Source organism: Clostridium aestuarii (assembly GCF_026735135.1).
Taxonomy (GTDB): domain Bacteria; phylum Bacillota; class Clostridia; order Clostridiales; family Clostridiaceae; genus Clostridium_H; species Clostridium_H aestuarii.
This window is the reverse complement of sequence record NZ_JAPQER010000007.1, coordinates 115200-164192: the sequence shown is the minus strand read 5'-3', so window position 1 is coordinate 164192 and position 48993 is coordinate 115200. Positions and strand designations below refer to the sequence as shown.

The following is a 48993-nucleotide window of genomic DNA, read 5'->3' as shown; positions in this document are numbered from 1 at the left end:
ATACTGATCTACATATATAGGCATGAGAAGTCCAACTTTTTCATAATGTCTTAATGTCTTTACTGTTACCTTATTAAACCTTGCAAAATCTCCTATTTTGAACATGTTCTTTCCTCCTTTTGTGCACTTCTGGAGTACATATATTATGATACTCTTTCCCCTAAGGTACGAGTCAAGCATTTATAAAAAAATTTTGAAGAAACTTATTTTTTATTTAGGGGTAAGTGCTCCTTTCAAAGGATATAATGCCTATTACTGTAAATGAAATGTATAATTACATAAATTTATATAACAAAGCTATTTTCTATGATATAATTAAACACAACTATAAAACAAGTTTTTGGGAGAGATTAAATGAGAAAAAAGTATGTTTTTAAAACAGTAATTAGTTTGTTGATTATAAGTAACCTAATTACCATATATTTTTACAAACGTAAATCTAATGAATATGAACACAACTTAAAATATAGTGTTCAAAATATTTACCTTTTAAAAGGTGAGAATACTAATTGGAAACTTAAAGATGGAATACTTCTTTTATCAAGAAATAAGAGATATTTTAATGGTGGTCTTTTAGAATATGTAGGCAATAAATCATTGAATGTAAACTATTTAGAGATAAATATTACAACCAAAGGAAAAGATAAGAAAGTCAAAAATCACTTAGATTCTGTAATACATAAAGTTATGGATAACGCTGATATCAATATTTTAAATGATACTAAAATTGACTTAGGACATGCAAGTGAAACATCTTCAAAACCTATAGAGTTAAATTTAGAAGATGATATTTATGTAAATATACAATATACTACTACGGATAATAAAAATCACACAGAGGAATTTAGATTAAAAGGGAAATCTATGGATTTATCAAAAGGTGAAAATATCTCTATCTCAATATTTTAGAGATATTTTCTTCCCTTTGATTTACTCATGTATATAATTATAACAGTACCTACTATTAGTCCTATATATATAGAACTTACTTTTTCAAATCCCATCAAAATCCATATAATACTAGCAAGAGGAGCTGCTATTATTGAATATATACCAGCTTCCGGTTTAATTTTCGATTTAAAGAACATTGCAGCTGTAACTGGTATAAATACTGGTGTTGCTCTAAATACCATAGAAAGAAATCCCCATTCTAATATCATAGTTCCTTTATTATTAATTACCACTATCAATGTGATAAATCCTATAAAAATTATAGTTGCTCTTAATATAAAAAGCTGTTTTTTATCATTTGCTTTGGTATTGATAATTTGTTTATACACATCGCGAACAAACATGGTTGCAATTCCTAATGTTAATCCTGCTCCTGTAGCTATAGAAGAAATCAATACAGTTGCGATGGAAATTCCACCTATAACAGGATTTAGATAGTTTACCAAAAATAAAGGAAACGCTTCCCTTGGAGCAATATTGGGATGATGTACTCTCATATACATACCTATAAATGTACATACTATTCCTACTGGTAAAACCATAAATGCTACTAAAAATGCACTTCTTCTTGAGGTTTTAGAATTCTTTCCTGCCATTATAGCTTGAAAATAAGTCTGAGTTGATAGTATTCCTACCACTGTAGCAAATCCAGCAGCTAAATCTTCTGATATTCCTCCACTAAACAAATTGAACCATGGATTTTTAGGAAAGAAGGTACTTATTTCACTAATTCCATTTAATTTAACTATTATTATATATCCACAAATCAAACTTGTACCGTATAAAAGAATTGTTTTAATAGCTCCTACCATTGTACTTCCCCAAAATCCTCCAAACACTACATAGATTACAAGAAGGCATACAACTATTACAGCTGTTTTCGTTACACTAATTCCAAATAACGCAGTAAACAATGCAATACAAGCTATAATCTGTCCATTAACATGAATAAACATTCCCATAGATAATAAAATACTGGATGTAGTCCTTGCTTTTTCACCATAGGTATTACCAATAATCTGAGGTAATGTTTCTGAAGACTTTTTGTTGATTTGCTTTGAATAAATTAAACCTAGTATTATACTCGCAAGAGAAACCCCAAATATAAACCACATAGCTCCGATTCCTCTATTGTATGCCATTTGGGCAGTTCCTACTGTTGAGGCTCCTCCTATTATAGAACCCATAAGCATACTTGTAACACCTATAACCCCAAATTTACTTCCACCAACAATAAAATCTTTGGATGTTTTAACCTTCAGTTTTCCTAAATAACCTGCTATCCCTGTTATTATTAATGTAATAACAGCACTAAATATAAGCACTTTTTGCATCCCCTTGTATAAATTTATTTATTCATTGTACTTTCAAAGTCATAACATTTACTATATGTGATTTTTCCGTAAAATCCATATTAACTTCTTTAACCTTTGTATATCCTAAAGTAGTCCAAAAGTTAATACCCTTATAGTTATCTTCAATTGCTCCTATTCTAAATGAAGTAGCTCCTAAATCAATTGCCCATCCAACTAATGCTTCATGTACAATTTTTCCTAACCGATTGCCTCTTTCTTCTGGTTTAATAAGCATTAATCCAAGCATCCACTCTCCAATAGTTGGGAAATCTTTTACAATATCAACTATACCAACTAATTCATTATCAAATTTATATATTCCTAAAACAAATTTATCTTCATAGCTTTTATTTGGAGGTAGAGCGGTACATATTTCATCTGTATCTTCTTTAGACGGTATTTTCCCATTATGTAGTATATAATAATCTGAACATTCCTTACATAGTTTTTCAATACTCTTATGATTCTCTATAGAAACAGATTTAATCTTATATTTATTTATTAAGTTAATCTTTTGCATAATATTCACTCCTTTATTAATCTACTTTAAAATGATTTTTTAGTTTATCTAGCTTGCTAAAATACTGTTCATCAGTATAATATCCCTCTTCTTTCAATATCCTTAATACTTTTTCATATTTTTGATACTGCTCCCAATTTCTCTTTTTTAAGCTTTTATTATTGTATATTTTAATTACCTCTTTAAGTTCATTATCACTAAATACTCCTATCTCTTGTAATTTAACTAGTCCAAAGTCTTCATTGTCTGTAATAACTTCATCATGTTTATCTAACAATGGACTAATTGCTGATTTAACAGCAAAATAAATAATAACAAAAAGAAAAATTCCAGATAAAAAAATTGATCCTATTTCCACTTTCATTCACCTCTAATCCCCATATTATATATATATTTAATACATTTGATAATACATTAAATTATGATTTGATTTATACAACAATTCCTATTATATCAAATTTCAACTAAGTTAAAGTATATTTTAAGAGAATAAAACCTACATTTGTATAAATTGAATTTTATTTGCATAATTACTGGAATTATAATCCATAAATTGTGTATAATAACAATATAAAGTGTTGAACAATCGTATTATTATGCAAGTGAGTTGTTTATTAAACTGTTCGATAAATTAGAATTTGGAGGTTAATCATGAAAAAATGGTATGATGAGGAGTACGAATTTGAAATTGAGGTAACTGGGTTTCTTCGCAGTGACCATACAGAGCGGTACTGCCGAAACGGCGAGGAAGTGGGGGATAAGTATACCTGCACCTATGGCTGTCCCATAAATTCGGATGGACAGGGTATCTGTTCCAAACTTATGATGATTATGTTTCCAATCATGGAGGCGGTCAGAAGTGGCGGAGATTTAGAGAACATTGGAGGCAATGGTAAATATAGCAAGGATATTGTATGCCCAGATGGCTGCGTCATGTTCAGGCTGACGGCAAAGAAACTTGACAATGAGAATTTTTATAAGGGGAAGTTTTTTGATTAGTTTTGATTTTTATTGTGCTCAGTTTGAAGATAAGCCGAAATATATAAATTCCAATTTATCAATTAGAATTTATGAACAATCTTAAATTATTAGGATTAAGAAGTAGAGTGGACAAATTAACTTGTCCACTTTTATACGTTCTATTATCAACACTGGTTTAAAACAGAGCCTAAAATAAAAAGACAACGATTCACCACCCACCTATAGAGGATGGGTGTCCTCTCGCCAAAGAAAGATAGATTATTGTAATATCACTAGAGTATCTTATTGATAAATTTATTAAATCTTTTATTATCCATTAAAAATGGAATCAAAATACCTAATCCAACTACAATAACATTCAATACAATAAAATCATTGATAGACATAGAATTTTGTCCATTTAAAACACCAATTTTATCAATACCATAAATTAAAAGATTTCCTACCATTAAACTACTGATATATATAAAGAAAAATTCTGTAGTCTTTGACTTGTTTGGCCTACTGATATGTAATCACTCCTTTCCAAACTCTTATATTGCTACACTTTTCTTACATTATGAATTAATATAACTAACTATTTCATCTATATTCTCTTTTTTCGTAAAATCTACTGGGTTTTCTAAAAAGTCAAGCATACCTATTTCATCAGGTATTAATTCTTTTTTCTGCTTCTTTTTAATTTTTATTTTCCAACCCAATAATGTCATAAGCATTTTATCAAAAGGTGGTAGTTTATTATAGTTAAACCCACCTCGCAAATAGAAAAACTCAATATGTTTTTGTTGATCTAAAGTAAAATTCTTGTTCCTAACTTCCTTTATTACTTTTTCACTTGATGGAGAAGCCCCCGAAGCAAAAACAACTAATCTTTTGGTTTTTAGTTTATCAATGTTTTTCGTAATGAACTTGACACCAATAATACCCACTGCATGCAGACTACCACCATAAACCACGGTATCATATGTTGTTAACATATTGATATTAACTTTTGAAACCTCAAAAATATCCGCTGATAGTTCTTCTGCAATCCATTCTGCATAATTCCTTACAAACCCTGTTTTTGATTTATAGACTACAATAGTTTTCATTATTTTCAACTCCTCATCAATTTATTGTTGAACATATCATATTATGCACAATATATTACGAGTATGTTTTAATGCATTTAGCTTTCTAATACACAATTTCTTTAAATTATACAACAATAACCTATTCCCAATTATACCATATTAAACTAAAACAAAAAGAAGCTAGGAATTTTCACTTTAAAATTCCTAACTTCTTAGATTTATTAGCTTACTGAAGCATTATTTGTGTTTTTAACAAACTGCTTATTTTTTATATCAGGATTTCTCTTTTTATCACTGAATAATGCAAAAAGTATACCTGGTAAAAGAATTATAGCGCTCATTTTAAATGTAAAACTAAAAGCTTTAACAATATAGGTCAAAAAGGTATCTTGGATATTAGGTACTATTTTTTTTATTTCTTTCTTTTGAGCTTGAAAACTTTCTTTGATTTTATTTTCATCCATCGCTGTAGAAGATGCTAGCACAGCAGTTTCTTTTTTATCAATTTTGTTTAATATTTCTGAAAGACTAACTCTTTTATTACTACCTGCTTTGATAGAAGAAATCATCTGCAGCTTGGTTTTATTATCAAATACAGTGTCATTCTGTATTGTTTGCACAACAGAGTCTTTAGCATCAGACATCTGGGTATTCATATTTGACGTAAATATAGTTAAAAATAAGGCAACTCCAAGTACAGTTCCAAGTGTTCTTGTCATATTATTTATTCCAGAAGCTATTCCTATTTTGTCTACAGGAACGTTAGCCATTGTAGAACCTATTAGTGTTGCCATACTTAAGCCCGTACCAGAACCAGCAACAATTAATCTTAGAATAATATCTATATTTGAAGAATTTTGAGTAAGAGAACTATTTAAGTAGCAAGAGACACAAAGTAAAAGAATACCCAATGCACTAGTAAATCTGCTGCCTAATTTTTTTGTCAAAATAGGAGCTAATAATGAAAAACACATTGAAGTTAAGGACATAGTTGAAATAATAAGTCCTGCTGACAGTTGATTTAATCCTTTAACCTGAATTAGGAAAAAAGCTAGCAAATAGGTACCAGACATCATACCAAGTCCCAGTAAGAATAGAGTAATCGAGCCGTTTGTAAATGGTACAGATTTAAATAAACTAAGAGGAACCATGGGCTCCTTAACTTTTAGTTCAATAATAACAAATAGTATAAGCGCTATAGCAGAAACTGTAAAAAAAGAAAGGATGAAGCTTGAAGTCCAGCCTTTTTCATTAGCCTTCATTAATGCGAAAGTTAAGCAAAACATAGCAATTGAGATTGTTATAATTCCCCCAAAGTCTATACTTTTACTTGCAGTTGGGTCATAAGATTCCTTTATGAATTTCATAGTTAATAGTATACAAATACAACCTATAGGTATATTAATAAAGAAAATACATCTCCAATTAAAAAATTGAGTTACTATACCACCAATCGATGGTCCACTTGCAGCAGCAAGACCGGCAAAAGCTCCCCAAAGTGCCATAATAGTTCTTCTCTTTTCTGGTGGGAATATTTCAGCAGAAAGAGGAATTGCAACAGTCACAACAAAAGCTGCGGCTAGCCCTTGAAGTGTTCTAAATAATATAAGTGATTGAAGGGAATTTGAAATACCACATAGCAGTGAAGATATAGTAAATAAAAATACTCCTGCAATAAACAGTTTTTTTCTGCCAAATTGATCTGCCAATCTGGAAGCAGTTACTAGAATAACTGCAGTAGCTAGATTATAGGCATTTACTACCCAAGAAATATGAGCCATAGTAGTATTAAAGTATTCGGTCATTTTAGGCAAAGTGATATTTACCACAGTTGTATCTAATAATGCCATGAAAAATCCTAAAATAATAGCTACAAAAGAAATGTTTTGATGTTTTTTATTCATACGAAAAACCTCCTAAATAATAATATAAAATATATTAGTGTATAATAAACTACTATAAGGTATAGTAGTTGGGCAAAAAAAATGTCTCTCAATATAATGATTTATTAGAGACATCAAATTATTAATTATAATAATCAAAAACTTTTTCAGACCATTTTTGTAAAATGTTATAGAACTCGTTATATAGATCTAATATGAGAAATTCAGAACCACATTTTTCATTGTGCTGTTTTTCGTGATTATAAACCGATTCCACAAACTCTCTACGTTCTTTTGCCTTGTTTTTGAAGTTTTTAAGGTATTCTTTTCTTTTTTCTTCTGGTAAATTCTCTATATTAACTAAAAATGCATTAAAATCTAAATAAACATTTCCTATATGTTTTGAACTTTCTTCCATTAATTCATTGAAGTATGCATTTCCTTTTTCATTCAGTGAATATAATGTTTTTTCGGGCATTTCACCTTCTTTAACAGTTCTTGAATTTAAATATCCATTATCGCATAGTTTAATTATATTTTTATAAATTGACGGGTTACTGATTTTTAGCCACTTAGTAAGATTCCAGATATCAAATTCTTTAACCATTTCATAGGCACTTTTCTCTTTGTGCTGTAAATAGCCAAGTATTATTAAATTTATTGAAGACAATTTAATCACCACCATTTATTATACTACTATAAAGTATAGTAGTATATCATATATTTGTCAATATAGAATTTGATAAAGTTATTTTAAACTGAAAAGTACAATTATAATTTTTGAACTTTTGTATCTTATAATTTATTAAAGCAAACAAAAGATATGGAAAATTAAATAAGTTTAGGATTACTTAAGATACGGTTCATAGTTTTGCTACAACTGCAGTTTTTTAATGAAGAAATCAATAACATATAATATTAAACTAAATAGCATTAAATAAAAATGTGACAGAGAATTTTATTTCTGTCACATTTTTATTTACATCTATTTGTTATATAAGTTATACTTGGTTTTATATCTATTATTTCTTCATTAGTGACAATTCCGCTAACATAATACTACCACTTGGAGTTTGATCAAATAGTAAATTAATTTTCTCTATATTTTTTAAATCAACATCTTCAAATGAATCTAATTGTATTCTTACTGAACTTAATGGTGTAAAAGTAGACCACCAGCTAGTGTATTCGTTAGATGCTAGTTCACCTGGGTGATAACGTAATGCAGGTGTATTTGCATCTAAAACAACTTTAGATATCTTACCCTTTTTATCAACTAATTCTAAGGACATAGATTGATTCTCGCCACTTTTATTTAATGAATTTGAAGGATCTACTGCCAAATACAATGATAAAGCATCATACCCAGTAATATCTTTAAACTCATCAGGTAGTGTTATACCAACACTAGCATCTTTACTTTTCCATGAAATATTTAATAAATCTAAATCCTTTTTTATACCTGGAAGAATAAATGGTCCAGCAGTATCTTCTTTAAAAAATGAGGATTCAAAAATATTTTTAATTTGTATATTTGAAGTTACTATTTTTCCACCTAAACTATTACTTAAATTAGTTTCTTTTTTAGGTCTAACAATTACTAGTGAATCAGGTTTATGTAGTGATGTCAAGACTTTAAAGCCATACATTTTGCCTGGAGCATTTTCTCCTACACTAAACCCTTCTCTTACTTTTTTTCCGTAAACTTTATTCATAAAGTCTAGTGAATAGTTTGCAAAAAATTCACGCTGCTCTATATCTGATAATCGTATATCAAAATCACTTCTATTTTTAGCATTTTTAGCATTTTTTGCATCATCTTTTAATAACTCTTCATTAAAGAAATTATGATTTGCCCCATATAGATAAACAACATTAGCCCAAGATTTACGTTTATCATCAAAGCGCAATTTTTCATAAATATCTTGTCCGGCTAACTGTATAACATCACCATCAAGTTCAGGCAACACTACACCCATAGGAACATCTGGATAAGGTCTATCCCTAGCAATTACAAGGGAAGGTGCTAGAGATAAAAGACTAGTTATATTGTTATTACCTCGTTTAACTTGATCTTCATATATATAAACTATTCCCTGACCACTTCTAGAGTGACCAATAAGATTTACTTGAGTAGTATCTCCTCTTTTAGTTAAATCAACTCCATAACCTACATCTTCCCCATTTATTGCTTTTTGTAAAGATTCTAAATGGCTATTAAATATAGAAGTTAATCTCTCATACTGAAAAGGCTCACCATAATAATCTAAAACATACTGTGCATTAACATTTATACTAACTGTTAAATATCCTTTAGCTGCTAACTTCTCAATCAAATAAGTAAACCCTAAGTCATATCTTTCTTTTTCTATATTTGTTACAGGATGAGACCCATGAAACACAAACACTATAGGATGCTTACCCTCTCCACTTGGAACCCCTATTTCCCCATGTAATCTAACAGGAAACTCTGGTCCATGGGCTTGTGGTAAAGTAACTTCTCCTAAATCAAATTCTAAAATCTTTGGTTCTCCTAACACCACTTCCTTCTCTTCTTTTGGTTCACTAATTGGCTCTTTTGTATCCACCTTACCTTTACAACCTACTAATGAACTAATTAAAATAAGACAACTTAATAATAAAACTAATATCTTTTTCATTATTGATCTCCTCGTATTATTTACTGTATATATTTAAGTATGTCCTATATAAAAGCATTATATTTTAACGTAACTAGCAGAAGTCTCCCTCTTCAACAAAATAAGGTGGAGATCAATGTGTATCTAAAACTTGCTTCTATTATTTTTTTTATGTTAAAATATATTCAGTAGTGAATAACAGGAAAGAGTGATGTCAATGGAATTAGATACAAATAATCATTCAGTATTTTTATTACATTACCATCTTGTATTAGTCATAAAATATAGAAAAGAGGTAATAAATAATGATATAAGCAGTAGGCTAAAAGAAATATTTGAGAAAATAAGTCCAAATTACAATATAACTATTGAAGCATGGGAACATGACAATAATCATGTCCATGTATTGTTCAAAGCCCATCCCAATAGTGAATTATCAAAATTTATAAATGCTTATAAAAGTGCTAGTAGTAGGCTTATAAAAAAAGAGTTTCCACAAATAAAAAAGCAGTTATGGAAAGAATATTTTTGGTCAAGAAGTTATTGCTTACTTACAACAGGTGGTTCACCTATAGAAGTAATAAAAAAATATATTCAAAATCAAGGAAAGAAATGAGGTGAGGGAGTTGCTAAAAGCTTATAAATATCGAATATATCCAAATTCAGAACAGAGATTATATCTAGCTAAAACATTTGGCTGCACTAGATTTATATATAATAAAATGTTGGCAGATAGAATAAAATCATATGAGGAAAATAAGGATTTAGATATTAAGAAAGTGAAATATCCAACTCCTGCACAATATAAAAAAGAATTTCTTTGGTTAAAAGAAGTAGATAGTTTAGCTTTAGCTAATGCTCAATTAAATTTAGATAAAGCGTATAAAAATTTTTTCAGAGATAAATCGGTTGGTTTTCCTAAGTTCAAAAGTAAGAGAACTAATTATTATAGCTATACTACAAATAATCAAAAGGGAACAGTATATATTGAAAATAATAAAATAAAAATACCTAAACTAAAGTCTATGATTAAGATAAAACAACATAGACAATTCAATGGATTAATTAAATCTTGCACTATTTCACAAGTACCAAGTGGTAAATATTATGTATCTATTTTAGTTGATACTGAAAATATTCACCTCCCTAAAATAGATAAAAAAGTTGGGGTAGATGTAGGACTTAAAGAATTTGCTATAACAAGTAATGGAGATTTTTTTAGTAATCCTAAGTGGCTAAGAAAATCAGAAAAAAGACTTAAAAAACTTCAAAAAGACTTATCAAGAAAACAAAGAGGTAGTAATAATAGACGTAAAGCAAGACTTAAAGTTGCTAAATTGCATGAAAAAATAGCTAATCAAAGAAAAGATTTCTTGCACAAGGTAAGTACTCAATTAATTAACGAAAACCAAGTTATAGTTATTGAGGACTTAAAAGTAAGTAATATGTTAAAAAATCATAAATTAGCTAAAGTAATAAGTGAAGTATCATGGTATGAATTTAGAACAATGTTAGAATATAAAGCTAAATGGTATGGAAGAACAATAGTAGTCGCACCATCTAATTATGCTAGTAGTCAATTGTGTTCTAATTGTGGGAATAAATCAAGTCAAACAAAAGACTTGTCTTGTAGAACTTATATTTGTCCTGTATGTGGAATGATAATGGACAGAGATATAAACGCAAGTAAAAATCTACTAAAACTAGCAATGTAATAAAAGATACATTGCTAGAGAGGTTGGAATGACCTTAATAGCGTGGGTAAACTTGTTCCATTAGGAATATTGACCACGAAGCCACCATCTTCTATAAGTGATGGTAATTCACCTAAATTCATACCCTGGTATCCCATTATTAACGTAAGTTTTACCTTCCAATGGCTCAAATCCAGATATCTTTATGTCTGTTACAACAGGATATGCACCATGATCGTCTGGAAATGTAAAATGAAGGGTATAATTATTTCCATGAAAAGTAGCTTCTGTTCCATCTCCTGTAAAAACTGCTGTATTTGTAAGAAAAATAACCTTTCTATTTTCTGTTTTTCTATCTACTTCATAAACAGTAAAATCAAAAGAAGTATTAGTTACATTGGAAATTACAACTTCACAATAATTTTTTACTTTTAAAATAGGATCTCCTCCGAAAATCCTCTCATCCCTATAAGCGCCTTCACACAATTTAAGTCCTGCTATCCCATTATTAACATAAGTCTTGCCTTCTAATGGTTTAAATCCAGATATCTCTATGTTTGTTACAGTGGAAAATGTAAAGTGAAGAGTATTATTAATTCCATAAAAAGTAGCTTTCACTCCATCTCCTGTAAAAACTGCTGTACTTGTAAAAAAAATAAGCTTTCTATTTTCTGTTTCCCTATCCACTTCATAAACAGTAAAATCAAAAGAAGTATTAGTTACATTAGAAATTACAACTTCACAATAATTTTTTACTTTTAAGATAGTATCTCCGAAATAACTCTCATCAAAATAAGTGCCTCCATGCAATTTAACTTTACTATTTACTTTAGTTATTTTTTGAGAGACATTATTTTTATCTTTTACTACTTGTTCATTTGGACTTATTTTAGTAGACTGTATAGATTTATTTGCTTTTTTATCACTATTACAACCAACTAAAATGAAAATCAGACTTAAACATAATATCAAAACTAAATTCTTTTTCATAATTCAAACCCCTTTAATTCAAATTAAAGAAAATAATCAAACTTAAAATCTACTCAGCATTTAGTACCATTACAATATCATTTCTAACCAATTTTTTATTGCAATAGAATCTTTTTTATTTTTATTAATTAACATATATATTTGTCTTTTGGGTATTATTGAATCTCTTATTCTTATACGTTTTAATTCCCCAGATTCTAGTTCATTATTAACATAGGATTTAGTAACAAATGCATAACCAAAGCCTTCTTTAACAAAATCAATTACATAAGAAGTTTCATCAACTGAAAGTTTTAGTAATGGACTATCTCCAAACAGTTTACTTAACCATTTGAAGAAATCTTCTCCTAAATCTGCATAAAGTAAAGGTAATTGCATTAAATCTACATAAGAAATTTCTTCTTCAATTATTATTTTATTTTTAGGACTTGTTACTAGGATTATCTCATCTTCTAAAAAATCAATAACTTCAAATTTACTTAATTTCGATTTTGTATAAACAAATCCAATATCTAATATACCATCACCTAATAGTTTAATAATTTCTTCTGAATGATTAACTTTAAGTTTTACCGCAATATTAGGAAATGTTAAAAAATATTCTTTTATTCTTGGCGATATAATACCCTTATATATAGAATCTACTAATCCTAATGCTAATCTATCCTCATATACTCCTATAGATCTAGCTTTTATTATTCCATCTTTTTTTAACATAAGCATTCTTTTAGCATATGGTAGAAAAGCCTTTCCTGATGGTGTAAGTCTTACATTTTTATTATTTCTTATAAATAAATCTTTTCCCACGTACTTTTCAAGTTCATTTATTCTATTTGAAATTGTTGATTGAACTAAATATTGCATTTCAGCCGTTTTAGTAAAATTTCCGTTTTCTGCAAGAAGCACAAAGGTTTCAATTGCTTCAATATTCATAAGTACCTCCATCTATTATCTATTATTTCGATTGTTATTATTAATATAATTCGTTTTTAAAATACAATATCCTTTACTATACTATACATAAGTTCAACAGAATATAAAAAATAAAGGAGATTAGATTAATGAATAGGAAAATCACAAAAAAAATAAAGTTAGGAAATATATATGTAGGTGGAGATTCAAACATTACTGTGCAATCTATGACTAATACAGATACTAGAGATGTAGATGCTACTGTAAATCAAATCCTTGACTTAGAAAAAGCAGGTTGTGACATTATAAGATGTGCTGTACCTAATATAGCATCAGCAGAAGCTTTGAAGAATATAATAAGACAAATTCATATTCCTCTAGTAGCAGATGTACATTTTGATTATAAATTAGCACTTAAATCTATAGAAAGTGGAGTTGATGCATTAAGGATAAACCCAGGCAATATTGGAAACTTAGATAGAATAAAAATGGTAGTCGAAGCTGCAAAAAATAGAAGTATACCTATTAGAATTGGAGTAAATTCGGGTTCTTTAGAAAAAGATATTTTAGAAAAATATACAAAAGTTTGCCCGGAAGCATTGGTTGAAAGTGCTTTAAAACATGTAAGAATATTAGAAAGTTTAAACTTTTATGATATATGCATTTCTATAAAATCTTCTGATGTAATGTATATGATAAAAAGTTGCAGATTAATTTCTGAAAAAGTAAATTATCCACTTCATATAGGCGTTACAGAAGCAGGAACTTTATGGAGTGGAACTATAAAATCTAGCATAGGTATAGGAACTCTTTTATCAGAGGGTATTGGAGCTACTATAAGAGTTTCACTTACTGGGGATGTATTGGATGAAATTAAGGTAGGTCGTGAAATTCTTAAATCTTTAGGTTATATAGAAGAAGGTATTAAATTTGTATCCTGTCCTACATGTGGTAGAACACAAATAAATCTTATAAAAATAGCTGAAGAAGTAGAAAAAAGATTATCAAAGTGTCAAAAGAATATTAAGGTAGCTATAATGGGGTGTATAGTTAATGGTCCTGGAGAAGCTAGAGAAGCAGATATTGGTATTGCAGGAGGCAATGGTGAAGGGTTAATATTTAAAAAAGGCCAAGTAATAAAAAAGGTTAAAGAAAAAAATTTAGTAGAAGAACTAATTAAAGAAATTGAAAAACTATAAATATAAGAAAACCCAAGTACAATATGGTATATTATGATTTGTAATTATGACATTATTTAAAAATATTGTGAAACAATATTTTTAGAATTGAGAATGGAGAATGGAGAATGGAGAATGGAGAGTGGAAAGTGAAGGAAAGAATTAAGCAAAGCTTAATTCTAATCCGTAATTGCAGCAAGTTGCAATATACGTAGCAGCTTTGCTGCTTAAAATTGTAGTTTTGCGTTAGTAAAACATCATTCATTATCAACTTTCAATTCTCAATTCTCAATTATAAGAAAAGTGCGACGCACTTTTCTTATGTTACGACCTAACACTTCCCATAATTATTAGGTTTTTTACACCGGTATTTATGAATGTTATATGTTTCTAATTGATTGTTATTTCCATACTACTTCAAATTCTTCACATACGACTATCATATTTTCATTAAATTCTTTTTCATATTCTCTCAATTCTTGTTTGAAAACTTCTATATGAACTTCTCTCCAATAGGATAATGTCTTATCTCCTTCGCCTTCTTTAAAAGCATGTTCTTTTGTTACTTTATTAAAAGGTACAATATAAACCTTTGTAGTTTTAGTAATACATTTAGCATTATTATCCCAATCTAAAATAATATTGAAACCACCTTCTTTAGGTAATTCTTCGTTATCTAATTCATAAAAACATAATCCAGATGTTGTTGCAGTCTTTTTTCCATCTACTACAAGCTCTGCCAATTCATTAGCCAGTTTTTCATTATTACCAAAATACCATGCTTCATATGGTTTATTCTTATTATTAGGATATTTGTTAATATATTTCATCCACATTTCTTCTGCTTTCATTATTAATTTCTCCTTTTCGCTTTTTTTACAATTTCGTATTAACACATTATATCTTCTTACTACACATTTTCTTTAGAATGGTTTATAAGTATAATTTTATTCTCTACTGAATATACTTCTTTAATTTTTAATCTTTTACATCGTGATTTTAGAAGATTATGTATTAATTATATTATTTAAAATAAAGTATTATATTTTGGAATACTGATCTATCTTGATTTATATTCGTATATGTATGCGGCTTATTAGCCATAAATCTAATAGAATTCCCTTTTTGTAATATAAATTTTTCATCATTTATATTTATCTCAATTTGACCTTCGGTAACTATAATGTATTCTTCAACACCATCATTATGAGGAGTAGATATATGGTTACAGCCTGGTTCTAATTCTATGGTAAATATTTCAAATCCCTTATTCGTATCAAAGGGAAATATTGGATATAGCCTCATTCTATTATTATCTTCTATTATTGGACTAATATCGTTTTGATATATTACCTTCAAATCATCTTGATTTTCATCAATAAATAATGAAAAAGATACTTTTAAGCCAGTTGCAATTTTCCATAGTGTAGAAACTGTTGGGTTTGACTGTCCCCTTTCTATTTGACCTAACATTGCTTTACTAACACTAGTTAACTTAGCCACTTCATCTAAACTTAAGTTTCTTTTATTCCGTATATCTTTTAATTTATTACCTATAATTAAATTCAAATTTTTCATCACTTAACTCCTTTTATTTATAGGATTTTGTATGTTATACCATATATTATTTTATAATATTTTATTGATTATGTAAATTATATATTGTATAATATAGCATACATATATACAATATAACATACAAGGAGGTTCGAAATGACGAAAGCACTTATATTAGGAATAGCATCATCATTCTTTTTTTCATTTACTTTTATACTTAATCAACAAATGAATATTTCTGGTGGTAGTTGGCTCTGGAGTTCATCCCTGAGATATATTTTTATGTTACCAATTTTATTTATTATCATGATTATAAAAAATCAATTATTTGACGTATTAAATGATATAATAAAAAAACCTATTCAATGGATTACTTGGAGTACAATAGGTTTTGGATTATTTTATGCTCCTTTGAGTTTTGCTTCAGCATATGGTGCCTCATGGTTAGTTGCCGGAACTTGGCAGGTAACTATAGTTGCTGGTGCACTTATGTCTCCATTATTTTTCAAAAGTATAGAGACTAAAAATGGAATTTGTAAAGTAAGAAATAAAATTCCCAAAAAATGTTTGCTAATGTCTTCAATAATTTTATTAGGTGTATTTTTAATGCAGTTTGAAGAAGCAAAGTCTATCTCTGGTTTAAAAACATTTTCAGGAATTGTGCCTGTTTTTTTAGCCTCATTTGCTTATCCACTTGGTAACCGTAAAATGATAGAAGTTTGTGGTAATAGATTTAATACGTTTCAAAGAGTATTTGGTATGACACTATGTAGTATGCCATTTTGGATAATCGTATCAATTTCTGGCGTATTATCTGTTGGTCTACCAAGTAAAGAACAAATAATTCAGTCCTTAATAGTTGCTGTTTTCTCAGGAATTATTGCTACAATACTATTTTTTAAAGCAACTGATATAGTAAGCAGTGATACACATAAGTTAGCGGTTGTAGAATCAACACAGTCTGGTGAAGTAATATTTACACTATTAGGAGGAGTATTTATATTTCATGATAAAATTCCAACATTTATTGGCTTAATAGGAATAATATTCGTGGTTATTGGAATGATTTTAAATAGTCTTATTGAATCATAGAAATTAGTTGAGGAAACAAAAAAATCTATAATCAATTCCCAATTTTGTGATGATTTAACTAATTGCCACTATCATTATTAAAATTCATTTCTTCCACATTACACCTTAAATTGAAGAAATATTGAACAATCTCATTCTTATCTTTTACAACTTCTGAAAACTTTTTTAGACTTCGTTTACCAATTCGTCTATCTAGCAATCCGAAAATATTCAACAATATATTAGTAGAATTTAAACAATGTGACACGTCACTATCGAAGTACTCTTCCAACATTTTATAAAATTCATATTCTCCAAATATTCCTCTCGTGTTTATTTCTTGTTGTGATATCTCCCAAATATCTCTGTTTTCTTTACTCTCATTAAATTCATCTCTTAATTTTCTATAAGTTTTATAATCTTCTATTTCTGCTGTTATAGTACACATACTAAACACTTCTTTTCCATCCACAGTTATACATATTCTACCCGTTTGATCATGTGCTTTTCTATAAACAGCTATAATAAAATCTACTCTATCCTTTAATTTAGTACAAATAAATGTTTTCAATTGCTTTTTTATTTTCGTCCATCTTGCTCCTTTTCTCATAAATCCTCCATTATTACATTTATAATTATTTAATTTTTAAGTCATACTGTCTTTAAATTATTCAACACCACTCAATATAAAATCACATTAACCCTTATTATATCAAAACAACATATTTTAACCAATAAAAACAGCCCTAAATATTCAGTATCAAATTTCTCTACTACAGCTCTAAGCTTTAATATTTCCTCATAAGCTATAGATTCATCTTCTAATCTTCTAGGATAAATTTTCATCTTAATTTTACTCCACAGTAAGGACAATGACTTATCCTGTCCATTCCTCTCATACTAAAATGAGTTTTACATTTTGGACATCTCCAAAATATAAAGTTTAGAGTCCATGTAAAAATAAAATCAAATATAATTATACTTATAAGTGCTGCCATAGCTATGTTTATTTCATTTGTATTATTATATATCATCGCAGAAATAGGATAAGGTATCAAAAATAAAATTATAAAATTTGTTTGAATAATAAATCTATATCTAAAAACCTTTTTAGCTTCATTCATATATTTAAATTGTTCATCTTTCATTAATTGTATCCACCACCCCTTTAAAGTTTTAAAAATATAAAAATAAATCAGTTTAATAAAACTATAAGAAATAACAACATATAATTATCTTCATTTTAACCTCCAAATAGAATGTTATTTAAGTTTTTGCTTTTAAATTGCTGCGTATAATTTGGCTATTATGTATACCTTTATTTATTGAGGATTGTTTGTAACTTTGCTTGTTTAGGTAAATTTTCTTTTAGAATAGTAATAACTTTATCGTAATCACTCTTTTTAAAATAAAATATTTGCTGCATAAAACCCTCTGATACTTTAACCTTTATATCCTTTGAACTAATTACCATGACTTTTTCAATTTCATTCCATGATATAATCTCTTTACATTTATACATTGATATGAAACCTTTTGATATAATTCCTTGCGCAAGCCACATACTTACAAACATAAGAATGGCTAATATTCCCGTTACATAATTAATCCAAGTATTTGCATAAAAATATGTGATTGATATAAAAACAATCAATGCGATAATAATTTGTATATATTTTTTTCTTATTGGTATTATTATTTCTTTTATACGCCTTAAACGTTGTATAATAATTGCAATAAAAAATAATTGGATAACAATGTTAATAAGTATACCCATTAAAAAACCTCCTTTAATTATATTTCAACTATAAAATTCATAATTTTATACGATTATGATTTATCATTAGTAAATAATATCTTTACTATTTTTCTCTATATAAACATTAATTCACACTTTTTGGATGTTGTGTCTTAACTAATTCCCTAATCATGTAATTTTTAAATGGTTATCTATAAAAATTATAAATTTATACAAGCCTTATTATATTAAAAATATGGTTTAAGCGTATATTTACCAGAAATCCATTTGTTACTACTTAATCTGGTTAAATTATCAGCATTTATGTCAATCTTATATAATCTACTACTATCAATCGGATATATAAAATAAATCCAATTTCCTTTAACTTTAACATCAAATACTAAATCATTAAAAAGCCAATCTTTCTTATTAGTACTAAGATTTATTCTTAAAATTCCTGAATAATCACTCAATATAATCCATTTATCACATACATATATATCACTTATAAACATAGAACCTCTTGCATCTTTTGAATTATAAATTAATTTTTCATTATCTCCATTTAAATTTGATTTATAAATACTGTGAGTTCCTTTTTTATATATTAAAAAATCTTTAATTTTTATAGTTTGATAAGCAGATAAACGTTTAAAATCTATTTTATTTTTAAGATTCACATGTTCAATTTGCATTGATGTTTTTAATGTATATATTTTAGCTCTAAATTTGGGGTTATGTTTTATAAAAATAAATAGAATTATACTTATAAAAAGAATTATATATATTTTTTTACTCATATGTTATTTCCTCCACATTTATTTCTAATAATTGTCTAGCATCTTTGTACATATTTTGGTATAATTGTATAATATTTTAACAATACATTTGAAATATTCAAGAGAGGAAATCATTATGTATGAAAAAGCTTTTAAGTTATTAATAGCTGGAACTATAATTTCAACTATTTCATATCCAGTTGCAAAATATGTTACAAAATATGATTTTAAAATTTTATGTAGCTTTTTCTTTTTAGGTTATATTTTATTTTTTATAGCTTTTGCAAAATTAAAGAAAGAAAATCTTCACTTTAAAAAATCAATGTATTTTACACTATGTATTATACCTATAGCTTTATTTAACTTTTTTCATAAATCTATAGTGTTTCATATGGGATTAGATGTACCAAAAGTATTGACATTAACTTTAGATGCTGTTTTAGCTATACTTGATCTTATGATGATATTTGATATGTTTATGGGCACAGTAGAAATAGCAGAAACTAAAGGAGAATTTGATATAAAAGATAAAAGTAAAAAATTATGGCAAATGAATATAACCCTAGTAGTTCTTTTATCACTAGCAGGAATTTTTATATTACTACCACCTTTAAGTATTATTCTATTATTAGGTCTATTTATATATACAATATATGTACAAGTTAAAACAATTCTTCTGTTTAATGAGTGTGCTAAAAGATTTAAAATAGAAAACAAATAAAAATGCTGAGCAATATTACAAAAATATGACAGCTTCTTTTAATATCAGCTTTTTAAACTGTTATTTATAAATAATATTACTTAAAAAAAAGTAATATAGACAATATAAGTATAACCATACCGGAAATCCTCCCTATACTAAACAAACCTTTTCTTTTTAATTTATAATAATTATAAGCCCCTATTAACTGATTAAATCCTAAAAAAGCTATGATTATTGATCTATATCTATTATTTGAAATCCTCATTGACACACCAATAATTCCACATAATATCATTAGACTATAATTAATCAACTGAATTATTAAGATTTTTTTATTATAATACATATCCCACCTCTTAATTTTTTAGATTTGCTTCTCATTATCTTTAAATTGTTCAACAATAACTCATTTCCAATTATACCATATTAAACCAAAATAGAATTACTGCTGCTTAGTTCTAACTAATTTACTATCATTATTTAGAAAACAAAAAGAAGCTAAGAATTTTCACTTTAAAATTCCTAACTTCTTATATTCTGTAAGTATTGTCAAATGCTAAGAAGTGTAAAAAAACAGGAGAGCTTTTTTATATCATCATTTAAGAATATTGTTTAATTAACGTTATTTAAGATTTTTTAGATAATTATTTTATATCGATACCAATCAACTTAATTAAATACAAAGCATTCTTGGTGGTTGATGCTCCTTCTCGAAGTTTATAGTCAAATTTCAATTTATTATTTGCATAATACTCTTGAAAATGATAATTTTTAATTCTAGAATACTCATACTCTAAATTGCACAATTCCAGGTCATGAGTAGAAATGAGTCCTGATGCCCCTTGTTCACCTAACTGTTTTATTAACGCTGTTGCTCCAGCATGTCTATCAATAGAATTGGTCCCCTTAAATAATTCATCTAGTAGGAAAAATACTTTTTTATCCGTTCTCACATTTTCAACAATCATTTTTATTCTTAATATTTCAGCATAAAAAGAAGATATATTATTTTCTAAGTTATCACTTGTTCGCATACAAGTAAAAATCTTCATTAGTGAACATTCAAATGTTTCTGCACATACTGAAGCACCAATATAACTTAATATTAAATTTATACCTATTGTCCTTAGAAATGTACTCTTACCAGACATATTTGAGCCTGTTATTAATAAAATATTTTTATCATTATTAATTTTAATATTATTACATATTTTTTTATCACCTAAAAGTGGGTGACCTACTCTCTTGGCTTTTAATACAAAGTTTTCCTCTGAAATTAAAGGTACAGCCCATTGTGGATTGTCATAAATAATATTTGAAATACTACTTAGTGCCTCAAATTGACCTATAACATCAAACCACTTTTTCAAGTTTTCACCTGAATTAATTCTCCATTTTTCAAACGCTATCATACATTGATAATCCCATAAGAATAATATATTGAATATTATAAAAATTGCGTTCTGTCTATTGGATATTTTATCATACATAGTAGACAATTTTTTTATTGCTGTTACCGCACCTTTATCTTCATTGGTCACTAAATTACTTTTTAAATGTCTTAAATAATCACTTTTAAAATCTTTATCTGTAATTAAACTTAACAATCTAAGATATACAATTATATTATCTTTGTATTTATAAATACTATTAAATGTACCACTTCTCTTTTTCGCACCAATAAGCAAAGTTACTATCTGAAAAAATATCATAAAACAAGGTAATTTAAAATCTATTAAAGAAGTAAAATAAGCTAACGTGATTAATATTAATGTAAAACATGGCAATAGTCTAACAAATAAAATAAGCCATGGCTTAGTATATAATTCATTTCTATCTTTACCCCATGTATATAACTCTTTTGGATCAATACTTTGATTGGATATAAGCATACCTTCGGCCTCAAATTGCTGTCTCCATTCTAAGTTTATAGCCAATTCATGCAATGATTGTTGTGTAATCTTTATATCAATAGAAGTACTTAATGGATAAATCAATCTATTTTTTAATATTTCTCTTCCCATAAATGTTTTAGTACTATTGATCCACTGAAATAATGAATATTTACCAAATATATCTAAATCATCCGAGTAATTATGTTGTTTATCTTTAAATTCACTTCCGTCATCCTCGAAGTTTTTCCATTCTCCATTTAATCTCTTTAACGCTTTTTCATTTATTTCTTTTAATGCTATTGAATACTTCCTTTTGTTAATTTTTTCATCATGTTTAATAATTAAATAAATAAAAATTCCCAGTGAAACAATAAAAATACTTATGCTTATGATATAACTTTTAATAATAAAAGTATAAACTGTAACACTTAAACCGATTACGAAAGTAAAAAGTCTGAAATATCCTATAATATTTATTGAATTGTTTTGTTTTTTAATTAAATCTTCGTAAGCTTTTAATTTATTAAAATATTCATTATATGTGTTAACCATTTTATTCCTCCAGGTATTTAATTGTAACATATTTGATATAATTTAATTAATGCTTGTTTTACTGCATTTGGATGCAATCTTCCTGCAAATTTTCTTTTAAAAACTCTTCAACCTTTTTTTTGTCCTCAGCACTTATTTTCATGTTAATTTCCTTAAATTCATCATATCTAAATACTTTTTTTATTATAGGTCTATGTACTTCAATCTCTAGAGAATAATATTCTAAATGTTCTTGTCTGCGTTGTTTGCTTTCAAATTTTCCCCATTCATAAGATCTTATGTTCTTCCATTTATAATGACCATCCTTAGTATATATACCTTCTTTACATATACTCACATTATCAAAGCTTCCAATTAACCAATTAACACCTACTAAGGCTTGTGTTATTCCATTATAAAACTCATTTAATCCAACCCCTATATAGGCATTAAGCGTGCTAGCTTCTGAATACAGCTTATTATTATTATCAAACATATTTGCCAAATTTGTTAAATAATCATAATTGAAAAACAACTTTCTCCAATTGCTTATATATTTAGGTACTAATAACCAATTAGCTTGTTTAAAATCTTCTCTAAACCAGCTAAAAGAAATAACTGCTAATAATAACCAACCAAATCCTGAAAAAAGAATTATGTAATCACACTCTCTTAAGGCTATTGCAATTGCTCTATCTTCTCTTTTTATTTTCTTCACTCTACTTATTATTAAATATAAAGTAAAAATTATATATATTGGAATAAAATAACTATATTTCATATGAAAATCCCCCGTTAAATCTACCATATAGTAACATTAGGCAAACCTTTCAACTCTTGTATAGTCTTATCATCAACCTCATGTAAAAAAATTTTTTCTAAAGATTTTAATTTCTCAATATGATTAATATTTTTTATGTTTACATTGTAAAGATATAATTTCTTCAGATTTATCAAATCTTCTATACCATCTAAACTTCCAATTTCACAATCATCCACCCCAAGCTGATTAAGATGTTTTAAATTTTTAATAGTAGAAAAATCTTTAAAATTTATGTTACATGTAGATAATTGTTTTAAATTAGGGAAATTATCCATATTAAAATTTTCATCTATTTTTTCTTGTGTTATATCCAATTTTTCTACTGAATTCATTTGTCCTATATTTAATAAATCTTTCACCGTATCACCATGAAAAGATATTTTCGTAACTTTAGGTAACGACGCTATAAGATTCAAATTTTCAAATTTTTCACCTCTAATATTAATTTGTTCCAAATTTTTTAATTGCTCTATTCCTTCTAAATTAATTAAATTACGTGCTGTCCAAATGTGCATAAACCTTATTTCCCGTAAATTTTCCAGCGTTATTCCTCCATCACACCAGTTCTCTACAAGTGCATCTTCTACACATCTTTGCAATTGGCTATCTTTTATCAATCTATTTTTACTTATGTAAACATTAATGCAAGTAACTAAAGAAACTATTAATATACTGGATAAAGTTTTCTTCCATTTATATTTTGAAATATCTTTCCAAATATAAATAACAACAAGTATTGCAAAATAATAAGCTAATATAATACTTATTTTATAATCTATTTCAAACTTATTCATTATAACACTTGATGAAATAATTCCTATTAAAAGTATCAATTCAATTCTATGAAGTTTTTTGAAAATTATTAAATTACCAAAGTACAATATCCAATATAAAATTAATCCAATTTGAATAGTTATTTCTATATTAATTATATATAAACCTATCATTGCTATTAAAAATACTGAATACATCAATTTTTCCTTTTTAAAATTCCTCTTTACTTCTTGTTCCATCAACACACCCCCCACTAAAATACATATAATAAATGCTTAATAACAATTATTTTTTCAATCTTTTACCAATAAACCATTTCCAATTATACCATATTAATCCTTAAATATAAAAAACAGTATGATTCTAATTGAATCATACTAAAAGAAATTCATATTATAAAATTGTTTTAGCAAACTTCATATTATCAGATCCCTTTTTCTTTATATCATTCAAAACATCAACTAAGAACGTTTTGTGATGTTCTATAGTTTTTGAAAATACTTGCATGAATCTAACAACATTATCAATAGAAACTTGCTTATTAAATAAAAATATACCAATCAAATAAAATCTAATAAATGAAAATCTTATTAAAAGCATAATATATCCGTCAAATACTGATTCTGTTTCTGAAAAAGGAAATAAATTCTTATACATAAAGTTAACTAAGTAATTCTCAAAAATATAACTATTATTATTTATAAATTCTTCAAAATAACACTCAAATCCCTTTTTATAAACCTTTGAACATTTATTTATATCTTTCGTTTCATTGAAATTAAATCCAGCTATAAGTTCTTTAGTATATTGTTGAAAAGAAGTACTATCAACCTCCTTAAAGACATCTAAATCATCTATTATTTTCTTAAAAAAAGATACTTGAACATCATAATTTAATGTGTATTTTTCATGAAAATCATTAGTGGAATTTATATTATATTCATTAATGAATTTATTTACTTCCTTAAAATTATAATTTATCTTCTTTTGTAATTCTTCTAAGAAATTACCTAATATAAAAAGCCTTTCACTTAAATCAAGTTTTCTGTTTTTTATTATTTTAATGCTGAAATCTCTAATTTTTGTTATGTACTTTATAGGTGATTTATTAAATTCTTTAGATTTAGTATCAATATTACTTGATAGAATGTGTTTGCCTAAAGTTTCTTCACTTTCTTTGAACTTAATTCCATCTTTTTTTAATAAAATAATCTTTGCAGCTTCTGGACAAGCTATATCAAGAGACATTTCATAATATCCATCAATTTTATTAGTAATTCTAGGGAATGCGGTACAAACATTTGAAAGATATTGTTCTCCTAACTTAGAATAAATTATACAATAATTGTTTTCATCTAAAAATGGGCATCTTTTCCCAGCTTTCAATTTAACTTTTCCATAATCTACATCAGCACTACAATAATAATTATTGTTATGAACATTTTTTTGAAACATTCTCTTCATCTCTTTGTCTTTAACTTTAAAATACTGTCTGAATGTAGTTTTATCAATATCTATATCCCAACCAATACAACAGTTATCTTCACAGCTACCCCCTATACACTTAAATTCTTTAAGATATAATGGGTATCTCATTTTTATTTTTTTATCCATCGTTATTGCCTCCAAATTAATATTCATGGGGAAAATATCCCATGAATTTTTTCACTCATAATTAAAAATATTATCAAAACTCATTTCAAGTTCGCATAATTTTGCTGTTGTGACTTAACTACTTTCTTGATTTTTAACCTTTTGCATCCGGATTTATCAAGAAGAGTGCGACCTTGTTCATAAGCTTTCTTTCATCCATTTTTTGCATTGTTCGATTTTCGGTAACGGGTCGTAGCCTTCCTCTACTCCCATATTGCTTAATACATCACATGGAAATATGTCACATTCTCCACAATGGTTATATCCTTTCTCTTCACAGCAAGTTTTTACACTACAGCTTCCTCCCCAAAAAGGAGCTGACATATTGAGACACCCACTACAATTTACTTTTTCCTTACGTTCACAACTATTACAGCATACGCCACATCTTGATTCAAACATTTTATTCCTCCCAATCATACAATTATTTAAAAGTATTATAAAACTCTTTTAACTCGCCTTTTACTTTTTCTGAAAGATTACGCCATCTAATACCCTCAACTGCACCTTCCAAAGCATATAACCTATTTATGCAAGCAGAGTCATCAATACATTTTATTTTCAACCAAGCTTGCTTACTTCCAATCTCTATTAATTGTTTTGCAGTTTTTATTCCAACTTCATTTAATTGCTGCTCAACTACCTTCCCAATATTAGGAATGGCTGATAATTCACCCATAACATCATTCCTCCATTTACATATATACACAATTCGTTAATAAACTATAAATTATTTTTATTTTACACTTTCTTACTATTTCGTTATAATTACTATACTTTTTTATGACACAATTTCTTTAAATTGCATACTAATAATGCATGTTCAATTATACCATATTAAAACTTATTAACTAAATAAAAACATATTACTATCAGTTAACATACAAACAACACCACAAACATATATGTTTACATTTATGTTTGTGGTGCTGCTTATATTTGAGAAAATTGGATGTATCTATGTAATCTAAGACTCATGCAAATTCATACAGTTTTATATTTTCTTCAGTATATCCAAAATATCATTTTTAACCTGGTATTGTTTTTTATAAATACTAGTATTAGTTGAGTTAGGAATATACTTATTAGTAATCTTTATATTACTGCTTAAAGCTTCTTTCAAATCACTAACAGCTCCTACTGCATAAGCTCCTATTATACAATTTGTAACAACTGCTCCACCTGATGTCTCCAATGTTATAGCTTCACTATTCATCATATCCGCTTTAATTTGATTCCATAAGTTATCTCTACTTCCGCCCTCTGTAATTGTAATTCTATCTATATTAATACCTTTATTCCTATATGTATTTATTACTTCTAAATAGTCATAACCTATTGCTTCCAAAACTGCTCTCCATAAGACATAGCGATCTGTGTCTAAGTCCATATTTAAAAAACCTGCTTTAATGTTAGAATACTCTCCATATCCTCCAGTTAGATATGGTAAAAAAAGTACACCATTACAACCAGGTTGTACATTTTTTGCTTTTTCGCTTAATACTTCATAATATTTATCATCTTCATTTTTGCAAATATTATCTTTGAACCATCGTAAAGATAATCCTCCTGTTCTAACGAAACCCCAATAGAAATAAGTACCTTCTAATGTTCCTGAATTAAATATTAAGTCATTACCCTTTTTACTTAATTCTGCAATAATACCATCTGTAGAAACACAAAACATTGCACATGTGCCTGCAACATCTACTGCTTTGCCACTTTCAGAAACTCCACTTCCAAGAAGTGATTGCATTGTATCTCCAGCACCTGCACATATTGGTATTCCTGCTTCAAAACCAACTTCTTTTGCTATATCTTCAGATAACGTTCCAATTATATCCCATGGTTTTACAATCTTAGGTAAATACTTCTTATCTATTCCTAAAATCTCCAATTGTCTATCTGACCATTTCTTTTCATGGACATGATATCCTAATCCCCAACCAGACATAGTTCCCCAGTCTACAAAAGCATCTTTGCTAGTAAGACCAGCTAGCCTAGAAAGGATATAAGGTGCATTATGCATAAACTTTGATCCTTTTTCTCTAAAATTTTCATCATTAGATAAAAACCATCTTGCATGCATAGCTGGGAACATGCAGCTCGCTTCAGGATTACCTGTTTCCTCTCCCCATATTGATAAATCTAAATTATTAATATAATCAACATCACTCTGAGTTCTGGAATCTAAATAGTTTATATATGGAGTTATTGCTTTTCCCTCTTCATCAACGCCAACAATACCACATATAATTCCATCCCCCATTATTGATTTAATCAACTTGGTTGATATATTTTTCTTTTTTAATTGATTTGCACAATCATGCATACCTTTTTTAGTAAGTTCAAAGTATTCATCAGCATCCATATTAACCCAACCTGGCTGAGGAAAATCTATTGTTGTCTTATTAACAGCCTTTGCCACACATGTCATATTTTCATCATAAACTGCAACTTTAACACTTTGAGTTCCAGCATCAAATCCAAGATAATATTGTTCCATATTTATAAGCTCCTTTTTATGTATTATTTTAAAGTATAAAAGTAAAATGACCTCAATAAAGTCATACCCTATTATCTATACTAGTAATACATAAGTTTTCTAAAGCTCTTTGAACTCTTTCATGGAATTTAATAAAATTTGATAGTAGTGATTGATTCATCATAAACCCTCCTAAAATGATATTTTCATTAGGCGTTATGATGAGAGATAGAAATGTATAAATAGAAATATACACGCAAAAGAATAAGTTTGTACAATAACAAACAATCGTATAACGAATTATTTCATTCTCTCTCATCCGGACTTTACCGTCGGCTTTGGATTTTAACCAAATCTGCTGACTTTGTTAATATATAACAAACGCTCGCGGGCTTATATGCTAATTGCATATTTACCGCCGATGGGGAATTTCACCCCTCCCTAAGAATTAATTTTAATTATAATACCACTTTAATAAATTTTCAACAATATTTTAATATTATTCCAATTTAAACCTTAGATAACGCATACATTAGTTGACGTTCATATGTCTAAACGACATATGAAGTTGACATGCCATATCAGCAAGCTGATATAAGCAGTTGATAGTTTATAAATTAATATACAAACAACACAACAAACATATATGTAAACATTTATGTTTGTTGTGTTGTTTGTATTTGTGTAAATATTTTAAAATTAATATAAATAGTGTATATTGGTTATATATAACAAGTATACTACTTATAAAAGAGGTGTTTCTATGTATTATAACTATTTTTTCTTCCCTAATTCCATTAATTCATGATTCCAACTATGGTTGGATTGCACCTATTAGTGCTATTTTAACTGGATTAATATTATTTATAATGAAAGAGTAGCTTATTTTTAGATTGCCTATTAATATACTAGAATTATTACTCTTTTATATATTTTAAACTCCTGTAGATCCAAATCCACATACAAAAATGTTTCGAAACAAATTAAATACTAACTATGTCCAAATAATCCAACTGAAATTACTATATTCCCTTTCAACGATAAATCTTTCTGTACTTGTAGAACTTCCTCTTTAAACTTTGTACTACCACAAAGAGTTATTACCTTATATTTTCCTACCATCTTAAACCTACTTTCTAATTCGTATAATTTTGCTATTACGTCTTAATAGCTTGAATAATTTCATATCATCATTTAAGAAAATATGACCTAATAGTAACTAAAGATTATGTTCAAACTCTTTATAAATTAATGTTGAAAAAGACGAATTCCTGTAAATGCCATAGCAATATTGTATTTATCACATATTTCAATTACATTATCATCTCTTATTGAACCTCCTGGTTGTGCAATATAATCAACACCACTTTTTTTTGCTCTTTCAATATTATCTCCAAAGGGGAAAAATGCATCTGAACCTAGTGCTACCCCATTCAAATTTTTTAGCCATTCTATCTTTTCATAACTTGTCAAAAGATCTGGTTTTTTTATAAAAGTATTCTCCCATATTCCATCAGCTAAAATATCCATATAATCATTAGATATATAAATATCTATTGCATTGTCCCTGTCAGCTCTTTTTAAATTATCTTTAAATGGTAAATTTAAAACCTTATAATGTTGCCTTAAATACCATTTATCTGCTTTATTTCCTGCTAACCTTGTACAATGAATTCTTGATTGCTGACCTGCTCCTATACCAATCGCTTGTCCGTCTTTAACATAACAAACAGAATTAGATTGGGTATATTTTAAGGTAATCAAAGCTATCGTTAAATCTCTTTTCACATTTTGTGGAATTAATTTATTCTTTGTAGGTATATTTGTGAATACATCTTCCGTTATCTTTATATCATTTCTTCTCTGTTCAAATGTAATTCCGTATAAATCTTTTGTTTCCAATTCTCTTGGTTCATAATTCTCGTCCATTTGAATGACAACATATGTCCCTTTACGTTTCTTTTTTAAAATATCTAATGCTTCTTTTGAATAAGATGGGGCAATAATACCATCAGAAACTTCACGCAGTAAGAATGTTGCGGTTTGTTCATCACACTCATCGGATAAAGCTACGAAATCTCCATAAGAAGACATTCTATCAGCTCCTCTAGCTCTAACATAAGCAATAGCAATATCTGATAATTCCACACCTTCTACAAAGTATATCTTTTTCAACGTTTCATCTAATGGAATCGCACTAGCTGCTCCTGCAGGGCTTACGTGTTTAAATGACGCAGCGGAGGCTAAGCCTGTAGCTCCTTTTAATTCTTTTACTAATTGCCAACTATTAAGCGCATCTAAAAGATTGATATATCCTGGATTTCCATTTAATATCTTGATTGGTAGTTTTCCATCTTTTGCATAAATTCTTGATGGTTTTTGATTTGGATTACATCCATACTTTAATTCTAATTCTTTCATCTTGATACACTCCTTTTAGTATAAAAAAAGAGCCTACTATCTGGACTCTTTGCCCAGACGGTCGGCTCATACTTGCTATACTTCATGTGGTTAATTCCACTTCCGTCAGTCGTATAACTAATTAATTTATATCACTATTGGCTCCAATTGTCAAAATATTTATGGCTAGGAATTATATAAATAGCCTTTACTTGATTAAATTCACACTTTCTTTAAATTACACAACAGCACTCTACATCAAATTATATCATTTCAACCCTCATTATAACAAAATAACATATTTTAACCAATAAAAAAATCCCCTAAATATCTAAGCATTATAGATTAAATCAACTTATTTATTCTTAATCTTATTACAATTATGTAAAGTAATGTTAATAATCACTTTGATAGCTTTTTATTTAATGATATAATTAATGTGTATAATACAAATATTACCACAATTACATTAAACGAGGAGGTTATTTCATGATAGTTTCACATAAATCTATGGTGGAAGAAATTGAAATTGATAATGTTGGTGTTAAAAATGCATTTATGAAAGTGCTTATTTCTCCTAAAGAAGGATGGGAAGGTTATGTAATGAGATCATTCAAACTAAAACCAGGCGGTTTCACTCCAAAACATGATCATCCCTGGCCTCATATAAATTATATTATTAGCGGCAATGGGACTCTTCATCTTGATGGAAAAGATAATTCTATAGAATCTGGATCATTTGCATATGTACCAGCAGGGAAAACACATCAATTTATGAATATTAGCAATACAGACCTAGAATTCATTTGCATTGTACCAGAAGAAGGACATAAATAACAGCATAAACCTGTCCAGTTTTTATAAGATATTAAACATCTTTCAAAAACTGGACAGGTTTTATTGCTTAACTTCAAGTAAAACAATAATTTTGTTAATAACAAACTTATACTGTATAATCAAAAGAGTTATTATTAACATTTAAAAATCTTATTTTATTTTTACAGATTTTTTATAAAATTTATTTGGAGGTATTTCATGATAATTGATATTACACAAGTTACTAAATTAGATAGAGTTTATAGACCAGGTTCACCCTCTTTAAAAGTAGAAAAAATAAAGTGTTTTGAAGGAACTAAAAAGGAATATACTACAACATTATTTTCTTGTGCCGTTCATAATATGGGCACTCATATAGATGTTATGAGTGCAGATGTAGTACTTGAAAATGAAAGATTAATATCACCTGGTATAAAATTTGATGTTTCTCATATAATTGATAGACCAGTTGAACTAGCTGATTTAGATGTTTCACAGATTAAAGAAGGGCATTTTGTATTTTTTCAAACAAATTGGGATAAATACTTAGATGATGAAGAAAAGTATAATATACATCCTGAAATTTCTATGGAGGTTATCAAGTATTTAGTAGATAAGAAAGTTAATATGATAGGAATAGATACTTTAGGACTTGGTCGTAGTAGAAATCATGGACTTATAGATGTTTTCCTTGGGAAAAGTGGTATCTATGCAATTGAAAACTTAACTAATCTTGATAAAATACCTAAAAAAGATTTCAGAGTATATTGTTTGCCTATGAAAATAGAAGGATTAGATGCATTTCCTGCTAGAATATTAGTTGAATTTTAATTAAATCAAGTATTTAAGAGCAACTCCTTTTTTGTAATATGGGATTGCTCTATTTTAATATAAAGATTTAATCTTTTATACAATGAAAAGATATGTTATTACCTTCCTACTTGTTGTTTTTGTATAGCTTTTCACATGAAAGTTGAATTATTCGCTGAAATGCAAAAGCACTAGGAAATTTGCCTAGTGCTTTTGCATAAAATTATTCTTTTTATATTTATTTATTTTTTGAAACAGTTGTATAGTTGTTCATCTCATACTTTAAAGGTAAATTACCATCATATCCGTCAACAACATATTCTTGAGCTTTTTTCTCAACATCTTTGTATATTGCAATTTCTTCATCCAATATAACTATTTTATATTTAATAATTTCTTTCAATTGTTCATCCTTATTTTTAATTGATTTAGTCTCAAATTTAACTAACGTCTTATCTAATCCTTGTTGTTTTAAATATTTTTCCACTAATGCTCTACCTACATCTAAATCATATGATACACATATCAAATTATCTTCTTTATCTTTTACCAACAAATATTTTTTAATACCTAAAACTTCCTTAAACCCATCTTCTATTGCATGAGGGTTTTGTAAAAATGTACCTATTGCGTCGAAAATATCCATATTTTACTCCTCCTTATTTATCTTCTTAAATTTATTATGTTTTAAATATTGTTTTATCTAAGCTAATTATCTAGCAATAAATAACCCACTTTACTGTTTATTAAGTGATTTTATAACAATAAGGGTAACTGCTAATATAACTAAAGGATACAAATAATTGATGGTACCAATAACTAAGTTCCTTAAAAAATACTTTACAAGCCCTATTATACAAAACGTCATAATGAATGATATCCCAAATAAATTAATGGCTCTTGTAGAATGTTTATCTGAAAGCTTAAAAGAATTCTTTGCTATAAATTTTAATATTCCATACCCTGCTACTATTATTAACAAAGTAGATAAAACAAATCCCCATGTTATAGGCATATGAAATTTCAATGCATCTTTTGGAGATGTACATGAATACATAAAAATTTCTAAAATAAACATAAAACCTATAACTACAGTAGCACCAAATAAACAGTTCAATATTTTTTTCTTAGTTGACTTTATATCACCACTTAATATTAATTCATTGCAAAAGCTTTTATAGTCTTCTCCAATTACATTACTGAATTTTTCTCCTCTAAATTGTGCTTCTAATGCCATACCAATTAAATCTTTTCGCATGATTTCAATATCATATTCACACAAATCCGATGACTGTAGATATACAACCATATCTGTTATAACAGTTAGATTATCTATAAACAATGATTTTTCTTGTTCACAATTTTCCTTTCTTATTAATTTCAAATCTTGCATATTACTTTTCCCCCAGAGACAAAATTTTGTTTACAGCTGTAGAGATACTGTCCCAATGTTCTTGAAATGAATTTAGCATATTAATACCCAGCTGCGTTATTGAAAAATATTTTCTTTTAGGACCTAATGGAGATACTTTGTAATTTGAACATATTAATTTCTTTTTTTCTAGCCTAATTAATAATGGATAAATGGTTCCTTCACTAAGTTCCTCAAATCCATAAGAGGATAGTTTATTCATTATTTCATAACCATATGTTTCTTCTAATTTAATAATTTTCAAAATACATCCTTCCAAAGTCCCTCGCCTCAATTGAGATTTATCATACATTTCATCACCTACTTTGTTCTGCCTAGTACTACTACTTTGTTCTGCCTAGTACTACTACATTGTACCACATAGTTCCTCTCTAAACAAGTATGAAATATTTAGATTTCAATTATATTTATTCTTAAAATATTTATTTTTGCCCTGTGTGTTTTTCAAGTGTATAATCAAAATGAAGAAATACAAATAAAAGCTCTGAAAGAGAAATAGATTCAAAAATAAAAAGGTTAATGTGCTAAGTTTTTTTTAAAAACCTAGACACATCAACCCTAATAGAACATCTTATACTAACAATGACAGGTGCTATTTTAAAATTTTAAACTCCTGTAGATCCAAATCCACCATTTCCACGTTCTGTCCCTGTTAATCCCTCTACTTCAACTACATTTACTCTTAAAACAGGTTTAATAACCATTTGTGCTATTCTCATTCCTTTTTCAACTTTAAAATCTTCTTTAGAATGGTTTATAAGTATAATTCCTATTTCTCCTCTATAACCTTCATCTATTGTCCCTGGAGTATTCAAAACTGTTATTGAATGTTTTAATGCTAGTCCACTTCTTGGTCTAATTTGTGCTTCAGTATCTTTAGGAAGTTCTATTTTTATACCTGTATGTATTAATATTGTTTCCCCTGGTTGTATAATTTTCTCCTCTACTGAATATAAATCCATTCCAGCATCACCAATATGAGCATACTCAGGTAACTTAGCCAATTTATTTGTTTTTTGTACTCTCAAATTCATAATTTATATGTCTCCTTTATTTATCTTTAGTGACAGAGTGGATTATAATTACACTCTACACCCACTTATTTTATTTAAAATTTTACATTCATTTGTTGAATAATATTTTGCTGTTGTGCCTTAACTACTTCTAAGATTATTAATCTTTCAAATCATCATTTAAGAAGAATGTGAAGTAATTCAATACAGATTATATTTCAAAGTGAATATTCCTTATTCAAGTATTTTGTCCATTAGTTTTTTACCATTAGAGTAATTTCTATTTACCTCTTTGAATAAATTCATAAAGTATGAGTCCATTGTCTTTTGTTGTTCTATTCCAATTTCTTTTGCTTTTTCAGTATTTAGTTTTAGAAACAATTTATTTAGTTTCCGATTGTACTCTCTAAATAAAGATGCCTCTTCTGATGGTAATCCCTTAGTAGGTAATCTATCGTCTCCAACTAAATATAAAGGTTCTTCAATTTGTCCTCCAAATAAAATTGCCCTTGCAGTCCCTACAGTTCCTGTCAAATCTAATTTATCTGCATCAAAAATAATTTTTGCCTCCATTGTTTGTGGTTTTAAATTCTTTTTATACCTATGGGTAAGAATACAATCAGCAACATGATTTGCTTTTCCTTCACTATATCCATTATTAATCAAAAATTCCTTTGCTTTTTTACTTCCTATTTTTGCATGACAAAGACTTGGATTTCTTATTTCATCTACTCTACCTATATCATGTAAAAGTGCTGATATTATTACAACTTCAGTATCTATTTTTTCGATAGTATCAGCAATTTGAATTGCATAATTCAAAACTCTATATACATGTAAACAATCATGAACAGTATCATTCATATTCTTTAACATAAAACTTTCAATTCTTTGAAATTCTTCTCTTTTCATATTTTGATACTCCTTTAGATTAATGTTATAAAATAATTTTACTTCATAATAAATTACGATTATGTTTTAATACATTTATGCTTGTTACTACACAATTTCTTTATATTATGAATTAACAATAAAAGATATTAAGTTCTCTATCTTTTCAAATGATGAATTAATATTTAAGGCATCATTAAATAATTTATAGGCATGTCTATCATTATCTTTAAGCCAATATAAAGATTTTTTAGGGCCTAGATACCATAAGCCTTTTATACCAAAATATATTTCCAAGCTATCTACTAACATCCAATGATATCTAAAATTACCTTCAACATCACCTCTTTTTGCCCTATTTAGCATTTTCATTAACCAATTTTTTTGAAAATTTATCTCTTCTAACGTAAGTTTTTTTGCACCTTCATTAAAAAGTTCATCTATATTCTCTAATAATCTAGTACATAAGTCTTTTTCATCTAAAAGAATTTTTCCACCATTAATATGAAGTAGTTCTTCTTGTTTTGTCATCATGTTTGTATCATACATCCATGCATCAAGTTGCCTTCCATTAATTATAGTAGCATCATTTTTTTGAAGCACATTATCACAAAAACATATAATGTCTATATCACTTTCATCTGTATAAGTACCATTAGCAAAAGAGCCATATAATATTATTGAATGGCAGTTATATTTTTCCTTTAAATAGTTCTTTATATTTTCAAGTATACTTTTTTCCATAAATTAATCTCTCCTTTAATTTTGTTAATTAATGATATTAAAGAAATTGATTTTTATGGTTCTATACGCATTTATAATCCTCCTCACATAAAAAATATATTCTAATTTAACTTTTTCTCTAATCTTGTCTAAAGTGAACACAATTAATAGCATCTAATTTGATTCCAATATTAAGTAATTGCAGTTTAGCTAATTCTATACCCCAATTTTCCGGTCTTTCACCTTTAAAATTATATTTCCAAGGACAACCTTTTTCAATCCATTTGTTTCTTAATATCTCCCACGCTTCGTCCTCACTATATTTAGCATTTTCCAAGAATTGTTTCACATGATTAGGAACTTCTTTTCCATTCTCATATGAATCTATTGATATTTGGATCATTTGAAAATATTGTTCTTGGTTTATATTTGGTTTTTCAATATCATCATCACAGCCTATTTCATTTCCACAACAAGGACATATCTCTCCAATAGAAAATTGATTTTCTGGTTCATAACATCCGCATATTGGACAAAAATGTTTTATTTCGATATCAAACACTCCAATCTCATTGTACTATATTTACTACACACCTCACTGAAATTTCACATTTATAATTACATTAATTCATGATTCAAACTATAGTTATATTACACCTATTAATGCTATCTTAATTGGATTAATATTATTCATTATGAATAATTATAGTAAATCTAGCTTTGAGTCTTTTTCTGTAATCAATCTTATTGGTTTACACGGATTACCGTATGCAAGATAGTTATCCGGTATATCTTTTGTAACAACACTGCCCGCACCAATGACTACATTATTTCCAATATGAACACCGTCACAAACCACGACGTTACAAGCAATCCAAACATTATCTCCAATATAGATTCCTTTCGCGTATTCGGACATAGACACATGACCATCCTCATATTTCATAGCAATTCTCTCTTTCGGAATAAGCGGATGTGAGGTTGCCATAAGTGAAACGTTGGGCCCAAACATGACATTATCACCAATATAAATTTTACCATCATCTAAAATCGTGGTATTAAAGTTAGCAAAAAAATTTTCACCTATGAACGTATGGCATCCGTAATTAAATTGTATGGGACCTTGGAAATAGTATTTTTGTCCAATTTTTCCTATAAATTCTTTAATGATCGGCAGGCGTTTTTCATCATATTCATCAAGCAAATTAAATTTCTGACAGAGTATATGTGCCTTATGCTTAATATCCCTAAGTTCTTTCTTACGTGCATCAAACAGCTTACCTGCAAATATTTTTTCTTCTTCTTTCATAATAGCTTACCTCCCTATATATAAATACTCTTCACAATAACTTATAATATCTAACTTAACTTTTATCTTTAATGACAGAGTGGATTATACGTGCACCCTACACCAACTTATTTTACTATACTTATATGTACTAAGTTTACCATACTCTATCATTGAATATAATATAATGGAAAACTATAAAATCGTGAGAAAACTAAAACAAATAAATCTACATACAAAAATAAAAAAGTGATAGATTTATCCATCACTAAAACCAATGCTGACTTTGTTATAAATTTAGTATTGATTTGATTTTAAATTCTATATTGTTATCATGTTAAAAGAATATAATAAAAAACGGGAATAATAAGCGCTGGTAATAAATTTATAGTTTTTATTTTTTTTATCTCTAAAATGTTAATTCCCGTACTTAAAATTAGTATTCCTCCTATTATCGAAACTTGTCCTAAAATTTCATGTGTAACAAATGGAGCTATAATTTGAGCTGATAAGTATATAGATCCTTGCCATATAAACAAAATAAATGCAGATAATATTATTCCTATCCCAAAACTAGATGCTAATATTAAAGATGTTATTCCATCAAGTAGTGCATTTGTAAATAATAAAGTATTATCTCCCTTCAATGCACTTTCTAAAGGACCTAAAATAGACATTGTACCTACACAAAAGAGTAAAACAGCAGTAGTTAACCCTTCTATTAAGTTATTTTCATCACCTTTTTTAACTTTATTTCCTAGTCTATTAATTTTTGATTCTATATCTAAAATTTCACCAATAAAACCACCTAACACTAAACTAACTATAAAAAGAATAGGTTCTTTACTTTGAGATATATTTTTTACAATCCATGTAACTCCTAAAGAAATAGCTATTAATCCAAGAGCTTGTGTTATAGTTGTTTTATATTTTTCTTTTATTCCTTTTTTTAATAAAGCTCCAATACAACTTCCAATTATAATTGTACTTGTATTTACAATAGTTCCTAACATAATTTCCCTCCTAAATAAATATAGACTAAAATATTCTATATTTATTTAAAACCATCCAGCTACTGGAGAGTCAATGTTTTTTAACTGGTATTTCTATTTCAGTAAGATAGTCTTCTTTATTTTTAGATATGTACTGATTAATAATAACTCTTTCTATGGCATCTCCAATAATTTCATAATTATTTTTTTCTAAATAGTTTAGTATAATTTCATAATATTTTGCAGACTCCTTATGATCATAACCCCTATAATAAATACAAGCATATTCACATTGTTCTAAAGTCTTTACAAGTTCATTGTTACTCTCTTCTTCTAATAAAATAAATATTGAATTGTATTCATAAAACTTATGTTTTCTTATATTATCTATAGAAACTGTAAGACCTACTCTACCTATAATGATTGTAGAAGTTATATTTGCCATATTTTCTAACTTTCTTAAATATATTTCCAATTCAAGTTCTGTATTAATTTTTCCCTTCAAACTTAATATTTTTCTTTCTTTAACTCTTTTTATTTGTACAACCTCTAGTTCTCTTATTTTTCTTGATTCTTCAATTTCCTTGATTCGATTTTCAAATCTATTTTTTATTAATGTTAACTGATTAATCCTGTTTTCAGTAATCCTTTTTTCTCTATTCAATAATTCTAAAAAATAATCAATGTTTCTAATCTCCAAATAATTTTTTATTTCCTTTAAAGGTATCCCTAAAAATTTTAAATAATTTATTGTATTCAATTGTTCAAATTGTTCAGTTGAATAATATCTGTAACCATTATCCTTATTTACTTCAATAGGTTTAAATAATCCTATTTCATCATAATATCTTAATGTTTTGATTGGAATATTATGCAGTTTTGACATTTCACCAATAGAAAATTTATTCTTCATTTGAATCTCATCCTTACATTTAGAATAATTATGTTTCTTATAATTTTTTATATTATATACAATTTACCATGTAAAAATCAACATTAATTTAAAGTAGAATTTTAATTTAAAATATAACAAAACAGCTGTACTTTATAATTTAAAGCATCAGCTGTTTTATATACAATATTTTCATATTATACCTTAACTAAATCTTTGATTATTAACATTTTAAGCCTTTATTTAAGAATAATAGGATTCTTATTTTATAGCATATTATTTTATTTTTTATATAACATATCTATATGTGGAATATTATCTTCTAAATACTCATTTGAAGTTTCTTTAAAACCAAGGCTTCCATAAAAATTAACTAAATATGATTGCGCTTGAATCTTAATCTCTTTTTCATTGAGATTTAAGTCTATAAAATTTATTGCTTTTAACATCATCTCTCTTGATATACCTTTGCCACGATAATTTTTATGTACTAACACTCGTCCAATAGATATTTCATCATATGAAACTCCTTTTTTCAAGATTCTTAAATATGCAATAATTTTACCGTTATCTTGAAGATATAAATGATATGATTTTTCATCTTTGCCGTCACAATCTTGGTAAGCACACTGCTGTTCTACAACAAACACTTCATTTCTTATTTTTAAAATTTCATATAATTCTTTAACCTTTAATTCTTCAAACTTTTTCAGCTCCCAATTCAATATTTACCCCCCTTTAATAAATGCGTATTTTCTTTAAATGGTTTATCAACAATTCACATACAATTATACTATATTAAACCTTATGATATAAACTAAATCTCTGATTTACTAACAGAATAGTTGAATTAGTAGTAAATTAGTAGTAAAATGGTATAAATTTAAAAGTTATATACATAATATAAATAAAGGTGGTGAGCCATTTTATGCAGAATATGATAAATGAATTTAACAAACGATACTTTACAAAAAAAGAATTACAATATAGATTACCTAGTACATTTAATTTAAATGAATTTTGGAACGAATTGATGGAAAGTCGAAAAAACACTTCAATCAATATTCCTCTTAAAGATCAAAGTGATAATAATTTTTGGTTTAATATAACTGATAATATAAAAAAGTATATATCCATAATAGAGACTTCAGCTACTGAAGACCTATTTAAATCCATTCCGTGGGATGTTGAAGCATCCGTAATATTAGATTCTTTAATAGATGAGGCTTATAATTCAAGTGTTATTGAAGGAGCATTTTCTACTAAAAAAAGAACAAAAGAAATGGTGGAAAATAACTTGCCTCCTAAAGATAAAAATGAACAAATGATAATTAATAATTTTGATGCACTACAATATATATTAAGAAATATGCAAAATCCATTAAATGAAGATATGCTATTATCTATTTACAAAATACTTACTGAAGACACATTAAAAGAAGATGAGATAGTTGAAAAATATAGAACTGACTTTGTAGGTGTTTGGGATACAAAACGAGGTTGTTTTAGTTATAAAGCTCCTGATCATACTAAAGTACAAACTCTTATGGATGATCTATTAGATTTTATAAACAATAACACTGAACTACACCCTTTAATAAAAGCTTGTATAATACATTTTTATTTTGTATATATACATCCGTTTTTCGATGGAAATGGGCGAACTGCTAGAGCTATATCATACATGTATTTATTACAACAGGGATATGATTTCTTCAAGTTTTTCTCAATATCAAACCTTATAAATGAAGAAAGAAACAAATACTATACATCTATTGAAAATACTGAAGTTTACCAAAGCGATTTAACCTATTTTATTGATTATTATCTAAATATGATAGTTAAATCAATACAAAGAATAAAAGAACAGTTCACAAAGGAATTTGGGAAAAAACTTCTCAAAGATCTTTTAGAAAAAGCAGGAATAATGCTAAATAAGCGCCAAACTAAAATAATAAACTACTTTATAACTGCTAATAAAAATATAATGATTATTGATGAATACAAAAAGAAAAACAAAATATCCTATGAAACATCTAGAACTGATTTAAATGAACTTGTAACTCTAGGTTTTTTCAAGAAAACCAAAGTAGGTAAAAAATATGTTTATAAATTTAATAAGCTTGGACATATTATAAAAGATATTGAAGAAAGTTTTATAGAATTCGAATAAAATATCACGATCCATCTTAGTATCGTGATATTTTTTACTTATAAGTTTTTGGTTTTTATAACCTATCTTATTTTATTAAACTTAAGCTTCTATCACATTTATCCCTTGCTATTATAACTTAACTATTTCTTTGATTCTTACTTTACCTTTTATAATTTGCAGGAGCTGGTGCTTTAACTACAATCAATTCTAAAACTTCATCATGTAAATTGTTTACATTCATCTTTGTATTATATGGTATTTGTAAAAGATCACCTTTGCTATATTCGTGCATATCTTGTTCATCTAGTCTTATCGATAATGTACCTCTGAGTATTGTCATATAAACATTTGAGTTTGAAAAATGCTCTGGTAGTCCTTGGTCTTTGTTAAATACCATATGGATATAATTAATATTCTCATCCATTATAATCTTCTCCACCGCTTTTTCATCTGTAACACTATATTTAAATACCTTTTCAATCATTATAACTCCTCACTTTCATATCTTATTTTAACCAATATATCATTTTTATTAGTTAAAATCGGTAACCTAGGTTACAAAAAGATTGTTATGATTACTTAAACGTTTTAATTGAACGGTATGTGCTAAAAATATATGGTTGCTGATTTTGGCGTAAATTATTAACATTGCAAACTTATAAACCATGAAATAAACAGTATTGATGAAAAATAATTTAAGTAACCTTCTTTATTATTTTGAGCAACTACTTTTTGTGTGCCTACTAAAATACCATTCAAGCCCCCAAATAATAGTGCTATATTAAATATTTTAAATTTAAATATGGTATCAATATCAGTTGTAAAATACATAATACACATAATACCTACAAGTATTGAAAATATATTTATTAAAAAATATATTTTTGAGTTTTCATTTTTAAAATCCATATTATTTTCCTCCTTAGCTATATTACTTCAAAATAACTATCAATTTTGCCATAACTCATTTTAGTATATTTGCCACGCAATCTCTGACAACTGTGAGTTAAACTATCGTTTTATATATACTAAAATTATATAAGATATTCTGAAATAGACAAAACACAAACCTTCTTGGAAAATACTGATGCTAACACTCCACCTCCAATAGTTATGAATGGAATAATTACTAACTGCATTAGAAATGGATCAATTGATTCTATAGATAACATAGTTAATTCCTCCTCATATAATATAGCTGTATCAGGTGCAGTGACTCTTGAAGCTCTCTTAATTCATAACTTTAGACAAGTGCTATCAGACACTGTTTTTCTTTATAGCGGCAGGAACTATATGTATTAAGTACCTTCACAATATTTTGCTATTATGCCTTAACTGTTCCGTTTAATATTAGCTTTTTATATCGTCTTTTATGAAATATGCGTATTAAAATTGTTATTAAATGTACTTAATATGGTTTCTTTATTATGTGTTGCAAGTGTGGTGGCAGTGGATAACTTTTAATATGTTCAAATTTCTTAATTTCAACAGAACCAAGCCCTCCCGTTTCAATTATTAGCCTTTCATCTCCAACAGTATTATGTGCTCCAACGTATGGATGTGCTATAACTTCCAATTCGATTAAATATCCAGTTTTCCATTTTCTTTTAGCACTTACTATATCAATACTATACGCAAAAATCATTGGAGATTCTGTTAAATATTCTTTGTAATAATTATTTATTTCTTTTTGTATATATGGTACAAGCAATGAAGTAATTACGTCTCTATAAATAATTTCCTTTCAGTTCTCTGTTAACTGTGGTTGCTCAATTTTAGGTGGTTCTTTTATGATTAACTCATATGCAGAACATGGAGTTGAAAAAGACGTTATTACTGCTAAAAGACTTATCACAAACACAATTTTTTTCAAAAATACCACCTCCAAAGAGTTTTCTATAATATAGAGTTTCTCTTATCAGTGGATTTATACTGTTACGCTTAATTTTACGATTATGTTTTAATACATTTATGCTTGTTATGACATAATTTTTTTACATTGCATACTAACAAGCCATATCCAATTATACCACATTAAACCTTATTAACTAAATAAAAACAGCATCGTGTTACTTAATCTATATATAAATTTAATATATAAAAAGCAGCTCCATATGCTAGAAAGACATACCATTTAGTTAGTCTTAACTATACAAGTTAATACACAAACAACACCACAAACATATATGTTTACATTTATGTTTGTGGTGTTGTAAATGTTTGTGTAAATATCATTTAGCACAAACAGTAATTATAGTTGTTATCTATCATCTGTAATTATCAGCTTGCTAATACCGCACATCAACTAATAATTATCAATATTATTCTCACTTCATGTTAATATATCTACAGTTTCAGAAGCTATAATTTCTTCCTGTTCTTGTAACTCTTTTTCCTTAATTGTAAATATAGCTGTACTTCCTCCCAGCATTTGTTGAACCTCTTTTTTAAACCTTTTACAAGCAGGTTTTAACTGCATAATTTGTGGAAAAAATCCCTGTTGTAACAATGGAAATTTTTCCATAAGTATTCTTCCTATTGTATCAAAATATTGAACAAGTTCACAAAATTTATCTACTTTAAACTTTAATTCTTCAACTTTTGATAAATCCTTACCGCTAAAAATCATAGCTTCAACAGTATCTTCTTGGTCATATTTAGCACTATCTAAATTACTCTTTAATACATCTATATCTTCATCAATTTGATACATCTGCCTTTTCAATTTGGACATATATTTAGTAAATGCATCTATATACTTTAACTGTATGGTATACTCTAGCTGCCTTTGATACATAGTATAATAATTAAAAACGTTATATCTCCACATAAGTAATTCCTCCAAAAGTATCTTTATACATTTAAATAATATGCTTTTGGAAAACCAATAGTGAACACAATAACAAACTAAAGATTATCTCATATACTATAAAAAAAGACCTTAGGAGTTACTTATTTATGTTTACTAATATGAATTATTATTACCCTTATAGAAATGAAGAAATTGTTAAGCAAGCACAGTCTTATTTATCAGGCTATGAAAAAGATGTATCAAAATTGCCAAAGGGATATGTGAGAGTTAAAAATCTAATTGATAGTGCAAAAAAAGAAAAAGGTATTAATGCAGGTTTTAATAAAGCTTTCACTGCATCAAGAGAAGCTGCTGCTCTTTATAATATGGGATCTATATTACGTGATACCATCTATGGTTGGAGTCAAATAACCAAACTTGCATTTATAATGCTTTCAGGGAAAGCACTTCCCTTAGCTTTATTCCTTTATGAACTTCCTAAAGGATTAGAATACTTTGGAGAAACAGAAAAGAAAATAATTACCAAAATAATAAATTTAGTTAACTATTTAGATGAAAGCAATAAGAAATTTGATGATATTAGAAAAGAATCATTGAAAGTGCTTGGCAATAAACTAGCCTTACAGCAAGTATATAAAAAAATAAAAGACAAGAATCTCACACCAAAATTTGATAACTGGATAGGCAGGTTACCGGGACTTGTAAAAGAATATACTGCTCTATCAACAAAGAAGAAAAAAACAGATCAAGACATCCAAAGACTAACCCAACTTAACATAGATGTTATGCAAGTTGAAAAAGAGCTGGAAGATTACCAAAAAGAGGTTCAGGTCTCATATGCTCTTCCCATACTATATCCATGGATTCCAAAACTAATTAACGGACTTAAACAAATTGAGCCGATTACAGGTTTTACTAAAAAGTACCTTGGAGATATTGTTACAAATACTTTTTATTCAAGTATACGGGGCAATTATTATGGCGTAATAGAAGAATTAAAAGAAGACTGGGAACCACTTTACAAACAGATGAAAGTATTTATAGATAAATATTATTAATAAAGTTCCTTATCTTGATATAATTTAAAACACAGTGCAAAAAACTTTGTGTATACTAAAAATGTATTATATAATATCAGCATGTTTATTACGTTTCAAAACAAACTAGGAGGACTATTATGAACAATACACGAAGTTTTTCACTTTATTTATTCTTATTTATTGGAGTTTTTGCTCTTTCAACATCTGCTATATTTGTAAAGCTTTCAAGTGCACCTGCACCAATTATAGCTACTTATCGTATGATGTTTTCTACTTTTCTTTTATTACCTATGTTGTTTCTTCAGAAAGGAACTTTTCAAGAAATACAAAATTTAACGAGAAAACAATGGCTCTTAGGTAGTCTTTCTGGAGCTTTTCTTGCTTTTCATTATGGACTTTGGTTTGAATCTTTGCATTTTACTTCTGTAGCAAGTTCAACGGTATTTGTTACTCTTCAACCGTTATTTGCATTTATTGGAGGATATTTTTTATTTGGAGAAAAGTTAAAAGGATTTGCAATTGGTGGAGGAATCCTAGCGCTAGTTGGCAGCTTTATAATTGGATGGGGTGATTTTAAAATTGGTGGTCAAGCATTATTTGGTGATATGCTTGCTTTGCTAGGTGCTGTAACAATAACGGTTTATTTTTTTATTGGTCAATATCTAAGAAAAGTTTTGTCTCTTATTACATATGCCTTAATCGCCTATTCCACAAGTGCCTTATTCTTACTAGGATATTCACTTATTCTTGGATATCCCCTAACCGGATATCCATCATCGGATTGGATGTGTTTTTTGGGTTTAGCATTTATTTCAACAATATTGGGACAGACAATTTTAAACTGGCTAATTAAATGGCTAAATACTTCAACGATTTCAATGAGCATTTTAGGGGAACCCATTGGAACATGTATACTCGCATACTTTATTCTTGGAGAAGTAGTTACCACTCAACAACTCATTGGTTCTAGCATTATTTTGTTTGGTATATTTTTATTCTTAAGGTATAATCAACCAGTAGAAAAATCAAAAGAACTAAAATTAAATTCAAACGTTGAAAATTAGTAGTTATGTTATAAAAATTCAAATCAAAAGCAAACATTACTTGGAAGTTTATTAACTTCTAAGTAATGTTATTATGCCTAACACCAACCCACCTATTTTCTCTTGAATGATTCAATTCCACAAATTATTATTCCAACTAAACTTAAGATACTAAATATTTTAAAAAGTGGCTTTTTTTCATCACTATATACTCCTTTCTATCAAAATATATTAATTGTTTACCTAAAAACCCTCAGGCTAAAGCCCACATAATATAATAGTGAATGTTTCACTTCACCTATATTTTTTACATTTATTACATAATTTGTTTATTGAATTCTTTATAATAGACTTTAACTGTTCTTGTACTTACCCCTACTTCCTTAGCTATTTCCCTTTGAGTTAATCCTTTACCCTTTAAACCTCTAATAACCTTCATATTCTCCAATTTCGATTGCTCTCTCTTTGTAAATCCTTTTTCATCTCTTCTTTGATTTTTAAATTTAGCTTTGTTATATTCATTGGTTCTCATATTAGTTCTTATTTTAACCTCTTTTTTACTAATAATCGTCTTAAGCTCTTTCATCTCATCTTCCGTAATGCAGAGCTGCTTTATTAGGGTTTCATTGGTATAATTGTATCCTAAAAGAGCATAACCCTTACGATTCTTTCTAACCTTATTAGCTTTTTTCTTTAATTCTTCATCAATTTCTATTTCATCAGAACCATCTTTTTTCTTTGTAATATTAAAATCATTCAGCCTCCATTCTTTATATGCATTTTCCGCTGCTCTAGTTTGGCTTATAACTTCATTTTCACTTAAAGGTGATATGAACCCCTTATTAAAGTCTAAAGTGTCTTTTACAGCCTTATTTAAATCATTTGTAAAACAACATTCCCAATATCTATATAAAAAACACATAAACTCTCTTTGTCCTGTTTTAATCAATTCACCATTTTCATTTCTACAATAGCCGTTTCTTAATTCCTGAAGCTTCACAATATCCATAAGCCTAGCATAGTGAAGTTTGTATACTGTAAACAGCTTAACAACTTTAGCTTGTCTTCCTCTTCTTTTAAAAACAGGATTCTTAACATAAGGAGTAAGCGTTGGAAGATACTCTTTCTGTATTTCCCTTAAATTATATCTATCTTGACCACAAATTAAAAACTTTACAGCATGTCCATTCTTTTGATTTGTAGATCCTGATAATCTCATTACCCTAGCTGCATCTATTGACTTTGAATCAGCTCCTATTTCTTTTAGCTGCTTTAAAAAATACTTTTGAACTGCATTCCATAAAGGAAGTGCCTTATATGGAACTGGCTCTATAAGCCAATAAATCGCAATTCCTCGTCCAGTTATAACTATAAAACTAGCTTCAGGAACCTTATGTCCTAAATAATCCTGCTCCAGCTGCCATATTATCTGATCCTTTGTAAGGTCTTTATAAACTTCTAAATTATAATAATCTAAATCTATGTATAAAGAATTTAACTTCCTAACATTTTCTATTCTTCTAAAAGGCTTATAAAAACTGTTTGGTGAAACATACAGATTTATATCCTCTATACTCAATAATTTTCCTATGTTCTTTTCAATTTCATCTTCTTTATAGTGATACTGATGCCAAACATTTTCTCTTTTAACAGCTATAGTTATATATCCATCATCACTACTGTGTAAGGTTTTTAAGTAACTTACAGCTTGTCCTACTGCACAATTATCTGCTGTAATTTCCACATATTTTGTATTAAGATTTCTCACAATATCTTTTATATAATCATCTGTATTTAATTGTTTTGCATACACAAAAAGCCCACCTAGTTTTAAAAGAAATTTCAATTTAAATACCTATATATTTCTTTTAATATGTAAATTTGTAAATATATGTTGCTTCGTATGTTTATATTTTACTTTGTATTTTCTAAAATTTCAATATTTCAATATTTCAAATAAATATTTAATATGATTATATTTATTTTATAATTTTTTGATGTTGTGTCTTAACTACTTCCTTAATTATGCTTATTTGCTTAATAACCATTCATCACAACTTTGAGATAGTGTTTGCAATTCAGTGAAAAATCTGCTTGTATGGTATCCATCACAAACAGCGTGGTGAACCTGTAAAGAAAGTGGTAATAATAGTTTTCCATCTTGCTCAAAATATTTACCATATGTAATGATCGGTAAAAGATATGTTCCATCTGCATAAATATTTAGGTTAAATCCTGTAAAGCTTACCCAAGGAGTGCAAGAAATAGGAAATGTGTTTTTAGGTTCATTTTCTTTTGCAGAAATCTTTTTTATATCACTATATTTTTTCATATCATCAATATAATTACGATAAAATATACCGAAATCATCTGAATACATTGTCCAAATATTAGTAAATGTTTCATCATCCTTATGAAAAACGGTAAAACATGGGTTCATATTTTCCCAATAACCAAGATTACCATCTTCATCAAAACAAGTACGAAATTCTTCATGT

57 protein-coding genes and 2 riboswitches (1 of these 59 cut by a window edge) are annotated in these 48993 nt (G+C 27.5%); of the genes, 12 read left to right on the top strand and 45 right to left on the bottom strand.

Translation table 11 applies throughout. The features are described from left to right. A partial coding sequence (locus OW763_RS16990) for a MerR family DNA-binding transcriptional regulator (protein WP_268041989.1) occupies positions 1 to 105 on the bottom strand: 105 nt, incomplete at its 3' end. Positions 106 to 354: 249 nt separating this feature from the next. Here OW763_RS16990 and OW763_RS14560 point away from each other — a divergent pair. Continuing rightward, positions 355 to 909 (top strand): hypothetical protein, encoded by a 555-nt coding sequence (locus OW763_RS14560; RefSeq protein WP_268041973.1) that lies wholly within the window; start codon positions 355 to 357, stop codon positions 907 to 909. On the opposite strand, the gene OW763_RS14555 is transcribed toward OW763_RS14560, so the two are convergent. The 3 genes from OW763_RS14555 to OW763_RS14545 are packed head-to-tail and all read right to left on the bottom strand — an operon-like array spanning position 906 to position 3190. After that, complete coding sequence (locus tag OW763_RS14555; protein ID WP_268041971.1) at positions 906 to 2276, bottom strand: sodium:solute symporter family protein; 1371 nt, start codon at positions 2274 to 2276, stop codon at positions 906 to 908. The two genes, OW763_RS14560 and OW763_RS14555, sit on opposite strands and share 4 nt — an antisense overlap. Positions 2277 to 2307: 31 nt before the next feature. Further along, positions 2308 to 2826: a GNAT family N-acetyltransferase gene (locus OW763_RS14550; RefSeq protein WP_268041969.1), complete on the bottom strand. Its 519-nt coding sequence runs from the start codon at positions 2824 to 2826 to the stop codon at positions 2308 to 2310. A gap of 16 nt (positions 2827 to 2842) precedes the next feature. Beyond that, entirely contained in the window at positions 2843 to 3190 is a 348-nt protein-coding gene (locus OW763_RS14545; protein ID WP_268041967.1) for a hypothetical protein, read from the bottom strand. A gap of 287 nt (positions 3191 to 3477) precedes the next feature. Here OW763_RS14545 and OW763_RS14540 point away from each other — a divergent pair, with 287 nt between their 5' ends. After that, on the top strand, positions 3478 to 3825 hold the full coding sequence (locus OW763_RS14540; protein ID WP_268041965.1) for a TIGR04076 family protein: 348 nt from the start codon (positions 3478 to 3480) through the stop codon (positions 3823 to 3825). 254 nt (positions 3826 to 4079) lie between these two features. Here the strand turns inward: OW763_RS14540 and OW763_RS14535 are convergent, their stop codons facing one another. From OW763_RS14535 to OW763_RS14515, 5 genes are all read right to left on the bottom strand, one after another. Next, complete coding sequence (locus tag OW763_RS14535) at positions 4080 to 4256, bottom strand: hypothetical protein (RefSeq protein ID WP_268041963.1); 177 nt, start codon at positions 4254 to 4256, stop codon at positions 4080 to 4082. Positions 4257 to 4364: 108 nt separating this feature from the next. Continuing rightward, entirely contained in the window at positions 4365 to 4898 is a 534-nt protein-coding gene (locus OW763_RS14530) for a flavodoxin domain-containing protein (protein ID WP_268041961.1), read from the bottom strand. Between the two features lie 203 nt (positions 4899 to 5101). Next, a complete protein-coding gene (locus OW763_RS14525; RefSeq protein WP_268041959.1) occupies positions 5102 to 6784 on the bottom strand; it encodes an MFS transporter in 1683 nt (560 codons plus the stop codon). Positions 6785 to 6905: 121 nt separating this feature from the next. Next, positions 6906 to 7433 carry a PadR family transcriptional regulator gene (locus tag OW763_RS14520; RefSeq protein ID WP_268041957.1) on the bottom strand — a complete coding sequence of 176 codons (528 nt, stop codon included), beginning with the start codon at positions 7431 to 7433 and terminating at the stop codon, positions 6906 to 6908. Positions 7434 to 7785: 352 nt separating this feature from the next. Continuing rightward, a complete protein-coding gene (locus tag OW763_RS14515) occupies positions 7786 to 9423 on the bottom strand; it encodes a dienelactone hydrolase family protein (RefSeq protein ID WP_268041955.1) in 1638 nt (545 codons plus the stop codon). 196 nt (positions 9424 to 9619) lie between these two features. On the opposite strand from OW763_RS14515, the gene tnpA reads away from it, so the two are divergent. Both tnpA and tnpB read left to right on the top strand, forming a co-directional pair. After that, entirely contained in the window at positions 9620 to 10018 is a 399-nt protein-coding gene (gene tnpA, locus OW763_RS14510) for an IS200/IS605 family transposase (protein ID WP_268041953.1), read from the top strand. A gap of 10 nt (positions 10019 to 10028) precedes the next feature. Then, positions 10029 to 11117 (top strand): IS200/IS605 family element RNA-guided endonuclease TnpB, encoded by a 1089-nt coding sequence (gene tnpB / locus OW763_RS14505; RefSeq protein ID WP_268041952.1) that lies wholly within the window; start codon positions 10029 to 10031, stop codon positions 11115 to 11117. 108 nt (positions 11118 to 11225) lie between these two features. Here the strand turns inward: tnpB and OW763_RS14500 are convergent, their stop codons facing one another. After that, positions 11226 to 12086, bottom strand: a complete 861-nt coding sequence (locus OW763_RS14500; protein WP_268041950.1) for a hypothetical protein — start codon at positions 12084 to 12086, stop codon at positions 11226 to 11228. Between the two features lie 69 nt (positions 12087 to 12155). After that, entirely contained in the window at positions 12156 to 13019 is an 864-nt protein-coding gene (locus tag OW763_RS14495; RefSeq protein ID WP_268041948.1) for a LysR family transcriptional regulator, read from the bottom strand. Between the two features lie 128 nt (positions 13020 to 13147). On the opposite strand from OW763_RS14495, the gene ispG reads away from it, so the two are divergent. Next, positions 13148 to 14197, top strand: a complete 1050-nt coding sequence (gene ispG / locus OW763_RS14490) for a flavodoxin-dependent (E)-4-hydroxy-3-methylbut-2-enyl-diphosphate synthase (RefSeq protein ID WP_268041946.1) — start codon at positions 13148 to 13150, stop codon at positions 14195 to 14197. Positions 14198 to 14577: 380 nt separating this feature from the next. On the opposite strand, the gene OW763_RS14485 is transcribed toward ispG, so the two are convergent. After that, on the bottom strand, positions 14578 to 15027 hold the full coding sequence (locus OW763_RS14485) for an ASCH domain-containing protein (protein WP_268041944.1): 450 nt from the start codon (positions 15025 to 15027) through the stop codon (positions 14578 to 14580). A gap of 172 nt (positions 15028 to 15199) precedes the next feature. Further along, the gene (locus tag OW763_RS14480; RefSeq protein ID WP_268041942.1) at positions 15200 to 15754 is read right to left on the bottom strand and encodes a helix-turn-helix domain-containing protein; all 555 of its coding nucleotides are present in this window, start codon (positions 15752 to 15754) and stop codon (positions 15200 to 15202) included. A 135-nt stretch (positions 15755 to 15889) separates the two neighbouring features. On the opposite strand from OW763_RS14480, the gene OW763_RS14475 reads away from it, so the two are divergent. Beyond that, positions 15890 to 16825 (top strand): DMT family transporter, encoded by a 936-nt coding sequence (locus OW763_RS14475; protein WP_268041940.1) that lies wholly within the window; start codon positions 15890 to 15892, stop codon positions 16823 to 16825. A gap of 58 nt (positions 16826 to 16883) precedes the next feature. Here OW763_RS14475 and OW763_RS14470 read toward each other — a convergent pair whose 3' ends face one another. The 5 genes from OW763_RS14470 to OW763_RS14450 all read right to left on the bottom strand — a co-directional run bounded on the left by OW763_RS14470 (position 16884) and on the right by OW763_RS14450 (position 19345). Then, on the bottom strand, positions 16884 to 17414 hold the full coding sequence (locus OW763_RS14470) for an SF0329 family protein (RefSeq protein ID WP_268041938.1): 531 nt from the start codon (positions 17412 to 17414) through the stop codon (positions 16884 to 16886). Positions 17415 to 17485: 71 nt separating this feature from the next. Further along, positions 17486 to 17650 carry a hypothetical protein gene (locus OW763_RS14465; RefSeq protein ID WP_268041936.1) on the bottom strand — a complete coding sequence of 55 codons (165 nt, stop codon included), beginning with the start codon at positions 17648 to 17650 and terminating at the stop codon, positions 17486 to 17488. After that, positions 17647 to 17952 (bottom strand): hypothetical protein, encoded by a 306-nt coding sequence (locus OW763_RS14460; protein WP_268041934.1) that lies wholly within the window; start codon positions 17950 to 17952, stop codon positions 17647 to 17649. Before OW763_RS14460 ends, OW763_RS14465 begins: the two co-directional genes overlap by 4 nt. Before the next feature lie 170 nt (positions 17953 to 18122). After that, positions 18123 to 18581 carry a hypothetical protein gene (locus OW763_RS14455; RefSeq protein ID WP_268041932.1) on the bottom strand — a complete coding sequence of 153 codons (459 nt, stop codon included), beginning with the start codon at positions 18579 to 18581 and terminating at the stop codon, positions 18123 to 18125. A 209-nt stretch (positions 18582 to 18790) separates the two neighbouring features. Continuing rightward, entirely contained in the window at positions 18791 to 19345 is a 555-nt protein-coding gene (locus OW763_RS14450; RefSeq protein ID WP_268041930.1) for a DUF5050 domain-containing protein, read from the bottom strand. A gap of 115 nt (positions 19346 to 19460) precedes the next feature. Between OW763_RS14450 and OW763_RS14445 the strand changes: the two genes are divergently transcribed. Continuing rightward, positions 19461 to 20045, top strand: a complete 585-nt coding sequence (locus OW763_RS14445) for a hypothetical protein (protein WP_268041928.1) — start codon at positions 19461 to 19463, stop codon at positions 20043 to 20045. 626 nt (positions 20046 to 20671) lie between these two features. On the opposite strand, the gene OW763_RS14440 is transcribed toward OW763_RS14445, so the two are convergent. From OW763_RS14440 to OW763_RS14400, 9 genes are all read right to left on the bottom strand, one after another. Then, positions 20672 to 22474: a MutS family DNA mismatch repair protein gene (locus OW763_RS14440; protein WP_268041926.1), complete on the bottom strand. Its 1803-nt coding sequence runs from the start codon at positions 22472 to 22474 to the stop codon at positions 20672 to 20674. 58 nt (positions 22475 to 22532) lie between these two features. Continuing rightward, the gene (locus OW763_RS14435) at positions 22533 to 23234 is read right to left on the bottom strand and encodes a hypothetical protein (RefSeq protein WP_268041924.1); all 702 of its coding nucleotides are present in this window, start codon (positions 23232 to 23234) and stop codon (positions 22533 to 22535) included. A gap of 20 nt (positions 23235 to 23254) precedes the next feature. Then, positions 23255 to 24289: a leucine-rich repeat domain-containing protein gene (locus OW763_RS14430; protein ID WP_268041923.1), complete on the bottom strand. Its 1035-nt coding sequence runs from the start codon at positions 24287 to 24289 to the stop codon at positions 23255 to 23257. Between the two features lie 154 nt (positions 24290 to 24443). Continuing rightward, positions 24444 to 25664, bottom strand: coding sequence for a flagellin lysine-N-methylase (gene fliB / locus OW763_RS14425; protein ID WP_268041921.1), 1221 nt, complete (start codon positions 25662 to 25664; stop codon positions 24444 to 24446). Between the two features lie 177 nt (positions 25665 to 25841). Then, positions 25842 to 26105, bottom strand: a complete 264-nt coding sequence (locus OW763_RS14420; protein ID WP_268041919.1) for a DUF3795 domain-containing protein — start codon at positions 26103 to 26105, stop codon at positions 25842 to 25844. 22 nt (positions 26106 to 26127) lie between these two features. Then, positions 26128 to 26382 carry a TfoX/Sxy family protein gene (locus OW763_RS14415; RefSeq protein ID WP_268041917.1) on the bottom strand — a complete coding sequence of 85 codons (255 nt, stop codon included), beginning with the start codon at positions 26380 to 26382 and terminating at the stop codon, positions 26128 to 26130. A 315-nt stretch (positions 26383 to 26697) separates the two neighbouring features. Continuing rightward, complete coding sequence (locus OW763_RS14410) at positions 26698 to 28209, bottom strand: FGGY-family carbohydrate kinase (RefSeq protein ID WP_268041915.1); 1512 nt, start codon at positions 28207 to 28209, stop codon at positions 26698 to 26700. A gap of 282 nt (positions 28210 to 28491) precedes the next feature. Further along, positions 28492 to 28641, bottom strand: a riboswitch (FMN riboswitch). A 537-nt stretch (positions 28642 to 29178) separates the two neighbouring features. Then, entirely contained in the window at positions 29179 to 29310 is a 132-nt protein-coding gene (locus OW763_RS14405; protein WP_268041913.1) for a hypothetical protein, read from the bottom strand. 126 nt (positions 29311 to 29436) lie between these two features. Continuing rightward, the gene (locus OW763_RS14400) at positions 29437 to 30609 is read right to left on the bottom strand and encodes a phosphoribosylaminoimidazolecarboxamide formyltransferase (RefSeq protein WP_268041911.1); all 1173 of its coding nucleotides are present in this window, start codon (positions 30607 to 30609) and stop codon (positions 29437 to 29439) included. A 44-nt stretch (positions 30610 to 30653) separates the two neighbouring features. After that, positions 30654 to 30732, bottom strand: a riboswitch (ZMP/ZTP riboswitch). 345 nt (positions 30733 to 31077) lie between these two features. Here OW763_RS14400 and OW763_RS14395 point away from each other — a divergent pair. Together OW763_RS14395 and OW763_RS14390 are read left to right on the top strand one after the other, a co-directional pair. Further along, entirely contained in the window at positions 31078 to 31425 is a 348-nt protein-coding gene (locus OW763_RS14395; protein ID WP_268041909.1) for a cupin domain-containing protein, read from the top strand. Positions 31426 to 31623: 198 nt separating this feature from the next. Beyond that, entirely contained in the window at positions 31624 to 32235 is a 612-nt protein-coding gene (locus tag OW763_RS14390) for a cyclase family protein (protein WP_268041907.1), read from the top strand. A 217-nt stretch (positions 32236 to 32452) separates the two neighbouring features. Here the strand turns inward: OW763_RS14390 and OW763_RS14385 are convergent, their stop codons facing one another. From OW763_RS14385 to OW763_RS14335, 11 genes are all read right to left on the bottom strand, one after another. Continuing rightward, positions 32453 to 32860, bottom strand: coding sequence for a hypothetical protein (locus tag OW763_RS14385; protein ID WP_268041905.1), 408 nt, complete (start codon positions 32858 to 32860; stop codon positions 32453 to 32455). A 90-nt stretch (positions 32861 to 32950) separates the two neighbouring features. Next, positions 32951 to 33607, bottom strand: coding sequence for a hypothetical protein (locus OW763_RS14380; RefSeq protein ID WP_268041903.1), 657 nt, complete (start codon positions 33605 to 33607; stop codon positions 32951 to 32953). A 1-nt stretch (position 33608) separates the two neighbouring features. Then, positions 33609 to 33938, bottom strand: a complete 330-nt coding sequence (locus OW763_RS14375; RefSeq protein ID WP_268041901.1) for a PadR family transcriptional regulator — start codon at positions 33936 to 33938, stop codon at positions 33609 to 33611. Between the two features lie 313 nt (positions 33939 to 34251). Then, on the bottom strand, positions 34252 to 34680 hold the full coding sequence (gene dut, locus OW763_RS14370) for a dUTP diphosphatase (RefSeq protein WP_272507476.1): 429 nt from the start codon (positions 34678 to 34680) through the stop codon (positions 34252 to 34254). A 213-nt stretch (positions 34681 to 34893) separates the two neighbouring features. Then, entirely contained in the window at positions 34894 to 35571 is a 678-nt protein-coding gene (locus OW763_RS14365) for an HD domain-containing protein (protein WP_268041899.1), read from the bottom strand. 105 nt (positions 35572 to 35676) lie between these two features. Continuing rightward, complete coding sequence (locus OW763_RS14360; RefSeq protein WP_268041897.1) at positions 35677 to 36294, bottom strand: nucleotidyltransferase family protein; 618 nt, start codon at positions 36292 to 36294, stop codon at positions 35677 to 35679. A gap of 118 nt (positions 36295 to 36412) precedes the next feature. Then, positions 36413 to 36835 (bottom strand): hypothetical protein, encoded by a 423-nt coding sequence (locus OW763_RS14355; RefSeq protein WP_268041895.1) that lies wholly within the window; start codon positions 36833 to 36835, stop codon positions 36413 to 36415. A gap of 141 nt (positions 36836 to 36976) precedes the next feature. Then, the gene (locus tag OW763_RS14350) at positions 36977 to 37582 is read right to left on the bottom strand and encodes a sugar O-acetyltransferase (protein WP_268041894.1); all 606 of its coding nucleotides are present in this window, start codon (positions 37580 to 37582) and stop codon (positions 36977 to 36979) included. Positions 37583 to 37893: 311 nt separating this feature from the next. Next, a complete protein-coding gene (locus OW763_RS14345; protein WP_268041893.1) occupies positions 37894 to 38574 on the bottom strand; it encodes a DUF554 domain-containing protein in 681 nt (226 codons plus the stop codon). A 70-nt stretch (positions 38575 to 38644) separates the two neighbouring features. After that, positions 38645 to 39466 (bottom strand): MerR family transcriptional regulator, encoded by an 822-nt coding sequence (locus OW763_RS14340; protein WP_268041891.1) that lies wholly within the window; start codon positions 39464 to 39466, stop codon positions 38645 to 38647. Positions 39467 to 39726: 260 nt separating this feature from the next. Further along, positions 39727 to 40170: a GNAT family N-acetyltransferase gene (locus tag OW763_RS14335; protein WP_268041889.1), complete on the bottom strand. Its 444-nt coding sequence runs from the start codon at positions 40168 to 40170 to the stop codon at positions 39727 to 39729. A 203-nt stretch (positions 40171 to 40373) separates the two neighbouring features. Here OW763_RS14335 and OW763_RS14330 point away from each other — a divergent pair, with 203 nt between their 5' ends. Further along, on the top strand, positions 40374 to 41618 hold the full coding sequence (locus tag OW763_RS14330; protein WP_268041887.1) for a Fic family protein: 1245 nt from the start codon (positions 40374 to 40376) through the stop codon (positions 41616 to 41618). Positions 41619 to 41760: 142 nt separating this feature from the next. On the opposite strand, the gene OW763_RS14325 is transcribed toward OW763_RS14330, so the two are convergent. The 5 genes from OW763_RS14325 to OW763_RS14305 all read right to left on the bottom strand — a co-directional run bounded on the left by OW763_RS14325 (position 41761) and on the right by OW763_RS14305 (position 44430). Continuing rightward, positions 41761 to 42084: a cupin domain-containing protein gene (locus OW763_RS14325; protein ID WP_268041885.1), complete on the bottom strand. Its 324-nt coding sequence runs from the start codon at positions 42082 to 42084 to the stop codon at positions 41761 to 41763. A 158-nt stretch (positions 42085 to 42242) separates the two neighbouring features. Then, positions 42243 to 42509 (bottom strand): hypothetical protein, encoded by a 267-nt coding sequence (locus OW763_RS14320; protein ID WP_268041883.1) that lies wholly within the window; start codon positions 42507 to 42509, stop codon positions 42243 to 42245. Between the two features lie 125 nt (positions 42510 to 42634). Next, positions 42635 to 42772 carry a hypothetical protein gene (locus OW763_RS14315; RefSeq protein WP_268041881.1) on the bottom strand — a complete coding sequence of 46 codons (138 nt, stop codon included), beginning with the start codon at positions 42770 to 42772 and terminating at the stop codon, positions 42635 to 42637. A gap of 236 nt (positions 42773 to 43008) precedes the next feature. Further along, entirely contained in the window at positions 43009 to 43320 is a 312-nt protein-coding gene (locus OW763_RS14310; protein ID WP_268041986.1) for a DUF3888 domain-containing protein, read from the bottom strand. A gap of 612 nt (positions 43321 to 43932) precedes the next feature. Then, positions 43933 to 44430, bottom strand: coding sequence for a hypothetical protein (locus OW763_RS14305; RefSeq protein ID WP_268041879.1), 498 nt, complete (start codon positions 44428 to 44430; stop codon positions 43933 to 43935). Between the two features lie 128 nt (positions 44431 to 44558). Here OW763_RS14305 and OW763_RS14300 point away from each other — a divergent pair, with 128 nt between their 5' ends. Then, a complete protein-coding gene (locus tag OW763_RS14300) occupies positions 44559 to 45470 on the top strand; it encodes a hypothetical protein (protein WP_268041877.1) in 912 nt (303 codons plus the stop codon). Between the two features lie 119 nt (positions 45471 to 45589). Continuing rightward, positions 45590 to 46516, top strand: a complete 927-nt coding sequence (locus OW763_RS14295) for a DMT family transporter (RefSeq protein ID WP_268041875.1) — start codon at positions 45590 to 45592, stop codon at positions 46514 to 46516. Positions 46517 to 46811: 295 nt separating this feature from the next. On the opposite strand, the gene OW763_RS14290 is transcribed toward OW763_RS14295, so the two are convergent. Both OW763_RS14290 and catA read right to left on the bottom strand, forming a co-directional pair. Further along, positions 46812 to 48308 carry a DNA-binding response regulator gene (locus OW763_RS14290; protein WP_268041873.1) on the bottom strand — a complete coding sequence of 499 codons (1497 nt, stop codon included), beginning with the start codon at positions 48306 to 48308 and terminating at the stop codon, positions 46812 to 46814. A gap of 216 nt (positions 48309 to 48524) precedes the next feature. Further along, positions 48525 to 48993, bottom strand: partial view of a type A chloramphenicol O-acetyltransferase gene (gene catA / locus OW763_RS14285; RefSeq protein ID WP_268041871.1) — the 3' portion only. The gene runs 191 nt beyond the window's last position; only the last 469 of its 660 coding nucleotides appear in the window; the start codon falls outside the window, past its right edge; it ends in the stop codon at positions 48525 to 48527.

Bases quoted from the DNA above. Each gene is read 5' to 3' on its own strand.
- OW763_RS14550 (WP_268041969.1), bottom strand. From the start codon at position 2,826: ATGCAAAAGATTAACTTAATAAATAAATATAAGATTAAATCTGTTTCT.
- OW763_RS14340 (WP_268041891.1), bottom strand. From the start codon at position 39,466: ATGAAGAATAAATTTTCTATTGGTGAAATGTCAAAACTGCATAATATT.
- OW763_RS14445 (WP_268041928.1), top strand. From the start codon at position 19,461: ATGTATGAAAAAGCTTTTAAGTTATTAATAGCTGGAACTATAATTTCA.
- OW763_RS14395 (WP_268041909.1), top strand. From the start codon at position 31,078: ATGATAGTTTCACATAAATCTATGGTGGAAGAAATTGAAATTGATAAT.
- OW763_RS14380 (WP_268041903.1), bottom strand. From the start codon at position 33,607: ATGCAAGATTTGAAATTAATAAGAAAGGAAAATTGTGAACAAGAAAAA.
- OW763_RS14325 (WP_268041885.1), bottom strand. From the start codon at position 42,084: ATGATTGAAAAGGTATTTAAATATAGTGTTACAGATGAAAAAGCGGTG.
- OW763_RS14410 (WP_268041915.1), bottom strand. From the start codon at position 28,209: ATGGAACAATATTATCTTGGATTTGATGCTGGAACTCAAAGTGTTAAA.
- OW763_RS14420 (WP_268041919.1), bottom strand. From the start codon at position 26,105: ATGTTTGAATCAAGATGTGGCGTATGCTGTAATAGTTGTGAACGTAAG.
- OW763_RS14460 (WP_268041934.1), bottom strand. From the start codon at position 17,952: ATGAAAGATGAACAATTTAAATATATGAATGAAGCTAAAAAGGTTTTT.
- OW763_RS14435 (WP_268041924.1), bottom strand. From the start codon at position 23,234: ATGAAATATAGTTATTTTATTCCAATATATATAATTTTTACTTTATAT.
- OW763_RS14455 (WP_268041932.1), bottom strand. From the start codon at position 18,581: ATGGGTATACTTATTAACATTGTTATCCAATTATTTTTTATTGCAATT.
- OW763_RS14470 (WP_268041938.1), bottom strand. From the start codon at position 17,414: ATGAGAAAAGGAGCAAGATGGACGAAAATAAAAAAGCAATTGAAAACA.
- OW763_RS14350 (WP_268041894.1), bottom strand. From the start codon at position 37,582: ATGAAAGAAGAAGAAAAAATATTTGCAGGTAAGCTGTTTGATGCACGT.
- OW763_RS14360 (WP_268041897.1), bottom strand. From the start codon at position 36,294: ATGGAAAAAAGTATACTTGAAAATATAAAGAACTATTTAAAGGAAAAA.
- OW763_RS14315 (WP_268041881.1), bottom strand. From the start codon at position 42,772: ATGTTATCTATAGAATCAATTGATCCATTTCTAATGCAGTTAGTAATT.
- OW763_RS14465 (WP_268041936.1), bottom strand. From the start codon at position 17,650: ATGAAAATTTATCCTAGAAGATTAGAAGATGAATCTATAGCTTATGAG.
- OW763_RS14515 (WP_268041955.1), bottom strand. From the start codon at position 9,423: ATGAAAAAGATATTAGTTTTATTATTAAGTTGTCTTATTTTAATTAGT.
- fliB (WP_268041921.1), bottom strand. From the start codon at position 25,664: ATGGATAAAAAAATAAAAATGAGATACCCATTATATCTTAAAGAATTT.
- OW763_RS14375 (WP_268041901.1), bottom strand. From the start codon at position 33,938: ATGTATGATAAATCTCAATTGAGGCGAGGGACTTTGGAAGGATGTATT.
- OW763_RS14440 (WP_268041926.1), bottom strand. From the start codon at position 22,474: ATGGTTAACACATATAATGAATATTTTAATAAATTAAAAGCTTACGAA.
- OW763_RS14365 (WP_268041899.1), bottom strand. From the start codon at position 35,571: ATGAAAAGAGAAGAATTTCAAAGAATTGAAAGTTTTATGTTAAAGAAT.
- OW763_RS14535 (WP_268041963.1), bottom strand. From the start codon at position 4,256: ATGGTAGGAAATCTTTTAATTTATGGTATTGATAAAATTGGTGTTTTA.
- OW763_RS14295 (WP_268041875.1), top strand. From the start codon at position 45,590: ATGAACAATACACGAAGTTTTTCACTTTATTTATTCTTATTTATTGGA.
- OW763_RS14525 (WP_268041959.1), bottom strand. From the start codon at position 6,784: ATGAATAAAAAACATCAAAACATTTCTTTTGTAGCTATTATTTTAGGA.
- ispG (WP_268041946.1), top strand. From the start codon at position 13,148: ATGAATAGGAAAATCACAAAAAAAATAAAGTTAGGAAATATATATGTA.
- OW763_RS14330 (WP_268041887.1), top strand. From the start codon at position 40,374: ATGCAGAATATGATAAATGAATTTAACAAACGATACTTTACAAAAAAA.
- OW763_RS14390 (WP_268041907.1), top strand. From the start codon at position 31,624: ATGATAATTGATATTACACAAGTTACTAAATTAGATAGAGTTTATAGA.
- OW763_RS14545 (WP_268041967.1), bottom strand. From the start codon at position 3,190: ATGAAAGTGGAAATAGGATCAATTTTTTTATCTGGAATTTTTCTTTTT.
- OW763_RS14475 (WP_268041940.1), top strand. From the start codon at position 15,890: ATGACGAAAGCACTTATATTAGGAATAGCATCATCATTCTTTTTTTCA.
- OW763_RS14450 (WP_268041930.1), bottom strand. From the start codon at position 19,345: ATGAGTAAAAAAATATATATAATTCTTTTTATAAGTATAATTCTATTT.
- OW763_RS14385 (WP_268041905.1), bottom strand. From the start codon at position 32,860: ATGGATATTTTCGACGCAATAGGTACATTTTTACAAAACCCTCATGCA.
- dut (WP_272507476.1), bottom strand. From the start codon at position 34,680: ATGAATTTGAGAGTACAAAAAACAAATAAATTGGCTAAGTTACCTGAG.
- OW763_RS14560 (WP_268041973.1), top strand. From the start codon at position 355: ATGAGAAAAAAGTATGTTTTTAAAACAGTAATTAGTTTGTTGATTATA.
- tnpA (WP_268041953.1), top strand. From the start codon at position 9,620: ATGGAATTAGATACAAATAATCATTCAGTATTTTTATTACATTACCAT.
- OW763_RS14345 (WP_268041893.1), bottom strand. From the start codon at position 38,574: ATGTTAGGAACTATTGTAAATACAAGTACAATTATAATTGGAAGTTGT.
- OW763_RS14400 (WP_268041911.1), bottom strand. From the start codon at position 30,609: ATGAAAGAATTAGAATTAAAGTATGGATGTAATCCAAATCAAAAACCA.
- OW763_RS14540 (WP_268041965.1), top strand. From the start codon at position 3,478: ATGAAAAAATGGTATGATGAGGAGTACGAATTTGAAATTGAGGTAACT.
- OW763_RS14405 (WP_268041913.1), bottom strand. From the start codon at position 29,310: ATGGTAGGAAAATATAAGGTAATAACTCTTTGTGGTAGTACAAAGTTT.
- OW763_RS14480 (WP_268041942.1), bottom strand. From the start codon at position 15,754: ATGAAAAATTTGAATTTAATTATAGGTAATAAATTAAAAGATATACGG.
- OW763_RS14320 (WP_268041883.1), bottom strand. From the start codon at position 42,509: ATGGATTTTAAAAATGAAAACTCAAAAATATATTTTTTAATAAATATA.
- OW763_RS14415 (WP_268041917.1), bottom strand. From the start codon at position 26,382: ATGGGTGAATTATCAGCCATTCCTAATATTGGGAAGGTAGTTGAGCAG.
- OW763_RS14500 (WP_268041950.1), bottom strand. From the start codon at position 12,086: ATGAAAAAGAATTTAGTTTTGATATTATGTTTAAGTCTGATTTTCATT.
- OW763_RS14305 (WP_268041879.1), bottom strand. From the start codon at position 44,430: ATGTGGAGATATAACGTTTTTAATTATTATACTATGTATCAAAGGCAG.
- OW763_RS14430 (WP_268041923.1), bottom strand. From the start codon at position 24,289: ATGGAACAAGAAGTAAAGAGGAATTTTAAAAAGGAAAAATTGATGTAT.
- OW763_RS14300 (WP_268041877.1), top strand. From the start codon at position 44,559: ATGTTTACTAATATGAATTATTATTACCCTTATAGAAATGAAGAAATT.
- OW763_RS14530 (WP_268041961.1), bottom strand. From the start codon at position 4,898: ATGAAAACTATTGTAGTCTATAAATCAAAAACAGGGTTTGTAAGGAAT.
- OW763_RS14495 (WP_268041948.1), bottom strand. From the start codon at position 13,019: ATGAATATTGAAGCAATTGAAACCTTTGTGCTTCTTGCAGAAAACGGA.
- OW763_RS14485 (WP_268041944.1), bottom strand. From the start codon at position 15,027: ATGAAAGCAGAAGAAATGTGGATGAAATATATTAACAAATATCCTAAT.